Source organism: Nocardia lijiangensis NBRC 108240 (assembly GCF_001613045.1).
GTDB lineage: Bacteria > Actinomycetota > Actinomycetes > Mycobacteriales > Mycobacteriaceae > Nocardia > Nocardia lijiangensis.
The window spans coordinates 1-57671 of record NZ_BDBP01000021.1 but is presented as its reverse complement, the minus strand read 5'-3'; the positions used below and the strand labels follow the sequence as shown (position 1 = coordinate 57671).

Annotated in this window: 41 protein-coding genes and 1 pseudogene (1 of these 42 running past the window's edge); 27 read left to right on the top strand and 15 right to left on the bottom strand. The window is 68.6% G+C overall.

The window, feature by feature from the left end; all coding sequences use genetic code 11:
* The 5 genes from NL1_RS08700 to NL1_RS08680 form a co-directional block, all read left to right on the top strand.
* Positions 1–705 carry the 3' portion of an EamA family transporter gene (locus tag NL1_RS08700; protein ID WP_156094756.1) on the top strand. Its footprint begins 321 nt before the window's first position, so the window shows 705 of its 1026 coding nt (coding positions 322–1026); its start codon lies off the left edge, out of view; the stop codon is at positions 703–705.
* A 77-nt stretch (positions 706–782) separates the two neighbouring features.
* Entirely contained in the window at positions 783–1556 is a 774-nt protein-coding gene (locus NL1_RS08695) for a MerR family transcriptional regulator (protein ID WP_067836333.1), read from the top strand.
* Positions 1557–1863: 307 nt separating this feature from the next.
* Positions 1864–2829 (top strand): hypothetical protein, encoded by a 966-nt coding sequence (locus NL1_RS08690; protein ID WP_067836195.1) that lies wholly within the window; start codon positions 1864–1866, stop codon positions 2827–2829.
* 67 nt (positions 2830–2896) lie between these two features.
* Positions 2897–3460 (top strand): hypothetical protein, encoded by a 564-nt coding sequence (locus NL1_RS08685; RefSeq protein WP_067836192.1) that lies wholly within the window; start codon positions 2897–2899, stop codon positions 3458–3460.
* Positions 3461–3506: 46 nt separating this feature from the next.
* Positions 3507–3992: a hypothetical protein gene (locus NL1_RS08680; RefSeq protein WP_067836190.1), complete on the top strand. Its 486-nt coding sequence runs from the start codon at positions 3507–3509 to the stop codon at positions 3990–3992.
* 136 nt (positions 3993–4128) lie between these two features.
* Here the strand turns inward: NL1_RS08680 and NL1_RS08675 are convergent, their stop codons facing one another.
* Entirely contained in the window at positions 4129–5346 is a 1218-nt protein-coding gene (locus NL1_RS08675; protein WP_067836330.1) for a hypothetical protein, read from the bottom strand.
* A gap of 211 nt (positions 5347–5557) precedes the next feature.
* Between NL1_RS08675 and glf the strand changes: the two genes are divergently transcribed.
* From glf to NL1_RS08595, 16 genes are all read left to right on the top strand, one after another.
* Complete coding sequence (gene glf, locus NL1_RS08670; RefSeq protein ID WP_067836188.1) at positions 5558–6784, top strand: UDP-galactopyranose mutase; 1227 nt, start codon at positions 5558–5560, stop codon at positions 6782–6784.
* 6 nt (positions 6785–6790) lie between these two features.
* The gene (locus NL1_RS08665; RefSeq protein WP_067836186.1) at positions 6791–8722 is read left to right on the top strand and encodes a glycosyltransferase; all 1932 of its coding nucleotides are present in this window, start codon (positions 6791–6793) and stop codon (positions 8720–8722) included.
* A 56-nt stretch (positions 8723–8778) separates the two neighbouring features.
* Positions 8779–9294: a phosphatase PAP2 family protein gene (locus tag NL1_RS08660; protein ID WP_373862538.1), complete on the top strand. Its 516-nt coding sequence runs from the start codon at positions 8779–8781 to the stop codon at positions 9292–9294.
* Positions 9295–9368: 74 nt separating this feature from the next.
* On the top strand, positions 9369–10295 hold the full coding sequence (locus NL1_RS08655; protein ID WP_067836182.1) for a decaprenyl-phosphate phosphoribosyltransferase: 927 nt from the start codon (positions 9369–9371) through the stop codon (positions 10293–10295).
* A 4-nt stretch (positions 10296–10299) separates the two neighbouring features.
* Positions 10300–12228, top strand: coding sequence for an arabinofuranosyltransferase AftB family protein (locus NL1_RS08650; RefSeq protein WP_373862537.1), 1929 nt, complete (start codon positions 10300–10302; stop codon positions 12226–12228).
* A gap of 337 nt (positions 12229–12565) precedes the next feature.
* Complete coding sequence (locus NL1_RS08645; protein ID WP_245673145.1) at positions 12566–13561, top strand: alpha/beta hydrolase; 996 nt, start codon at positions 12566–12568, stop codon at positions 13559–13561.
* A 302-nt stretch (positions 13562–13863) separates the two neighbouring features.
* Positions 13864–14922 (top strand): alpha/beta hydrolase, encoded by a 1059-nt coding sequence (locus NL1_RS08640; RefSeq protein ID WP_084510410.1) that lies wholly within the window; start codon positions 13864–13866, stop codon positions 14920–14922.
* 319 nt (positions 14923–15241) lie between these two features.
* Positions 15242–16255, top strand: a complete 1014-nt coding sequence (locus NL1_RS08635; protein WP_084510409.1) for an alpha/beta hydrolase — start codon at positions 15242–15244, stop codon at positions 16253–16255.
* 299 nt (positions 16256–16554) lie between these two features.
* A complete protein-coding gene (locus NL1_RS08630) occupies positions 16555–17592 on the top strand; it encodes an alpha/beta hydrolase (protein WP_245673144.1) in 1038 nt (345 codons plus the stop codon).
* Between the two features lie 167 nt (positions 17593–17759).
* Positions 17760–19634 (top strand): alpha/beta hydrolase-fold protein, encoded by a 1875-nt coding sequence (locus tag NL1_RS08625; RefSeq protein WP_084510408.1) that lies wholly within the window; start codon positions 17760–17762, stop codon positions 19632–19634.
* Between the two features lie 101 nt (positions 19635–19735).
* Positions 19736–20290, top strand: coding sequence for a DUF732 domain-containing protein (locus NL1_RS08620; protein ID WP_067836174.1), 555 nt, complete (start codon positions 19736–19738; stop codon positions 20288–20290).
* Positions 20290–21273, top strand: a complete 984-nt coding sequence (locus NL1_RS08615; RefSeq protein WP_084510407.1) for a cutinase family protein — start codon at positions 20290–20292, stop codon at positions 21271–21273. The genes NL1_RS08620 and NL1_RS08615 overlap by 1 nt, the downstream gene beginning before the upstream one ends.
* A gap of 169 nt (positions 21274–21442) precedes the next feature.
* Positions 21443–22462, top strand: coding sequence for an LLM class F420-dependent oxidoreductase (locus NL1_RS08610; RefSeq protein WP_067836170.1), 1020 nt, complete (start codon positions 21443–21445; stop codon positions 22460–22462).
* A gap of 199 nt (positions 22463–22661) precedes the next feature.
* Entirely contained in the window at positions 22662–24581 is a 1920-nt protein-coding gene (gene fadD32, locus NL1_RS08605; RefSeq protein WP_067836169.1) for a long-chain-fatty-acid--AMP ligase FadD32, read from the top strand.
* A 107-nt stretch (positions 24582–24688) separates the two neighbouring features.
* Positions 24689–29983, top strand: coding sequence for a polyketide synthase Pks13 (gene pks13, locus NL1_RS08600; RefSeq protein ID WP_067836167.1), 5295 nt, complete (start codon positions 24689–24691; stop codon positions 29981–29983).
* Positions 29984–29997: 14 nt separating this feature from the next.
* Positions 29998–31542 carry an acyl-CoA carboxylase subunit beta gene (locus NL1_RS08595; protein WP_067836164.1) on the top strand — a complete coding sequence of 515 codons (1545 nt, stop codon included), beginning with the start codon at positions 29998–30000 and terminating at the stop codon, positions 31540–31542.
* A 72-nt stretch (positions 31543–31614) separates the two neighbouring features.
* On the opposite strand, the gene NL1_RS08590 is transcribed toward NL1_RS08595, so the two are convergent.
* Entirely contained in the window at positions 31615–32112 is a 498-nt protein-coding gene (locus tag NL1_RS08590) for a peptidylprolyl isomerase (protein ID WP_067836163.1), read from the bottom strand.
* A gap of 146 nt (positions 32113–32258) precedes the next feature.
* Here NL1_RS08590 and NL1_RS08585 point away from each other — a divergent pair, with 146 nt between their 5' ends.
* Complete coding sequence (locus NL1_RS08585) at positions 32259–35594, top strand: arabinosyltransferase domain-containing protein (RefSeq protein WP_373862535.1); 3336 nt, start codon at positions 32259–32261, stop codon at positions 35592–35594.
* Positions 35595–35757: 163 nt separating this feature from the next.
* Here NL1_RS08585 and NL1_RS38525 read toward each other — a convergent pair whose 3' ends face one another.
* The 6 genes from NL1_RS38525 to dprE1 all read right to left on the bottom strand — a co-directional run bounded on the left by NL1_RS38525 (position 35758) and on the right by dprE1 (position 46190).
* Positions 35758–35919 (bottom strand): hypothetical protein, encoded by a 162-nt coding sequence (locus NL1_RS38525; protein WP_169810867.1) that lies wholly within the window; start codon positions 35917–35919, stop codon positions 35758–35760.
* Between the two features lie 257 nt (positions 35920–36176).
* A complete protein-coding gene (locus NL1_RS08580) occupies positions 36177–39431 on the bottom strand; it encodes an arabinosyltransferase domain-containing protein (RefSeq protein ID WP_067836161.1) in 3255 nt (1084 codons plus the stop codon).
* Positions 39432–39519: 88 nt separating this feature from the next.
* The gene (locus NL1_RS08575; RefSeq protein WP_084510405.1) at positions 39520–41358 is read right to left on the bottom strand and encodes a glycosyl transferase; all 1839 of its coding nucleotides are present in this window, start codon (positions 41356–41358) and stop codon (positions 39520–39522) included.
* A 182-nt stretch (positions 41359–41540) separates the two neighbouring features.
* A complete protein-coding gene (locus NL1_RS08570) occupies positions 41541–43697 on the bottom strand; it encodes an arabinofuranosyltransferase (RefSeq protein WP_067836313.1) in 2157 nt (718 codons plus the stop codon).
* Between the two features lie 229 nt (positions 43698–43926).
* Positions 43927–44706 (bottom strand): decaprenylphospho-beta-D-erythro-pentofuranosid-2-ulose 2-reductase, encoded by a 780-nt coding sequence (gene dprE2, locus NL1_RS08565; RefSeq protein ID WP_067836159.1) that lies wholly within the window; start codon positions 44704–44706, stop codon positions 43927–43929.
* Entirely contained in the window at positions 44703–46190 is a 1488-nt protein-coding gene (dprE1, locus tag NL1_RS08560; protein ID WP_245673151.1) for a decaprenylphosphoryl-beta-D-ribose oxidase, read from the bottom strand. Before dprE1 ends, dprE2 begins: the two co-directional genes overlap by 4 nt.
* A gap of 170 nt (positions 46191–46360) precedes the next feature.
* Here dprE1 and NL1_RS08555 point away from each other — a divergent pair, with 170 nt between their 5' ends.
* On the top strand, positions 46361–46816 hold the full coding sequence (locus NL1_RS08555; RefSeq protein WP_084510404.1) for a GtrA family protein: 456 nt from the start codon (positions 46361–46363) through the stop codon (positions 46814–46816).
* A gap of 15 nt (positions 46817–46831) precedes the next feature.
* Here the strand turns inward: NL1_RS08555 and NL1_RS08550 are convergent, their stop codons facing one another.
* The 3 genes from NL1_RS08550 to NL1_RS08540 all read right to left on the bottom strand — a co-directional run bounded on the left by NL1_RS08550 (position 46832) and on the right by NL1_RS08540 (position 50553).
* A complete protein-coding gene (locus NL1_RS08550; RefSeq protein ID WP_067836157.1) occupies positions 46832–47479 on the bottom strand; it encodes a pyridoxamine 5'-phosphate oxidase family protein in 648 nt (215 codons plus the stop codon).
* A gap of 218 nt (positions 47480–47697) precedes the next feature.
* The gene (locus tag NL1_RS08545) at positions 47698–49887 is read right to left on the bottom strand and encodes a molybdopterin oxidoreductase family protein (RefSeq protein ID WP_067836155.1); all 2190 of its coding nucleotides are present in this window, start codon (positions 49885–49887) and stop codon (positions 47698–47700) included.
* A 174-nt stretch (positions 49888–50061) separates the two neighbouring features.
* Complete coding sequence (locus tag NL1_RS08540; protein ID WP_067836153.1) at positions 50062–50553, bottom strand: hypothetical protein; 492 nt, start codon at positions 50551–50553, stop codon at positions 50062–50064.
* Positions 50554–50808: 255 nt separating this feature from the next.
* Between NL1_RS08540 and NL1_RS08535 the strand changes: the two genes are divergently transcribed.
* On the top strand, positions 50809–51369 hold the full coding sequence (locus NL1_RS08535) for a DUF4282 domain-containing protein (protein ID WP_067836151.1): 561 nt from the start codon (positions 50809–50811) through the stop codon (positions 51367–51369).
* A gap of 255 nt (positions 51370–51624) precedes the next feature.
* Positions 51625–52470, top strand: a complete 846-nt coding sequence (locus NL1_RS08530) for a helix-turn-helix domain-containing protein (RefSeq protein WP_245673143.1) — start codon at positions 51625–51627, stop codon at positions 52468–52470.
* A gap of 152 nt (positions 52471–52622) precedes the next feature.
* On the opposite strand, the gene NL1_RS08525 is transcribed toward NL1_RS08530, so the two are convergent.
* Complete coding sequence (locus NL1_RS08525; protein WP_067836149.1) at positions 52623–53027, bottom strand: MarR family winged helix-turn-helix transcriptional regulator; 405 nt, start codon at positions 53025–53027, stop codon at positions 52623–52625.
* An 85-nt stretch (positions 53028–53112) separates the two neighbouring features.
* Between NL1_RS08525 and NL1_RS08520 the strand changes: the two genes are divergently transcribed.
* A complete protein-coding gene (locus NL1_RS08520) occupies positions 53113–54573 on the top strand; it encodes an MFS transporter (protein ID WP_067836147.1) in 1461 nt (486 codons plus the stop codon).
* An 81-nt stretch (positions 54574–54654) separates the two neighbouring features.
* On the opposite strand, the gene NL1_RS08515 is transcribed toward NL1_RS08520, so the two are convergent.
* Together NL1_RS08515 and rfbA are read right to left on the bottom strand one after the other, a co-directional pair.
* The gene (locus tag NL1_RS08515) at positions 54655–55203 is read right to left on the bottom strand and encodes a dTDP-4-dehydrorhamnose 3,5-epimerase family protein (protein ID WP_067836145.1); all 549 of its coding nucleotides are present in this window, start codon (positions 55201–55203) and stop codon (positions 54655–54657) included.
* Positions 55204–55205: 2 nt separating this feature from the next.
* Positions 55206–56078 (bottom strand): glucose-1-phosphate thymidylyltransferase RfbA, encoded by an 873-nt coding sequence (rfbA, locus tag NL1_RS08510; RefSeq protein ID WP_067836143.1) that lies wholly within the window; start codon positions 56076–56078, stop codon positions 55206–55208.
* A gap of 318 nt (positions 56079–56396) precedes the next feature.
* Here rfbA and NL1_RS08505 point away from each other — a divergent pair, with 318 nt between their 5' ends.
* A complete protein-coding gene (locus NL1_RS08505; protein ID WP_067836141.1) occupies positions 56397–57389 on the top strand; it encodes an alpha/beta hydrolase in 993 nt (330 codons plus the stop codon).
* Positions 57390–57479: 90 nt separating this feature from the next.
* Here NL1_RS08505 and NL1_RS38120 read toward each other — a convergent pair.
* Positions 57480–57671: pseudogene (locus NL1_RS38120) on the bottom strand (hypothetical protein); the annotation flags it as partial.

Sequence of the window (57671 nt, the reverse complement as noted above, 5' to 3'; positions counted from 1 at the left end):
ATGTTCGCGCTGCTCTTCGCCGTCGGGGTGCTGAACGAAAGGCCCACCGGCCGTAAGGTTCTCGCCGGACTGATCGGCGTGTTCGGCGTCTCGCTCGTGGTGCTGCGCGCCACCGCCCAGCTCGACACCGTCGGCGTGATCGCCGGACTGGCCGGCGCGGGATCGATGGCGCTCGGCACGGTGCTGACCAAGAAATGGGGACGGCCGGAAGGCGTCGGTCCGCTGGCGATGACGGGCTGGCAGCTCACCGCGGGCGGCCTGTTCATCCTTCCGCTCGCCGCGCTGATCGAGGGCGCCCCGCCCGCGCTGGACGGCCGGGCCGTGGGCGGCTACCTCTACCTCGGCGTGATCGGCACCGCGCTGGCCTACTGGTTGTGGTTCCGCGGCATCGGGAAGGTGCCCGCCACGTCGGTCGCGTTCCTCGGACTGCTCAGCCCGGTGTCGGCGGCGGCCATCGGCTGGGTCGCGCTGGGACAGGCGCTGACTCCGCTGCAGGTGCTCGGCATGGTCATCGCGCTGGGTGGCACGTTGCTCGGACAGACCACCGCGCGGCCGAAGGCCTCCAACGGTGGCGTCGCAGTGGTCAGCGAAGCAGCGAAGGTCGGCGGGACTGCCGAGGTCGGCGAGGACGTCACTGCCGACGGACCAGAAAAGGGCGAGCGGCCTGCCGTCCCCGCGCGCATTCTGGTGGGGACGAAAAGCTGAGAAAAGCGGGTTGACCTTGACGTAGCGTCAACTTGCAGACTGATTTCACCGATGAGAAATGGAAGGAGGGCCTGGTCATGACCGCGGGCACCCGGCCCGGTGAATGGTCCATCCAGGATCTGGCGAAGGCGGCCGGTACCACCAGCCGCACGCTGCGCCACTACGGCCAGCTCGGGCTGTTGCCGCCCAGCCGGACCGGCGCCAACGGGTACCGCTACTACGACCAGGACTCCCTCGTGCGGTTGCAACGCATCCTGCTGCTGCGGGAACTCGGCCTCGGCCTCCCGGTCATCGCCGAAGTTCTCGCCGGCGAACAGGACGCCACCGCCGCACTGCGTACGCACCTGGAACTGCTTCGGCAGGAACAGGATCGGATCCGACGCCGGATCGAATCGGTGCACAACACGCTGCAGAAGACGGAAAGAGGTGAAAAACTCGTGGCAGCAGAAGTTTTCGATGGGTTCGACCACACTCAGTACAAGGACGAGGTCATCGAACGCTGGGGCAAGGAGGCCTACGAAAGCGGTGACCGCTGGTGGCGTTCGCTCAGCGATCAGCAGAAGAAGGATTTCCAGCAGACCCAGCTGGACATCGCCGCCGACTTCGGTCGCGCACACGCCGCCGGGCTTCCGGTGGACAGCGACGAGGTCCAAGCCATCACCGCCCGGCACCGCGCCTGGGTCGGCGACGGCTGGGGTGACCGTCCGGTGAAGGCCGAAGCCTTCATCGGACTCGGCGAAATGTACGTCACCGACCCGCGATTCGCGGTCAACTACGACGTGCACGGCGAGGGCACCGCGGCGTTCGTCCGCGACGCGATGAAGGTCTACGCGGAGGCCAACCTCCGGTAGGCGTACCCCCGCCTTCGCTCCGGCCATGCGCGGGCACCGACCGGCCACGCCCGGTGGTCCCCCGTTGATCGGGAGTGAGAATCAAGCGCCCGCACGCGAATTCGCGTGCGGGCGCTTTTGCGTGCATGATCATGGGTTCGCTCGAAGCCGGAGGGAAGACACGTGCACGGGCAAGAAGCCGGGCGGGGTTCACGCTGAGGTGATCCCGGCGTGGCGGGTGATCGCCGCGCTGACCGAACGCCGCGCGCGGGGCAATTCGTGCGCATACTTTATGGGTTCGACCGACCGAATCGGAGGGACAAGACGCATGCTCTACAGCCAGGAGAGTTCGGGCGTTCAGCGGGCCGAGCCCGCAGGGGCGCTCGCGACCGCGGTGGCGCTGTTCGCGGCCATCGGCGCGGCGGCGAACCTGGTCGGGCTGCTCGTCCTCGCCTTCGGCTTCTTCTCCGACCCGCAACGCTACGACAACTCGCTCGCGTTCTCGACGGCGCTCGGCACCCTGCTGCTGGTGTTCGCGCTCGGCTACGGCGCGGTCCTGACCCTGCGCGGTGACGAGGACGGGCGCTTCACGGTGCTCGTCGCCGCGGGTGTCTGGACGGTCGTCGGTATCGCCGGGGTGTTCGCCGCGCTCCGCGGCTACGAATCCGAGTACGGCATCCACTGGGCCGAGAAGGGCGGCCTCGCGGTGGATATCGCCACGTCGACCGCGGGTCTGACCGGCACTGTCACCGCAATGGTGCACGGCGAATGGCTGGTGAATCTCACGGGATTGGTGCTGCCCGCGGTCATCGCGATCCTTGCCGCGGCGGCGATTCGGTCGGCTGCCCCTTCGTCGAGCGCACCGCCGATCGGCATCACCGCGAGCACCGCGGTGGCCGGGGTCACCGCGGCGATGCTGTCGACGCTCGTCGGCTTGCTCAGTGCGGTCGGCGTTGGCCTCGGCCTTGTGCTGGCGCTGCGCGACCCGGCTCGCGAAGTCGGGCCCATCGCGTTCATCGGCTTCGGCGTCGGTGCGGCGATCGCGCTGCTCTGGCTGCTCGGTGCGCTGCTGTTGTTCAAGCGGCGGAAGGCGGGGCGCGTCATCCTCATCGGCTTGTCCTCGATCGGCTTGGTCGGCGGATTCGTTCTGGCCGCCGCCCTCGGCGGGGTGATGGGCTGGCTCCCATTCGTCCTGTCCGGCGCCATCTTCTGTCTCTCGGTCACGAGCCCGACGGGCCGGTGGATCGCCTCCCGGCGCCAACCCGCGCCTTACGGCCAGCCGCCGACGAGCTGAATTGGGGTCGAGCGCACCAGCATTGGCGCTGTAGAGTTCACCGCGCAGCAACGAGGGGGGTTTCGACGTGTATCCACCACCGGGTTATCCCGCGTATCCGCCGTACGGATACGTGCCGCCGCCGAGTGGGGGCACCGCGATCATGGCGGGAGTTCTCGCGCTGCTCGGCGGTGCGTACGGAGGCTTCACGGCGATCAGCGGTTTCTTCGCGCTGCAAAGGCTCGAGGACGTGCGCCGGTCGATCGGCAGCTCCGCGACCGGCCCGACCGAGACCGAGTTCTACGCCGTGGTCGCGACCTCGGGCGGTATCGCGGCCATGCTGTTGCTCGGTGGAATCCTGTTGCTGGCCCGCAAAGGCGCTGGACGCACCCTGATCGTAGTGGCCTGCACCTTGGCTGTGATTCAGGGCTTCGTCAGCCTCGGCGTCATCGAAGACGCGGGCATGCTCAGCGAATCCAGCGCCGCCACCGTCGGTTTGGCGCTCGGCGTCAGCCTGCCCCTGCTCACCGGCATCCTCGCCGCCGTCGGCTCCACCGCCCGCTGGGTCGCCGCAGGCCGGACCCCGGCCGCCCCGCCGATGTACGGCCCGCCGCCGTACGCGTATGGCCCGCCGCAGTATCCGCACTACTGAACGTATCGGCACGCGCTGATCGCGCGAGCCGCGAGGGGGATCTCGAATGAACTACCCGTACAGCCCGCCGGGTTACGGCTATCCGCCGCCCGCGCCCACCGGCGCCACCGCGATCACCGCAGGGGTGCTGTCGACGCTCGTCGGCCTGCTCGGCACGCTGGGCGTGGTCGTCGGCCTCGTCGCGGCGCTCGACCCGGACAACGAGGTGGAGCCCGTCGCGTTCGTCGGCATCGGCGTCGGAGCGCTGGTCGCGATGCTCTGGCTGCTCGGCGCGCTGCTGCTTTTCATGCGGCAGACGGCGGGTCGCGTGATCATCATCGGGTTGTCCTCGATCGCCCTGCTCGGCGCCTTCGTGCTGGTCGCCATCGGCGGCGTCGCGGGCGGAATGCCACTTCTGCTGTCCGGCACCATCTTCGGTCTCACGGTCGCGAGCCCGACGGGCCGATGGATCGCCGCCCGCCGTCAACCGGCCTACCCACCCACGTATCCACCCGCCCCGCCCTACGGCCACCCGCCGTACCCGTACTACTGATCGCTACCGAAGCGGACCGACAGGCCGGCCGTACATCGGCTTCCCATCCTGAACCAGACGAACCGACTTCGCAGATCGCCGGGACTCCTCGCAGAGGCTGCAACCTCTGCGAGGAGTACGCACCGTCTGCGAAGACCTATGCGGCGCACATGGATTGCATGACTCCCTTGAGGATCGGTGTGCCGTAGGTGGTGGGGGCGAAGGCGAGGGTTTGGATGATCGAGAGGGGGGTGGTGACGCTGGAGGCCACGCCGGTGAAGCCGAGGGCCATGTTGCCTGCGGTGAGGAGCAGGCCGGTGATGTCGAGGGTGAGGGTGGCCAGGTCCAGCGCGTGTTCGACGCGTATCTCGGCGAGCGGCACGGTGTTCAGCGCGCGGCCCTCGTAGAGGCTGAAGCCGAGGTTGGTGAGGAAGGTCAGCGGGCCGTAGTCGAGGGCGTGCACCAGCGGGCCGAGTTCCTCGGTGCGGCGCAGCAGAGCGAGTTCGGCGACCCGGTTCTCGCTGAGGAACGCTTGCATCGCGTCGGCGGCGGCGTGCATCGCGGGCCGGTCCAGCGGCAGGCCCGCGGTGTCGAGGTAGGTCCTGGTGCGTTCGACCAGAGCGGCGGTGGTGAGCTCGGCCAGCGGGGTGCAGGTGCCGTCGGCGCGCACCAGGGCGTTGGCGAGGTCGATCAGCGGCGCGGGCAGTTCGACACGCTCGATCGGGTATTCGTCCAGCTCGAGCCGCGGGTAGGCGTTCGGCGCCGCGCAGTTGGCCGCGATGAACTCCTGCACCTTGCGGCTCACCGCTTTCACGCCGTTGAACATCGCGCCGACGATCGGCTTCAGGAAGAAGCCGACGGTGGGCACCATGCTGGCGACCAGCTGGGCCGGGATCTTCACGATCCTGGTCGCCAGCACGAACACCTCGATGGCGTCGTTCACGGTGAGGTGGGAGACCGACATGGTCTCGTGGATGCGGCCGGTGCGCACCGCGTCCAGGCCGTTGACCACATAGGTGACGATCGGGTCGTCTAGGAAGTCCGGTCGTTCGCCGACGGCGGCCGGATGCATGGGCAGGCCGTCGCGGTGCACCCGCACGGCGGCGAGGGTGGCGCGGAAGTCGGCGACCTGGCGGTCGTAGCCCGCGACTTGCTCCGGCGGGACCAGCGTGCGCACGGCGGTCGCGGCCGCGGTGACCACGTCGTCGAAGGTGGGTGCGCCGGTGACGCAGAGTGCGGCGCCGTCGGTGACGGGCGTCGCGGCCAGGGAATCGTCGGCTGCCCGGGCGGTCCCGGGGACGAGGACGCTGGTGCCGAGGATCGCGCACAGGGCGAGGGCACCGGTGAGCGGGGCGAGGAGGCGTGGAATACGCATGGCGAGCCATCCGGTCGATCGATCGTTGGTGCTGCGATGGACCAACGCAGCGGCATAACTGGACGAATGTTCAGTTCGGGTGCCTATGTAATAGCGCCTTCATGGCCGCGACGTAGCCGTTTCGGCGAACAACGCGGGAAATTCCGGTTGCCACCATCCCCGGCCGCCTTCCCCCGGGACCGCGCGCGGACTTCCGATACTCTGGGCTCCCGTGACCGTCGCATCGTCCCCCGGTAACTCCGCCAACCCCTCCGCACAGTTCGATCTGATCGTCGTCGGGTCCGGCTTCTTCGGACTGACCATTGCCGAACGCGCCGCCAATATCCTCGGCAAACGCGTGCTGGTGCTAGACCGCCGCTACCACCTCGGCGGCAACGCCTACTCGGAGCCGGAACCGGAAACCGGGATCGAGATCCACAAGTACGGTGCGCACCTGTTCCACACCTCGAACAAGAAGGTCTGGGACTACGTCACGCAGTTCACCGAGTTCACCGGCTACCAGCACCGCGTATTCGCGATGCACAAGGGGCAGGCCTACCAGTTCCCGATGGGCCTCGGCCTGATCTCGCAGTTCTTCGGCCGCTACTTCACCCCCGACGAGGCGCGCGCGCTGATCGCCGAGCAGGCCGCCGAGGTCGAGACCAAGGACGCGCAGAACCTCGAGGAGAAGGCCATCTCGCTGATCGGCCGCCCGCTCTACGAGGCGTTCGTCCGCGACTACACCGCCAAGCAGTGGCAGACCGACCCCAAGGAACTGCCCGCGGGCAACATCACCCGCCTCCCGGTGCGCTACAACTTCGACAACCGCTACTTCAACGACACCTTCGAGGGTCTGCCCACCCAGGGGTACACGAAGTGGCTGGAGAACATGGCCGCCTCCGAACGCATCGAGGTCCGGCTGGACACCGACTGGTTCGAGGTCCGCGACGAACTGCGCGCCCAGAACCCCGACGCCCCCGTGGTCTACACCGGCCCGCTGGACCGTTACTTCGACTACAGCGAGGGTGAACTCGGCTGGCGCACCATCGACTTCGAGACCGAAGTGCTCGAGACCGGTGACTTCCAGGGCACCTCGGTGATGAACTACAACGACGCGGACGTGCCGTACACCCGCATCATCGAGCCGCGCCACTTCCACCCCGAGCGTGAGTACCCCACCGACAAGACGGTGGTCATGCGCGAGTACTCCCGCTTCGCGCAGACCGGCGACGAGCCGTACTACCCGATCAACACCCCGGAAGACCGCGCCAAGCTGCTCGCCTACCGCGAGCGCGCCAAGCAGGAGACGGCCGCGGCGAAGGTGCTTTTCGGCGGCCGCCTCGGCACCTACCAGTACCTGGACATGCACATGGCCATCGGCTCCGCGCTGAGCATGTTCGAGAATGTGCTGCGTCCGCATCTGGAATCGGGCGCGCCTCTCGTCGATCAGGAGGCGTAGAGCAGAATGACCTCTTCACCGATGTTGGAAGACATGACGACCGAGACCCGCGCGAAATCGCTGCTGCAGCGCATCATCCTGCCCCGGCCGGGTGAGCCCCTCGACGTGCGCACCCTCTACCTGGAGGAATCAGCGACCAACGCCAAGCGCGCGCACGCGACCACCCGCACTTCGCTGTCCATCGGCGCGGAGTCCGAGGTCTCGTTCTGCACCTACTTCAACGCGCTGCCCGCCAGCTACTGGCGTCGCTGGAGCGTGCTGACCTCGGTGGTGCTGCGGCTGGAGCTGGCCGGACACGGCCGGGTGGACATGTACCGCTCCAAGGCCGACGGCTCGCGAATCCACGTGCAGGGCAAGGAGTTCGCGGTCGCGTCGGGCGCCGACTCGACGACGGTGGAGTTCGAGACCGAGCTCGCCCCGTTCGAGGACGGCGGCTGGATCTGGTTCGACATCACCACCGACACGGCGGTCACGCTGCTCTCCGGCGGCTGGTACGCCCCGGTCGAGGCGCCGGGCGATGGCAGCATCGCGGTCGGCATGCCCACCTTCAACCGGCCCACCGACGCGGTGAAGACCCTCGGCGCCCTCGGCGCCGACCCGCTGGTGCTGGAGAAGATCAAGGCCGTCATCATCCCCGACCAGGGCACCAAGAAGGTCGTCGACGAGCCCGGTTTCGCCGAGGCCGCCGCCGTGCTCGGTGACCGGCTCGCCATCCATGACCAGCCCAATCTCGGTGGTTCCGGCGGCTACAGCCGGGTCATGTACGAGGCGTTGAAGACCACCGACGCCCAGTACATCGTCTACATGGACGACGACATCGAGATCGAGCCGGACTCGATCCTGCGCGCGCTGGCCTTCTCCCGGTTCACCAAGTCGCCGATGCTGGTCGGCGGGCAGATGCTCAACTTGCAGGAGCGCTCGCACCTGCACGTCATGGGCGAGGTGGTCGACCGGAGCATCTTCATGTGGACGGCGGCCCCGAACGTCGAATACGACCACGATTTCTCCAAGTACCCGCTGCGCGACCGCGACAACTCCAAGCTGTTGCACCGGCGCATCGACGTCGACTTCAACGGCTGGTGGACCTGCGTGATCCCGCGCCAGGTCGCCGAGGAGATCGGCCAGCCGCTGCCGCTGTTCCTCAAGTGGGACGATGCCGAGTACGGCCTGCGCGCCCGCGACGCCGGCTACCCGACCGTCACCCTGCCCGGCGCGGCGGTCTGGCACATGGCCTGGAGCGACAAGGACGACGCCATCGACTGGCAGGCGTACTTCCACCTGCGCAACCGCCTGGTGGTCGCCTCGCTGCACATGCCGGGCGACGGGCGCGGCATGGTCGTCAACACCGTCAAGGCCACGCTCAAGCACCTGCTCTGCCTGGAGTACTCGACGGTGGCGATCCAGAACCTCGCCATCCGTGATTTCCTCGCGGGCCCGGAGCGGCTGTTCCAGTTGCTGCCCAGCGCGCTCGGCGCGGTGCACGAACTGCGCAAGCAGTACCCGGACGCGGTGATCCTGCCCTCCTCCACCGAGCTGCCGCTGGCCAGCCATATCGGCGTCGGTGCGGTGGGCGAGCCGTCGAACCCGATCGCGAAGGTCGTCCGGCTGGCCAAGGGCCTGGTGCACAACCTGCGCCCGGCGCACACCGAACACCACCAGACCCCGCAGCTGAACGTGCCGACGCTGGACGCGCGCTGGTTCCTGCTCTCGCAGGTCGACGGCGTCACCGTCACCACGGCCGACGGACGCGGCGTCGTCTACCGCAAGCGCGACCCGCGCCAGGCCTTGGCCCTGTTCAAGGAGGCCATCCGGCTGCGCAAGGAACTCGCGGCCCGCTTCCCCGAGATGCAGCAGCGCTACCGCGCCGCGCACCCGCGGCTCACCAGCACCGCGGCTTGGGAGAAGGCTTTCGGCATCGACGAGAACGGAACCAAGTAGTGAGTGCGGTCAACCCCAGCCTCCAGGATTCGGCCACCCGGCCGCCGGAGGTCACGATCATCAACGCCGTGCAGGCGAGCATCGGCGCCAACCCGACGGTCGTCTCGGCCGCCCGCGGCATGTCGCACTTCGGCGAGCACGCGCTCGGCTGGGTCGGCATCGCGGCAGCCGGCTGGTTGCTCGACAAGCCGCGGCGGCGGCAGTGGGCCGGGGTCGCGGTGGGCGCGGTCGGCGCGCACGCGGCCTCCATCGTGATCAAGCGCGTGGTCAGGCGCCCGCGCCCGAACGATCCGTCGGTGCAGGTCAACGTGGGGACGCCGAGCAAGCTGAGTTTCCCGTCCTCGCATGCCACCTCCACGACGGCGGCTGCGGTGTTGCTCGGCAGACTCACCGGGCTACCCTTGCCTGCGGTGCTCGTACCACCGATGTTGCTCTCCCGAGTCGTACTCGGGGTGCACTATCCCTCCGACGTGCTCGCCGGATCCGCGCTCGGTGCCGCGTCCGCCGCTGCCCTGCTCGCCGCCGAAAAGAGACTCGACCCGCGGCGCGAGCGACGGGCCCGGAGGAGGTAGCTTGCGTAACCATGCAGGGCACCGGGAGCGCCGCAAATCAAACACCGTTCGCACAAGAAAAGGCCTTGGTTGACATGAGTGAAGAGCCGACCGGCGCCGATCTGGCAGAGGCCGTTGTCAAGGGGCCGCCCAAGACGCTGGCGGGTGGTTTGATCAAGGCCGTCCGGCCGCGTCAGTGGGTCAAGAACGTCCTCGTGCTCGCCGCCCCGCTCGCCGCGGGCTCGGCGACCGAGATCGACGTGCTCGCCCACGTCGGGGTCGCCTTCGTGATGTTCTGCATGGCGGCCTCGGGCATCTACCTGGTCAACGACGCGCTGGACGTGGAGGCCGACCGGGCCCACCCGACCAAGCGGTTCCGGCCCATCGCCGCGGGCATCGTCCCGGTGAACCTGGCCTACGGCCTCGCCGCGGTGCTGCTGGTCGGCTCGATCGTCGGCTCGTTCCTCGCGGCCTGGCAGCTGGCCGTGGTGATGGCGGTCTACATCGGCATCCAGCTGGCCTACTGCTTCGGGCTCAAGCACCAGGCGGTGCTGGACATCTGCATCGTCTCGAGTGGGTTCCTGTTGCGCGCCGTCGCGGGCGGCGCGGCGGCGGGCATTCCGCTCTCGCAGTGGTTCCTGCTGGTCATGTCGTTCGGCTCGCTGTTCATGGCGGCGGGCAAGCGCTACGCCGAATTGCAGATCGCGCTGGGCACCGGCGCCAAGATCCGCAAGTCGCTGGAGTACTACACACCCACCTACCTGCGCTTCATCTGGACGCTGGCGGCTACCGCGGTCGTGGTGTTCTACGGGCTCTGGGCCTTCGAGCAGGATCGTGCCAACGACACCACCTGGTTCGCCATCTCGATGATCCCGTTTACCATCGCAATCCTGCGGTACGCGGTCGACGTCGACGGTGGAGAGGCCGGAGAACCCGAAGAGATCGCGCTGGGGGATCGCGTCCTCCAGTTCCTCGCAATCGCCTGGATCGGAGCGGTAGGTGTCGCTGTCTATCTCACCTGACGAGATGTTGGTAGAGGGAGCGGAGCGAACTGAAGACGAGGCGGGACGCCCTGCGCACATGCAGGCGCGGTCCGCCTCGTCGTTCCTACGCCTATCCCGAGCCACGTTCGTCGGTGGGATCGCGCTCACCGCGGCGCTTTTCGCGATCGGCGGCTGGCAGCGGCGCTGGATCGCCGACGACGGCCTGATCGTGCTGCGCACCGTGCGCAACCTGATGGCAGGTCACGGCCCGGTGTTCAACATGGACGAGCGGGTCGAGACCAACACCAGCACGGCGTGGACCTACATCGTGTGGTTCTTCAGCTGGCTGACCCAGGCGCGCCTCGAGTACGTGGTGCTCGGCATCGCGCTGACGCTCTCGGTGGCCGCGATGGTGTTCGCCATGCTCGGCACGGCCCGGCTGTGGGGCGGCACGAAGTCGGCGCTGCTGCTGCCCGCGGGCGCGCTGGTCTACATCGCGGTGCCGCCCGCCCGCGACTACGCCACCTCCGGCCTGGAGAGCGGTCTGGTCGTCTGCTGGCTCGGTGCGCTGTGGTGGTTGATGCTGCGCTGGGCGCAGGCCGAGCGGGTGCGCCTCGCCGGATTCTTCGGTCTGGTGTTCTTCGCCGGACTGGCCCCGCTGATCCGGCCGGAGATGACGCTGGTCGGCGGACTGGCGTTGCTGATGATCTTCTTCGCGCCGATGCCGGAGACCCGACTCCGCCCGCTCGTGCTGCGCGCGGGCCTCGTCGCCGTCGCGGGCCTGGTGCCGCTGGGCTACCAGATCTGGCGGATGGGTTATTACGGCCTGCCCTACCCGAACACCGCCGTCGCGAAGGACGCGGGCGGCGCGAAGTGGAGCCAGGGCTTCACCTACCTGTGGGACCTGGTCGGCCCGTACTTCCTGTGGATTCCGCTGCTCGTGCTGCTGATCGGCGGCGTCGCCGCGGCCCGCGCGACGGGTGCGCCCGCGGTGCGCGACCGGACCGCCGCTGCGCAGGGACGGCTCGGCCGGTTCAGCGCGTGGCTGCGTTCGCCCGCCGCGGTGGTCACCATGGTGCTGGTCAGCGGGTTCCTGCTGACCGTCTACGCGCTGCGGGTCGGTGGTGACTTCATGCACGGCCGCATGCTGCTTCCGCAGCTGTTCCTGCTGCTGCTTCCGGTCGCGGTGATCCCGCTGCGGCTGCCCGAGGGCGGGCTGCGCGCGGCGAACTGGTCGTTCGCGGTGATCCTGATCGCCTGGCTCGGCACGCTCGGCTGGGCGCTGTTCGCCTCGGGCACCACGGCCATCAAGACCGGCACCAAGATCAGCTCGTCCGGCATCGTCGACGAGCGCGTCTACTACGTGCTCAACACCGGCCACGACCACCCGATCCTGGCCGAGGACTACCTCGACTACCCGCGTATCCGGGCCATGGTGAACAACATCCAGGAGACGCCGGACGGTGGCTTGCTGCTGAACTCGCCGTCGTTCATGTTCTGGTACATCGCACCGCCGCCGCAGCCCATCCCCGACGGCGGCGCCGGCCACACGGTGTACTTCCTGAACCTGGGCATGACCAGCATGAACGTCCCGCTCGACGTGCGCGTCATCGATCAGATGGGCCTGGCCTATCCGCTCGCCGCGCACACCGAGCGCCTGGCCGACGGCCGCATCGGCCACGACAAGAACCTGTACCCGGACTGGGTCCTCGTGGATGCGGGCATGGTCGACAGGAAGCCGTGGATGCCCTGGTATCTGGACGAGAAGTGGGTCGTCCAGGCCCGCACGGCGATGTCCTGTCCGGACACCCAGGCGCTACTGCTCTCCTCGCGCGATCCGCTGACCTTCGAGCGCTTCCGGCACAACGTGCGCAACGCGCTGTCGTTCGCCAAGTACCGGATCGAGCGGGTGCCGAAGTACGAGATCCAGCGCTGCGGGCTGGTCGACCCCTTCCCGCAGCCGCCGAACTGAGCTCCCGAGCCACCTCCTGAGTCACACTGGGCCCACGGATCACCGTGGGTCCAGTGGCTTCTCATGACATTCTGATAAACGTGGTGTACACCGCTTTATCTCTTTTTGATAACGCCCTGGCATCGATAGCGGGTTAGGCTCATCCGGTACGCCCGCCGGGGTGTCCACTCGTCGTGGGCGGTGACCGGCGGTCTCCGTCGAGTCGCGGCCCTCTCCGGTCGCATGTAGGGAAAGGCCGAAAACACAGATGCGAGGCGTGATCGCGCGCAGGACATGGGCTGGTCGCCTGCGTGCTCGTAGAGCCGGTGGATGGCTCAAGAAGTCGATGTTGGTTTCGATGGCAGTCGTGCTACCGCTCGGGGCGTCGGTGGCAGGTGGGGGCGCCACTGCCTCAGCGGCGTTCAACCCGGAGGGATTCGACTTCTGGGTCGACTCCAGCATGGGGCCCATCAAGTCGCGAATCTTCCGTGCGGCCGACGGCAACACCCATCGCGTGGTGTATGCGCTGGACGGTATGCGCGCCCGCGGTGACCTGAGCGGCTGGGAGATCGACACCGAGGTCGCCCGCGAACTCAGCAAGTGGAACATCAACGTGGTCATGCCGGTTGGCGGCCCGTCGAGCTTCTACGCGGACTGGAACGCGCCGAGCACCTTCCTCGGCATTCCGACCGGCTCGGGCCCCTCGGGCTCGTCTTCGGGCTCCTCGATGACCGGTTCGTCCGGCTGGAACGAGACCGTGGGCAAGGTCAGCACCTACAAGTGGGAGACCTTTCTGACCGAGAACCTGCGCTGGGCGCTGCGCGACCGGCTCGGTTTCAGCCCGAACCGCAACGGCGTGTTCGGTCTGTCGATGGGCGGCTCGGCCGCGCTGACGCTCTCGGCCTACCACCCGGACCAGTTCAGCTTCGCCGGTTCCTACTCCGGCTACCTGAACATCTCCGCGCCCGGCATGCGAGAGGCGTTGCGCGTGGCGATGCTGAGCGCCGGTGGCTACAACATCGACGCGATGGCGCCGCCGTGGGGCCCGCAGTGGCTGCGCATGGACCCGTTCGTGTTCGCACCACAGCTCAAGGCCAACAACACCCGCCTGTGGATCGCCGCGGGCAGCGGTCTGCCCGCCGCGGGTGACGTGCACTCGCCGATGGACGTCATCCAGGGCGTGCCGCTGGAGACACTCGCGCTGGTCAACACCAGGGCCTTCCAGGTGCGGATGATGACGTTGGGCGCGGGCAACGTGACCTACAGCTTCCCGTCCGTCGGCATCCACAACTGGCGCAACTGGGAGTCCGAGGTCTACCGGATGATTCCGGACCTTTCGGCCAACATCGGCTGATTCGCCTGTTCGACCCGAAGCCGCCCGGCGCTCTCGCGCCGGGCGGTTTTTCGTGCGCTGAGCGTGTCGTCCGCAACCGGGGTGGACAACGGATCGACAGTGGGCAAACCACGAATCCTTGTGGCCTGTATCACTTTCCAGCAACAAAGAAGCATCCACTGCCGATTGATACACAGAAAGCATGCACAGAGGTCGAAGCGTCCGTTTCCCGTGCGGACGCGTGATCTTGTGCCCGATGTGGGGGCTGGTGGAGTTGCTTACTGTTTGCCTTCCTCCGGTCGTCGAGGAAAGGTCGAGTCGAAATGCGTACTGCCCGCTGGAAACACCGCGCCCGTAGATCGTCGTCAGGAACACGGATGCGGACGTGGGCGCTCGGAGTCGCGATCGCGATGTTGGCGCCACTCGGGGTCTCCGTAGCGGGCACCGGAGCGACGGCCTCGGCGGGCTTCGATCCGGCCGCCTTCGACTTCTGGGTCGATTCGGGCATGGGCCCGATCAAGTCCCGCGTCCTGCGCGCCGCGGACGGCAACACCAACCGCGTGGTCTACGTCCTCGACGGCATGCGGGCTCCCGAGACCCTCAACGGCTGGGAAATCGAGACCAACATCCCCGCGCTTCTGGCCAGCCAGAACATCAACGTCGTGATGCCGGTCGGCGGCATGTCCAGCTTCTACGCGGACTGGAACGCGCCGAGCGAGTTCCTCGGCATTCCCGCGGGCTCCGGCTCCAGCTCCGGCTCCGGCGCGATGAACGTGCTCGCGGGCGGTCCCGGCAAGAGCTACCGGTACCAGTGGGAGACCTTCCTGACCCAGAACCTGCGCTCGGCGCTGCGCGACCGGCTCGGTTTCAACCCGAACCGCAACGGTGTGTTCGGTCTGTCGATGGGCGGTAGCGCCGCGCTGACCCTGGCCGCCTACCACCCGGACCAATTCAGTTTCGCGGGTTCGCTTTCCGGCTACCTGAACAACTCCGCCCCTGGCATGCGCGAGGCGATCCGCGTGGCCATGATCGACGCGGGCGGCTACAACGTGGACTCGATGGCGCCGCCGTGGGGCAGGCAGTGGCTGCGGATGGACCCGTTCGTGTTCGCGCCCAACCTGATTCGCAACGGCACCCGCCTGTGGGTTGCGGCGGCAAGCGGCCTGCCCGCGGCCACCGATTCGCCGAGCTTCAATACCCTCAACGGCATGGGGCTCGAGGCGCTCGCGCTGGTCAACACCCGGGCCTTCCAGGCGCGCATGGCGACGCTCGGCGGCGGCAATGCCGTCTACTCGTTCCCGGCGTACGGCATTCACGCCTGGAACAACTGGGCCGACGAGGTGAACCGCATGATTCCGGACCTGTCCGCGAACATCGGCTGAGCTTTCACCGAGGACCGCCCGGAGCCATCTCGCTCCGGGCGGTCCGCCGTTTCCGGTTGGCTGGACAATCGCTGGCGGCCCAAGGGCGACCGACTCCCTGAGCAAGGGGCCGCCCCGGCGGGGCCGGCACCGGCCGATGTCCGGTTTTGGTCACGATCCGATATCGCAGCGAGTTTTGCGGGCGTCTGCATCGAATATCCGCATATAGAAGAGCAGTACCGCCGAAACCCGCGCTCCTGGAGGTTCTCGGCGCCGAATGGCGATCCTCATGCACGACAGTTGCGGTCAACGGTGACCGCGCGGGCGAAAGGTCTGGTCGATGCGAGTTCACGGGATAAGCGATGCGGTTGCCGGCGGACGTTCTCCGCGGCGTTGGTTACGGCGTTCGGTCGCGGGCCTGGCGCTCGCGCTTGCGGTGCCTTTCGGCGCCGCGACGGCGGGGATGAGCGTCCCGGCCGCGGCGAGTTTCGATCCGGCGGGTTTCGATTTCTGGGTCGACTCCAGCATGGGTCCGGTCAAGAACCGGATTTTCCGGGCGGCCGACGGCAACACCCATCGCGTCGTCTACGCGCTGGACGGATTGCGCGCCCGCAACGACCTGAGCGGCTGGGAGATCGACACCGACATCTCACGGACCCTCACGCAGTGGAACATCAACGTGGTGATGCCGATCGGCGGCCAGTCCAGCTTCTATTCGGACTGGATCGCACCGAGCAACACCAACGGTCAGACGGTCGCCTACGCGTGGGAAACGTTCCTCACCGAGAACCTGCGCTGGGCGCTGCGCGACCGCCTCGGTTTCAATCCGAGCGGCAACGGCGTATTCGGTCTGTCCATGGGCGGCAGCGCCGCGCTCGCGTTGGCCGCCTATCACCCCGATCAATTCCGTTACGCGGGTTCGTATTCCGGATATCTGAACATTTCCGCGCCGGGCATGCGCGAGGCATTGCGGCTCGCGCTGCTCGACGCGGGCGGTTTCAACATCGACGCCATGTGGGGGCCGCCGTGGGATCCGCGCTGGCTGCGCCACGATCCGTTCATGTTCGCGCAGCTGCTGCGGCAGAACGGAACTCGGCTCTGGGTCTCGGCGGGAAGCGGCCAGAGCGGACCGCGTGACGTGATCAATGCGCCGATCGACCTGTATCACCTCAACAACGCCAGGGCGCTCGAGTCGCTCGCGCTGGCCAACACCCGCGCTTTCCAGTCCAAGATGGACAGCCTCGGCGGCGCGAACGTGATCTACAGCTACCCGGAGGTCGGCGTCCACAACTGGCATTACTGGCAGGATCAGCTGCTGGCGATGTTGCCGGATATGAGCGCGCATCTTGGATGACGTAACAAATTCGGCAGTCGGGGACGACATCACTGCTGGAACGCGGTAGGGTCACCGCACGATCACAGATTGTGCGCGGGCGGATTTCGACCACCCGGTCGAGCCGCAGTCTTGCTAAGGATTCGGACGTCGAATATCCTCCTGCGAGCGCAAGTGTGACCAGATCGTTGTAGCGCCGTCGATTGATGCCGGAATGTCGGGTACCGGTGTCGGTGTGACGTGCGTCTCGTTGGCAGCACGGGTGTCGCCCCGCCGGCTCGGCGCGGTGGCACCGCAACAGCAGAAAGAGAGCAGGATTCATGCGTTTCGGCAGGGCCGCCGCGCCGAAGAGTGTCAAGTCGGGTCGGCGAGACGCACCTCGGGGTTGGCGTCAACGAATTCTGGCTGTCGGTGCCGCTGCGCTAGCGCTGCCGATCGCCGCCGGACTGGCTTCCCCGACCATCGCCACCGCGGCTCCCGCGCACGCCCCCGTGCTGCGCGCTCCCGCGGGCGGCTACGAGGAGTTGATGGTCCCGTCGCAGATGGGTCCGATCAAGGTTCAGGTGCAGTGGGCATCGCGCGGCGGCAACGCGGCGCTGTACATGCTCGACGGCCTGCGCGCTCGTGACGACCGCAATGCCTGGTCGTTCGAGACGAACGCCATGGACCAGTTCAAGAACGACAACATCACCCTGGTGATGCCGGTCGGCGGTCAGTCGAGCTTCTACGCCGACTGGTACGCGCCCAGCAACACCAACGGTCAGAAGACCACCTACAAGTGGGAATCCTTCCTGACCAACGAGCTGCCGAACTTCCTCGCGGGCTACGGCGTCTCCAAGACCAACAACGCGGTCATCGGCCTGTCCATGGGCGGTAGCGCGGCACTGGCCCTGGCGGCCTACCACCGCGACCAGTTCAAGTTCGCCGGTTCCTACTCCGGCTACCTGAACATCTCGGCGCCGGGCATGCGCGAGGCGATCCGCATCGCGATGCTGGACGCGGGCCGCTACAACGTCGACTCGATGGCCGCGCCGTGGAGCCCGCAGTGGCTGCGGATGGACCCCTTCGTGTTCGCGCCGCAGCTGAAGGGCCTGCCGATGTACATCTCGGCGGCGTCGGGTCTGCCCGGTCAGTTCGACCGCCCGAACTCGCCGGTCGGCCTGTTCAACACCGGTAACGCGATGGCGCTCGAGGCCCTGTCGCTGGTCAACACCCGCGCGTTCCAGGTTCGCCTCGGCTCGCTGGGCATCCCGGCCTTCTTCGACTTCCCGGCCGCGGGTACCCACTCCTGGAAGTACTGGGAGGGCCAGCTGTGGAACTCCCGCAAGGGCATCCTGGACGCCACCGGCGCCTGGTGATCACCTCGCACTGAACAACGCCAGCGACGCCGCCGCTTCCTCGTCGAAGCGGCGGCGTCGTCGTTTTTCCGGCGACACGCCGTCGACCGATCGGAAAAACCAGTCACAGCATTTTGCTATGGGCGCGTCTACCGGAAACCGCAGGTGTGCGGGGGTAGAAAGCTCCAATGGCTGGAGTTGCGTGTGGTAGGTGGGGGAGGATCCGACGACGCGGCGGACGCGCGACGCGCGGCCGGTTCGCCCTGCTAGCTACCGCCCTGGTGCTACCGCTCGCCGCGGGAGCCGGCCCACTGACCGCGCCCGCCGCGGCCCAGCCCGCGACCGTACCCGCCGAGGCCACGGTGCAGAACGTGATCTGGCTCGGCGACCGCCGGGTGGCACTGTGGGTGAACTCGCCGTCCATGGGCGCGCCCGTGCAGGTACAGCTGCTGCTGGCCAGGGACTGGAACGCCCGCCCGGACGCCAGGTTCCCCGTGCTGTTCACGCTCGACGGCCTGCGCGCCACCGAGGACGAGAGCGGCTGGACCAAGGACGCGGGCGCGGCCGCGTTCTACGCCGACAAGAACGTCACCGTGGTGCTGCCGGTGGGCGGCCAGGCCAGCTTCTACTCCGACTGGCTGCAGCCGAACAACGGCAAGAACTACAAGTGGGAGACCTTCCTCACCAAGGAGCTGCCGCCGCTGCTGGAGAGCCAGTGGCGGGCCACCGATGTGCGCGGCATGCAGGGTCTTTCGATGGGCGGCACGGCGGCGATGTTCCTGGCCGGACGCAACCCGGGTTTCGTCAAGTACGCCGCCTCGTACTCGGGCTTCCTCACCACGACCACCCTCGGCATGCCCCAGGCCATCGAGTTCGCGATGCTCGAGGCGGGCGGTTTCGACTCGGCCGCGATGTGGGGCCCGCCGATCAGCCAGGAGTGGGAGAACCACGATCCGTACGTGCTCGCCGACCGGCTGAAGGGCACCAGCCTCTACGTCTCCAGTGGCAGCGGCGCCACCGGACCGTTCGATCTGGACTCCGGCATTCCCGGCGTGAGCACGAACTACGCGGGCATGGGTCTGGAGATCCTGTCCCGGCTCACCTCGGAGAACTTCGTCACCAAGCTGGCCAAGTTGTCCATTCCGGTGCAGGTCAACTACCGCCCGTCCGGGACCCACTCGTGGCCCTACTGGGATTTCGAGATGCGCCAGTCCTGGACGCAGGCGGCGTCCGCGCTCGGGGTGGAAGCCGACAAGCCCGCGTGCGCGCCCTCGGCGTCGATCGGCGCCGCGCTGGGCGCCAACGGCTGGCTCGGCGAGTGCCTCACCGGGGAGTACCAGGTGGCGGGCGGCGTCGCGCAGGACTTTCACGGCGGTCGCGTGTTCTTCTCGCCGGAGACCGGCGCGCACGCGGTCGGCGGCTTGATCGGTGGCGGCTACCAGGCGGCGCACGGACCCGCGGGCCCGCTCGGCCTCCCGACCGGCCGCGAACACGTGCTGCCCGACGGCCGCGGATGGTTCCAGTCGTTCCAGCACGGCTCGCTGTATTGGACGCCACAGACCGGCGCCCAAGTGGTGCGCGGCGCGATCCTCGACGAATGGGGCAGGCAGGGCTTCGAGCGCGGACCGGCGGGCTATCCGACCGCACCGGAGGTCAAGACGCCGAACAGGGACGGCGCCGTGCAGGCCTTCGAAAACGGCCCGTTCTACTACAGCGCCGCGACCGGCGTGCACCTGGTGCAGGGGCTGATCCTCGGCAAGTACGCCCAGCTGGGATTCGAGAACAGCTGGCTCGGATTCCCTGCGAAGGAAGAACTTCCGCTGAAGGACCTCGGCCGCTACAGCCGATTCGAGGGCGGCAACATCTACTGGAGTCCGCTGTCGGGCGCGTGGGCAGTGCGCAACGGAGCGATGATGGACGCCTGGCAGAGTGTCGGCTTCGAGAACGGCAAACTCGGCTATCCGATCAGCGACGAGTTCGCGATTCCGGGCGGGGTGCGGCAGAACTTCCAGGCCGGGTTCATCACGGTGCGGGGCGGCAAAGCGGAGGTTCACGGCCTTTAATTCCGACCGGTCTGTTGGCTGACTGCCGTCGGCCGGTGCGTCGTTGCCATTACCCTGGGGGCGACCGATCCCCCTTGCCGACAGATCGAGGACTGAATTTCATGCATCGGACCCGTGGAAAGGTACTCGGCGTTGCCATGGCGATCGCCGCAACCGGCCTGCTCGCCGCCTGCGGTGACAACGACTCGACCGCGACGAGCACGCCCACGTTGCCGCCTACGACGACGGCGGTAACGCAGACCCAAGCCCCCGCCGCGCCGACAACTCCGGCCGAGGGCGGCCACGAAGGCCACCAGGAGACCCCGGCCCCCGCGCCCGAGCAGGCTCCGCCGCCTGCCGACACCGCCGCGCCGGAGCGCCCGCAGCCCGTGCCGACGAACCAAGTGCCGCCCGCCGACACCTCCAACCTCACCGAGAAGGACCGCAAGTTCCTCGAGGCGCTGAAGGCGCAGGGCGTGAACCCGTCCAGCCCGGACATCGCGCTCAGCATCGGCAGCTACGTCTGCCAGGGCGTCGCCGCGGGCGCCTCCGAGGCGGACATGACCACGTTCGTCAACGCCATGGCCGGTTCCGATCCCTCCTTCGACCCGGCCAAGATGCCGGTGGAGCAGGCCGGGCAGATCTACATCCAGACGGCCAAGCAGAACTACTGCTAGTGAGTGCTCGTCTCGGTTCGAGACCCCGCCGGCTCCGGCCGGTGGGGTGCCTGGTGGCGCTCGCGGTAGTCGCCTTGATCGTCGTCGTGGTGATCCTGCTCTGGTTCCTGCTCGCCGGGCGGCTGCGGGTGCCGAAGCCGGTTCCCGAACCGCCGAAGCCGCCGACGTCGCAGCCCGCCACCTGTCCGGACGTGCAGATGATCTCGGTGCCGGGCACCTGGGAGTCGAGCAGCAACGACGACCCACACAATCCGACGGCCAACCCGCTGTCGCTGATGCTCAACATCTCCGGGCCGGTGCAGCAGCAGTTCCCTGCCGAGCGGGTCGACGTCTACACCGTGCCGTACGTGGCGCAGTTCTCGAACCCGGTCGCCATCCCGCCGGACGGCCAGCAGTCCTACAACAACAGCCGTTCCGAGGGCGCCCAGCAGATGGTCGACGTGATGGCCGAGCGGGCCCGTGAATGCCCCTTGACCACCTATGTGATCGCCGGGTTCTCGCAGGGCGCGGTGATCGCGGGTGACATCGCCGCGCAGATCGGGGCGGGCAAGGGTCCGGTTCCCGCCGACCGGGTGCTCGGCGTGACGCTGATCGCCGACGGCCGTCGCACCCTCGACACCGGACCGGGCCGGGCCATCCCGATCGGCACGTCGCCGCCCGGTGTCGGCGCGGAGGTCGCGCTGGCGGGCCTGAAGGTGCCCGGCATCACGATGACCGGTCCGCGGGAAGGTTTCGGCGCGCTCGCCGACCGCACCTACACCATTTGCGCCCCAGGCGATTTGATCTGCGATTCGCCGCCGCAGGCGCTGAATCCGGTGAACTGGATTCCCAGCGTGCTCACCCTGGTGCGCGCGGTCGGGAACCCGGTACACGCGCTCTACAACGGATACGTGGTGGACGGCAACGGCACCACGGCGACGCAGTGGACGTCGGCCTGGGCCAGCCAGCTGGTCGAGGGCGCCCCGCGCCCGCCGCATTCGTGAGAAGGCACAAACCACGCTGGCGTAGGCGTGTGTTCGACCATCCGCTGCTGCGGCAACCGCACGGGAGTCCGCAGGCACGTTGTAAAGTGCGCTGATGATCGCGACTTACCCCCGAGTATCGGGGGCAGGAGTCGCGCCGCATTTTCCTTACAGCCAGGAGCATGAGTTCATGACACAAGCCGCCGCCACGGCCGGTGAGCTGACCGCATTGGGCACCCCGTTGCGTCCTTTTCGCTTCGCGGCTGCGGGCGAGGGAAACAAGCAAGAGGGCGGCGCCCGCAAGTTCGTCCAGACGGCGCAACAGGCCGAGGAGTACGGCTACGACGCCTTCGTCGTGCCGGATCACCTCGGTGACCAGATCGGTCCGATCGCCGCGCTCGGCGCACTGACCCAGGCCACCGAGAAGATCCGCCTCGGAACCTCCGTGCTTGCCAACGGCTTCCGGCACCCCGTGGTGCTCGCCAAGGATCTGGCCACCATCGACGTGCTGTCGAAGGGCCGTCTCGAGGTGGGTCTCGGCGCGGGCTGGAAGCAGGACGAGTACCAGGCCGCGGGCTTGGTCTACGACTCTCCGGGGGTGCGTCTCGCCAAGCTGGACGAGGCGCTGACCATCCTGGACGTGCTGCTGCGCGGTCAGGAGTGCACCTTCGAGGGCAAGTACTACCAGGTCAACGGCATCAAGGGCACCCCGCGTCCGCGGCAGGGCCCGCGCCCGCCGATCTGTACCGGCGGCGGCGGACCGAAGATGCTGCGCCTGGCCGCCAAACACGCCGACATCATCTCCGTCGTTCCGGTCACCACCAAGAACGGCAAGGGTCTGCTCTCCGGCATCACCATGGAGAAGACCATCGAGAAGGTGAATCTGATCAAGGAGGCCGCGGGCGAGCGGTTCGATCAGATCGAGCTGAACTGGGCCATCACCGCGATCGTCATCACCGACGACCGGGAGAAGACCGCGGAAATGGCGCTCTCGGCCATCGAGCGCGGCCTGCACCCCGACCTCGAGGTGGACACCAAGCTCTCGGTCGAGGACATCCTGAATTCGCCTTATGTGGCGATCGGGACGTTCGAGGAGATCGCCGAACAAATCCGTCGTGTGCGGCAACTCACGTCGATGTCGTATGTCGGCGTGTTCCCCACCCAGATGGACGCGTTCGCACCGGTTATCCCCCTGCTGCGGGATGAGTGACCGGGTCTTCTCTGTAACATGACTCTGGTTTGAGAACATCTAGCCGATAGCGGTCACCGCGCAGACCGCGTGAAATATCTGCAGGTTTGGCTCTAGGACGAAGAGCACCCGCGGGCGAAAGCGAGTCGGGGCCTCACAGGTGGGTGAACAGGCGGCGGTGCCGCCATCTTGCTGCGTGTGCCTCGGAGGAGAAGAAGGAATGGAAGAGACTTTCGACGATTACCTGGACGAGACCGGGAACATCCGTATTCCCGAGGATCACACCCTGGTCGATCACGTCGAGAAGCACACCCGCAACGACGCGAACACGCTCGCGTACCGCTACATCGACTATTCGCGGGAACGCGATGGCGAGGTACAAGAGCTGACGTGGCAGCAATTCGGTGTCCGGCTGCGCGCGGTGGCCGCCCGACTGCAGCAGGTGACCAAGCCGGGTGACCGGGTTGCGATCCTGGCTCCGCAGGGCCTCGACTACGTGGTTTCCTTCTTCGCCGCCATCTACGCGGGCACCATCTCGGTGCCGCTGTTCGACCCGGACGAGCCCGGCCACACCGATCGCCTGCACGCCGTGCTCGGCGACTGTGAGCCTTCCGCCATCCTGACCGCCAGCTCCTCGGCGGCCGGGGTGCGTCAGTTCTTCCGCGCGCTGCCCGCCGCGCAGCGTCCGCGCATCATCGCCGTCGACGCGATCCCCGACAGCGTCGGCGAGACCTGGGTGCGCCCGGACATCAAGATCGACGACATCGCCTACCTGCAGTACACCTCGGGTTCGACCCGGGTTCCCGCGGGCGTGGAGATCACCCACCGCGCCGTCGGCACCAACCTGCTGCAGATGGTCCACTCCATCAACCTGGACTGGAACTCGCGCGGCGTCACCTGGCTGCCGCTGTTCCACGACATGGGCCTGCTGACGGTGATCCTGCCCGCGGTGGGCGGCAAGTACATCACCATCATGTCGCCGAGCGCGTTCGTGCGCCGCCCGTACCGCTGGATCAAGGAACTGGCCGCGGTCTCCGACGGAGCCGGAACCTTCGCCGCCGCACCGAATTTCGCGTTCGAGCACGCCGCGGCACGCGGTCTGCCGAAGCCGGGCGAGTCGCTGGATCTGTCCAACGTCATCGGCCTGATCAACGGCAGCGAGCCGGTCACCACCTCCTCGATGAAGAAGTTCAACGAGGCCTTCGCGCCGTTCGGCCTGCCCAAGACCGCCATCAAGCCCTGCTACGGCATGGCCGAGGCGACGCTGTTCGTCTCGGCGACCAAGGCCGAGGACGAGGCCAAGGTCGTCTACGTCGACCGCCACGAGCTCAACGCGGGCCGGATGGTCCGGGTCGAGCAGGACACCGAGAACGCCATCGCGCAGGTGTCCTGCGGTTACGTGGCGAAGTCGCAGTGGGCAGCGATCGTGGACCCGGAGACCGTCGAGAGCGACGGCGGCGGCCACGAGCTGCCCGACGGCCGGGTCGGCGAGATCTGGCTGCACGGCAACAACATGGGCATCGGCTACTGGGGCAGGCCCGACGAGACCGCGAAGACCTTCCAGAACAAGGTCACCGAGCCGCTCGCCGAGGGCAGCCACACCGAGGGCGCCGAGGCCGACGCGCACTGGATGCGCACCGGCGACTACGGCGTGTACTTCGAGGGCGAGCTCTACATCACCGGTCGCGTGAAGGACCTGGTGATCGTGGACGGCCGCAACCACTACCCGCAGGACCTGGAGTACTCGGCGCAGGAAGCAAGCAAGGCGCTGCGCCCCGGCTTCGTCGCCGCGTTCTCGGTGCCCGCCAACCAGCTGCCCGCCGAGGTCTTCGAACAGGGCAGCCACTCGGGCCTGAAGACGTTCGACGCCGACGACGCCTCCGAGCAGCTCGTCATCGTCGGCGAGCGCGGGCCGGGCGCAGGCAAGGCCGACCCGCTACCGATCGCCGACGCGGTGCGCGCGGCCGTCTCGCAGCGCCACGGCGTCACCGTGCGCGATGTGCTGCTGGTTCCCGCGGGTTCGATCCCGCGCACCTCCAGCGGCAAGATCGCCCGGCGGGCCTGCAAGACTGCTTATCTGGAGGGAACTCTGCGGGGCGGTTACACCCAGCAGGCTTTCCCCGATGCACCGGAAGAGTAATCACGGGTGAGCTGAAGGCCGACCATCGACGCTCGGCGCGGATCTCATCCACGCCGCGCGTCAATCCACGGCGCGCCCGGTACGCAGACAGGTAGCTTGAGGAATTGATGGCTGACAACGAGGGCACGCCCCAGACGACCGAAACCGCGTCCGCCGCCTCGGAAGGCACGGCAGCGCCCGCCGCCCCCGAGATCTCGGTGGCCGAACTGCGAGAGTGGTTGCGCCGCTGGGTCGCCGAGGCGACCGGGCAGCCGATCGAGCAGATCACGGTGGATCGTCCGATGGAGGAGTTCGGGCTCGCCTCGCGCGACGCCCTCGCTCTCGGCGGCGACATCGAGGAACTCACCGGTGTGGTGCTGAACGCGACCGTCGTCTACAAGCACCCGACCATCGCGTCGCTGGCCGAGGTCATCGTGCACGGTGAGCCCGAGGCGCCCGAGGAGTCGGCCGACGACGCTTTCTACACCGCCGGTTACACCCCCGGCGAGGCACACGACATCGCGATCGTCGGCCTGTCCACCCGGCTGCCCGGCGCCGGCGACACCCCGGAGTCGACCTGGGAGTTCCTGATCAACCGCGGCGACGGCATCCGGGAAGCGCCCGAAGGCCGGTGGTCGGAGTTCCTGAGCGAGCCCGAGATCGCCAAGGCGGTCGCCGAGGGCAATACGCTCGGCGGCTACCTGGACCAGGAGGTCGTCAAGGGCTTCGATGCCGAGTTCTTCGCGATGTCGCCGATCGAAGTCGAGCGCGTCGATCCGCAGCAGCGACTCATGATGGAGCTGACCTGGGAGGCGCTCGAGCACGCCAGGATTCCGGCGAGCGAGCTGCGCGGTGAGTCGGTCGGTGTCTTCATCGGTTCGTCCGCCAACGACTTCCAGTTGATCGCGGCGCTCGGCCTCAGCGGTGAGCAAGACCCCAACTTGCCCGCGACGGCCCAGGGCTACGCCATCATGGGCAGCGTCTCCAGCATCATCCCCAACCGGGTGTCCTACTTCTTCGACTTCCGCGGTCCGTCGGTCTCCGTCGATACGGCCTGCTCGTCGACGATCGTCGCCGTGCACCAGGCGGTGCGGGCGCTGCGCGACGGCGATGCCGATCTGGCGCTGGCGGGCGGCATCAACATGATCCTGACGCCGATGGCCACCCTCGGCTTCGACATGGGCGGCGGCGTCGCGAAGGACGGCCACATCAAGGCCTTCTCCTCCGACGCCGACGGTATGGTCCGCTCCGAGGGCGGCGGCCTGGTCGTGCTGAAGCGCTTGACCGACGCGGAGCGGGACGGTGACCGGATTCTCGCGGTCGTCAAGGGCTCCGCGGTCAACAACGACGGTCGTTCCAACGGTCTGCTGGCGCCCAACCCGGACGCGCAGGCCGACGTGCTGCGCGCGGCCTACCGCGACGCGGGCATCAAGCCTTCCACCGTCGACTACATCGAGGCGCACGGCACCGGCACCCCGATCGGCGACCCGATCGAGGCCGACGCGCTCGGCCGGGTGATCGGTCGCGGTCGCGACGCCGACAAGCCCGCTCTGCTCGGCTCGGCCAAGACCAACTTCGGGCACCTGGAGTCCGGCGCGGGCGCGGCCAGCCTGGCCAAGGTGCTGATGGCGTTCCAGCACAACGTCATTCCGCCGAACATCAACTACGCGGGCCCGAGCCCGTTCATCCCGTTCGAGCAGGCGCGCCTCAAGGTCGTCGACGAGCCGACCGAATTCCCGCGCTACAGCGGCGTCGCCACCGTCGGCATCTCCGGCTTCGGCTTCGGCGGCACCAACGCCCACGTCGTGCTCCAGGAATATGTGGCGGCCGCTGCCGCGCCCGCTGAGGGGGGAGCGTCCGCTGCCGCGCCCGCTGAGGGCGCGGCTGTGGAGGTGTCTGCTGAGCAGAACGCTGAGGTTGTCGCCGAGGTCGAGACGGAAGTTGTCGAGGCTGCGGTTGCCGAGGTGGAAACCGTCGAGGCGCCCGCCGAATGGTCGGTCGAGCGCGAAGAGCCGCTGCCCGTGATTCTCGCGGTGTCCGGTTACCTGCCCTCTCGCCGTAAGCGGGCCGCCGCGGTGCTGGCCGACTGGCTGGAGTCCGACGCGGGCCGTGACGTCCCGCTGGCCGACGTAGCCCGTTCGCTGGCGAAGCGCAGCCACTGGCGTTCGCGTGGCGCCGTGCTGGCCAAGACCCATGAGGAGGCCGTCGCCGGTCTGCGCGCCATCGCCGCGGGCAAGCCGGGCACCGGCGTCTTCACCGCCGACGCCCCCGCCGCGCAGAGCCCGATCTGGGTGCTCGCCGGTTTCGGCGCGCAGCACCGCAAGATGGGCAAGCAGCTCTACCTGGAGAACGCGATCTTCCGCGCCACCGTCGACCAAGTCGACGAGCTGGTGCAGGACGAGGCCGGTTACTCGATCCGCGAGCTGATGCTGGACGACACCCAGGACTACAACGTCGGCACCTCGCAGGTCGGCATCTTCACCATTCAGATCGGCCTTGCCGCGCTGCTGCGCGCGCACGGGGCCGAGCCCACCGCCGTCGTCGGCCACTCGATGGGCGAGGTGGCGGGCGCCTACATCGCGGGCGGCCTCGCGCTCGAGGACGCGGTGCGGGTGATCTGCGCCCGTTCGCGCCTGATGGGCGAGGGCGAGGCGATGATCAGTGACGCCGACGTGCGCAATATGGCGCTGGTCGAGCTGAGCGCCGCCGATATCGAGGCGATGCTGCCGGAGTACCCGGACGTGGAGGTCGCGGTGTACGCCGCGCCGACCAACACGGTGATCGGCGGTCCGACCGAGCAGGTGCAGGCGATCGTCGCCAAGGTCGAGGAGGCGGGCAAGTTCACCCGCGTGCTCAACACCCGCGGCGCGGGCCACACCTCGCAGATGGATCCGCTGCTCGGCGAGCTGGCCGCGGAACTGGCGGGCATCGAGCCGACCCGCATGAAGTCGGGTCTGTACTCGACGGTGAACAAGGAGGAGTTCTACCGCCCCGGCCACGACCCGATCCACGACGAGGACTACTGGGTCAAGAACATGCGCCACAGCGTGTACTTCACCAACGCGGTGAAGCTCGCGGTGGACTCCGGGCACACCACCTTCCTGGAACTCGCGCCGAATTCCGTTGCGCTGATGCAGGTTCTCGGCACCACCTTCGCGGCCGGGCTGCACGACGCGCAGCTCATCCCGACGCTCAAGCGTAAGGAAGACGAGTCGGCGGGCGTGATCTCCGCGCTGGCCCAGCTCTACGTGCACGGCCACGCGGTCGACCTGCCCTCGCTGCTGCCCGCGGGCGAGTACGCCGACGTGCCGCGAACCGTGTTCGTGCGCAAGGAGTTCTGGCCGCAGAGCCGGATGTCCACCGGAAGCGGCAACACCAAGGTTCCCGGCGCGCACGTCGCGCTGCCGGACGGCCGCCACGTCTGGGAGGTCCAGGCGGGCGTCGTCACCGACCTGGCCGCGCTGGTGAATTCCGCTGCGGCGCAGGTACTCAGCGATGTCGCGGTGGGCGCGTCGATCACCCACGGCGCGCCGCCCGCCGCCGGAACACTGACCACCACGCTGACCCCGCACCTGGGCGGTGCCTCGGCGCAGGTGCACGCCAAGGAGGGCAACGCCTTCCGCCTGCTCTTCGAGGCCGTCGTTAGCTCCGGCGCCGCGCTGCCGGAAACCGCTGTCGCGCAGCCGGTCACCGAGACCGTGATCGCGACCGTCGCGGAGCCCGAGGTCGTGGAGACCTTCGGCGACCGGTGGGACCCCAGCGGCAGCCAGACCATCGAGGACCGGCTCGCGATCATCGTCGCCGAGTCCATGGGCTACGCCGTCGAGGACCTGCCGATGGAGATCCCGCTCATGGAGCTGGGTCTGGACTCGCTGATGGCCATGCGCATCAAGAACCGCGTCGAGTACGAATTCGACATCCCGCAGCTGCAGCTCCAGGCCGTGCGCGACGCCAACCTCAACGAGGTCGGCAAGGTGCTGCGCTACGCCATCGAGCACCGCGACGAGGTGCAGGCCATCGCCGACAAGCAGGCCGCGGGCGAGGAGATCGCCGTCGACGGCGACTTCATTTCCGCCGCTCGCTCCGCCCTGGAGGCGGGCGAGGATCCGGCCGCCGCAGTGAAGGCCGTTGCGGGAGAAGCCGTTCCGGGTGAAGCCGCTCCGTCTGAGGCCATTCCGGCTGAGGCCGTCGCGGGTGGGGCCGTTCCGGGTCTCGATGCCGAGAACACGACGGTCGTGGCCGAGGCGGAAGCGATTGTCGCCGCGGCGGAATCGGCCGCGCAGCCCGCGACACCGGCCGTGGCTCCCGCCGAGGCCGCCGCGGTCTTCGGTGGTCAGCAGAGTTCGGCCGACGAGACCGGTGTGCCGCCGCGCGACGCCGCGGAACGGCTGACCTACGCGAGCTGGGCGGTGGTCACCGGAAAGTCCGCGGGCGGCATCTTCGATACCCTGCCGATCCTCGAGGAAGAGATCGCCGAGAAGCTGGCGGCTCGCCTCACCGAGCGGGTGGGCGCCGAGATCACCATCGACGACGTGCTCGACTCCGAGACCATCGAGCAGTTGGCCGACGTGGTGCGCCAGCTCCAGGACAGCGGCGCCGACGTGGACGGTTTCATCCGGCCGCTGCGGGTGCGTGCCGAGGGCTCGAATGCGGTGCCGGTCTTCGTGTTCCACCCCGCCGGTGGCAACACCCTGGTGTACGAACCGCTGCTCAAGCGGCTGCCTGCCGACACCCCGATGTACGGCTTCGAGCGGGTCGACGGCTCGATCGAGGAGCGTGCCCGCCAGTACGTGCCCGAGCTGCGCAAGATTCAAGGCAACGGGCCGTACGTGCTGTACGGCTGGTCGCTGGGCGCGGTGCTGGCGCTGCAGGTCGCGCAGCTGCTGCGGGCCGAAGGCGCCGACGTGCGCATCGTCGGCCTGATCGACCTCGCGATCCCGGTCGAGGAAGAGGACAACAGCCCCGCCGAGCGGGTTCGCCGGATCGAGCGCTTCCAGGCGTTCGCGCGGAAGACCTACAACGTCCAGGGCGAGCTCGACCGTGAGCAGCTGGAGACGTTGGCCGCCGCCAGCGACGAAGAGCAGTACAAGATGATCACCGACCTCGTCAAGATGAGCGGTGCGAAGATCCCGGGCGGTGTGCTCGAACACCAGAAGACCTCGTGGATCGAGAACCGGGCGCTGCAGCAGATCCAGCCCGGCCGCTACGACGGCGACGTCGTGCTCTACCTCGCCGATCGCTACCACGACGGCGCGATCGAACTCGAGCCGCGCTACGCCGACCGGCGACCCAACGGCGGCTGGGACGAGTTCATCGAGAACCTCGAGATCGTGCACATCCCCGGTGATCACCTGCAGATCGTCGACGAGCCACGGATCGGCAAGATCGGAGCCGACCTGAGCACGAAGCTCGCGGCAATCTAGGCGAAAGGGGCACAGTGAGCACTACTGCCGAGAAACTCGCCGATCTCCGTAAACGTCTCGAGCTGGCGCAGGAACCGGCAGGTGAAGCGGGGGTCGCGAAGCGGGCGAAGAAGGGCATTCCCAGTGCCCGCGACCGGATCGGCATGCTGCTCGATCCGGGCACCTTCGTGGAACTCGGTGCGCTGGTTCGCAAGCCGGGTGATCCCGCCGCGCTGTACGGCGACGGCGTGGTCACCGGCCACGGCCTCGTGGATGGCCGCCCGGTGGCGGTGTTCTCGCACGACCAGACCGTGTACGGCGGCTCGGTGGGCGAGATGTTCGGCCGCAAGGTCGCCTACATCATGGAGTACGCCGCCAAGGTCGGCTGCCCGGTCGTCGGCATCAACGATTCCGGCGGCGCTCGCGTGCAGGAGGCGGTCACCTCGCTGGCCTGGTACGCGGAGCTGGGCAGACGCCAGGAGCCGCTGTCCGGCCTGGTGCCGCAGATCTCGATGATCCTCGGCAAGTGCGCGGGCGGCGCCGTGTACGCCCCGATCAACACCGACGTGGTGGTGGCGACCGAAGAGGCGTACATGTTCGTCACCGGGCCCAAGGTGATCCGCGAGGTCACCGGCGAGGACGTCAGCCTCGAGGAGCTCGGCGGCGCGCAGAGCCAGGCCGAGTACGGCAACATCCATCACGTCGCCAAGGACGAGCAGGCCGCGTTCCAGTGGGTGCGCGACTATCTCGGCTTCCTGCCGACCAGCTGCCAGGAGCTGGCTCCGATCGTGAACCCCGGCCTGGAGCCGGAGGTCACCGATTCCGACCGCGAGCTGAACTCGATCGTGCCCGACTCCGACAACGCGGGCTACGACATGCACGAGATCCTGCTGCGCATCTTCGACGACGGCGATTTCCACGAGATCGGCGCGACCGCGGGGCGCAACATCATCACCGGCTTCGCCCGCATCGACGGCCGCAGCGTCGGCGTGGTCGCCAATCAGCCGATGGTGTACGCCGGCGCGCTGGATGCCCGCGCCTCGGACAAGGCGGCGCACTTCGTCCGGCTCTGCGACGCCTTCGAGCTCCCGCTGGTCTTCGTGGTCGACACGCCCGGCTTCCTGCCCGGTGTGGAACAGGAGAAGATCGGCGTCATCAAGCGCGGCGGCCGCTTCCTGTTCTCCTTCGTGGAGGCGAGCGTGCCCAAGGTGACGGTGGTGATCCGCAAGTCCTACGGCGGCGGCTACGCGGTGATGGGCTCCAAGCAGCTCGGCGCCGACGTGAACCTGGCCTGGCCGACGGCCCGCATCGCCGTGATGGGCGCGGAGAGCGCGGTGAGCCTGATCGGGGCCAAACAGATCGAGGCCGCGCCGGAGGACCAGCGCGCCGCGATGCGGCAGCAGATGATCGATTTCTACAACGCGACCGTGGCGACGCCGTGGGTGGCCGCCGAGCGCGGATACATCGACGCCGTCATCGAGCCGTCCAGCACCCGGCTGGAGCTACGCCGGGCGCTACAACTGCTGAAGGACAAGCAGCTCGCGCGCAACCCGCGCAAGCACCACCTGCTGCCGCTGTGACTTCCTCGTAGACCGCAATCGGGCCGTACTCCCTGGGGAGACGGCCCGATTGGTATATCTGCGGTGCGGTGGTCAGCCGAGGGTTGCGGACTTGATGACGACGGCGTCGAGCGGCACGTCCTGGTGCATGCCCGCGGAGCCGGTGGCCACGCCCGCGATCTTGTCGACCGCGTCCGTTCCGTCCACGACGGCGCCGAACACGGTGTAGCCCCAACCGGACGGGGTGGGCGCTGAGTGGTTCAGGAAGTCGTTGTCGGCGACGTTGATGAAGAACTGCGCGGTGGCCGAGTGCGGGTCGTTGGTGCGGGCCATCGCGACCGTGTACTTGTTGTTCTTCAGACCGTTGTTCGCCTCGTTCTGGATGGGGGCGCTGGTGCCCTTCTGGCGCATGTCGGGCTCGAATCCGCCGCCCTGGATCATGAAGTTCGGGATCACGCGGTGGAAAATCGTGCCGTTGTAGTGGCCGGCGTTCACGTAGTCCACGAAGTTCTGCACCGTCTTCGGCGCCTTGTCCGCGTCCAGCTCCAGGACGATCGTTCCGAAATTCGTCTCGAGATTCACCTTGGTCATACCCACACCTTTCCATTCGCGGGGTAATGGGTCACCAAGTCGGGTCGACTTTCGGGGCGAAAACGACCCTCGGCCCGAAATTCGTCGAATGGAACGCGCGCTTCCGAGACCCGGTGCCGTCCGGTTACCCGCTAGCATTGCGAACCGTGCCCGACGTCGCTACCGCTGTCTTGACGAAGCCTCCCGCCGCACCCGAAGTCCGACCGAAGGATTTTCGGACGGCGCGAATAATCGCGCTGGTGGCCGGGGTGCTGGGGGCGCTGCTGGCACTGGCCGCGCCGTTCCTGCCCGTCGAGCAGACCACGGCGGTGCTGAAGTGGCCGCAGGGCGGCACGCTCGGCAACGTGCAGGCGCCGCTGATGTCGCAGGTGCCGACCGACCTGCGGGCGAGCATCCCGTGTTCGGCGGTGGCGTCGCTGCCCGCGCAGGGCGGCATGCTGCTGGCGACCGCGCCCCCGCAGGGCGACCGGGCGGCGCTGGAGGCCATCTTCGTGCGTGTCTCCGACACGGCCGTCGACGTGGTGAACCGCAACGCGGTGGTGGCCTCGGCCGAGCGTGAGCGCATGGGCGAGTGCTCCTCGATCGTCATCACCTCCGATCACAACCGCACCTTCGCGGCCTTCGAGGGCATGACGTCGTCGGTCGAGCGCCCCGTGCAGGGCGGCGCGCCGGGGCAGACCGAGACCGTGCGGGTGCCCGTCGAGGGGCAGATGCCCGGTGACTTCCGGCCGCAAGTGGTCGGCGTCTTCACCGACCTGAAGGGCGCGGTGCCCGCCGGTCTGTCCTTCGACATGACCGTCGACACCCGATTCAGCTCCACCCCGACGCTGGTCAAGATGATCGCGATGATCGCAGCGCTGCTGTGCACGCTCGTCGCCCTCGCCGCGCTGGCCCGCCTCGACAGCAGCGACGGCCGCGGCCACCGGCGCTTCCTGCCTCGCCACTGGCTGAAGCCGACGTGGGCCGACGGCGCGGTGATCGGCACCCTGCTGCTGTGGCACTTCGTCGGCGCCAACACCTCCGACGACGGCTACATCCTGAGCATGGTGCGGGTGGCCCCGGACGCGGGCTACATGGCCAACTACTTCCGCTGGTACGGCGTGCCCGAGGCGCCGTTCGGCTGGTACTACTACGTGATCCAGGTGTTCGCGGAGATCTCCACGGCCAGCCCGTGGGTGCGCCTGCCCGCGCTGTGCTGCGCGATCCTGTGCTGGATGGTGATCAGCCGCGAGGTGGTGCCCCGCCTCGGGCGTGGCGTGCGCACCAACAAGGTGGCGCTGTGGACCGGCGGCCTTGTGTTCCTCGCCTTCTGGCTGCCCTACGACAACGGTCTGCGCTCGGAGCCGATCGTCGCGCTCGGCGCCCTGCTGACCTGGGTCTCGATCGAGCGCGCCATCGCGACCGGTCGCATGCTGCCCGCCGCGGTCGCGGTGCTGGTCGCCGCGTTCACGCTCGCTGCGGCGCCCACCGGTCTGATGTGTGTCGCCGCCCTGCTCGCCGGTATCCGGCCGCTGGTGCGGATCGTGGTGCGCCGTCATCGCGAACACGGCGCGCTGCCGCTGCTCGCGCCCATCGGCGCGGCGGGCTTGCTGGTGTTGACCGTGGTCTACGGCGATCAGACTTTCGCGGGCATCCAGGAAGCGAACCGGGTGCGTCAGGCCACCGGCCCGAACCTGGCCTGGTACGAGGACTACCTGCGCTACTACTACCTGTTCGTGGAGACGGTGGACGGCTCGCTCTCTCGCCGCTTCGCCTTCCTGGTCATGCTGCTGTGCCTGTTCACCACCATGCTGGTGCTGCTGCGGCGCAGGCGGGTGCCCGGCATCGCGAGTGCCCCGACGTGGCGGTTGATGGGCATCGTCCTCGGAACGATCTTCTTCATGATGTTCAACCCGACGAAGTGGACCCACCACTTCGGCGCGTACGCGGGCATCGCCGGTTCGCTCGCCGCGGTCACCGCGGTCGCGGTGTCGGCGAGCGCGTTGCGGGCGCGCAAGAACCGAGCCATCTTCCTCGCGGGTCTGACGTTCGTGCTGGCGATCGCGTTCTCCGGGATCAACGGCTACTGGTACGTCTCCAGCTTCGGCGTGCCGTGGTTCGACAAGCAGATCTCGCTGAGCGGCTACCAGTCGAACACGCTGATGCTGGGTCTTTTCGGTCTCGCGCTCGCGCTGGTGGCCTGGTCCGCGCTGCGTGAGGACTACACCAAGCCGCAGCCGTCGGCGAAGACCGTGCGCGGCAGGCGGATCCGCAAGTTCGCGGCGATACCGCTGACCGTCGTCGCCGCTCTGATGGTGCTGCTCGAGGTGGCGTCGCTGGCGAAGGGCGCCTACTCGCAGTACCCGGCGTACTCGCTGGCCCGCTCCAACTTCGACGCGCTCGGCGGCAACATGTGCGGCCTGGCCAACGACGTCCTGGTGGAGACCGACCCGAACGGCGGACGGCTGACGCCGATCATCGACCCGGCCAACCCGCCCGCCAACGACGACCCGCTCGGGGGCGGCAAGCCGGTGGGCTTCGATCCCAACGGTGTGCCGGACGACCTGTCCGCCGACAGCGTCGAGGTGAAGCCGGGCACCGGCAACACCTCCACTCAGTCGGTCGGCGCGGCCTTCGCCGAAGGCGAGAGCGCGGGCACCGGTGGCGGCCAGGGCGCGCTCGGCGTGAACGGCAGCACCGTGGCGCTGCCGTTCGGCCTCGACCCGGCGACGACCCCGATCATGGGCAGCTACCAGGAAGGTGTGCAGCAGCCCGCCGCACTGACCTCGAGCTGGTACCAGCTGCCCGCGCGATCTGCCGACCGCCCGCTGGTGGTGATCTCGGCCGCCGGACGCATCATGTCCTTCGACGACACCGGCGCGATGAAGTACGGCCAGTCGCTGACAGTGGACTATGGTCGCACCCAGCCCGACGGAAGCGTGGAGAAGCTTGGCACGTACCTGCCGCGCGATATCGGCCCGTTCCCGTCCTGGCGCAACCTGCGGGTGCCGCTGGACGAGATCGCGCCGGACGCCGACGTGGTGCGCATCGTCGCCGACGACCGGATTCTGATCGGTGACCAGTGGCTGGCGTTCACCCCGCCGCGGATGCCGAAGCTGAAGTCGCTCAACGACTTCCTCGGCTCCGAGCAGCCGATCCTGCTGGACTGGGCCGTCGGCCTGCAGTTCCCGTGCCAGCGGCCGTTCTACCACGAGAACGGCGTGGCCGAGGTGCCGAAGTTCCGCATCCTGCCGGACCGTCCGCTGGCCATCAGCTCCACCAATACCTGGCAGGCCGAGGAATTCGGCGGCCCGCTCGGCTTCGCGCAGATGCTGGCCAAGTCGACCACCATGCCGACCTACATGAAGAACGACTGGGCGCGCGACTGGGGTTCGCTGGAGCGCTACGACCAGTACGACTCGACCGCCAAGCCCGCCCGTCTCGAGACCGGCACCACGAACCGTTCCGGTCTGTGGTCGCCGGGGGACATGCGGGTGTTCTGACCGATCCCGGAAACTAGGCAGGGCCGTGCCGTCAGTGAGGATTCACCGACGCACGGCCCTGTGCGTTTTCGGGGGACGTAGTAGGAGCGGTTTCGGACAGTCTCGTAGACACGGCTTTTCGGCTTTCGCCGGGTAGCCGCGGGTGGGTTTTCTCGGTTTCGGCTCAGACCTCGAGCATGCGGCGCCCGAGTTCGCGGCGCAGGACCTCCTGGGAAGGGAGGCGGCCGAGTACCCGCTGCACCGCAGGGCGTATTTCGCGCTTTTCCTCGTCGGTGAGCAGATCGACGAGATCGCGCAGATCCATGTCATCGAAGGCTGCTGTCATACCCACAAGATTACGGTCCGAACGCGTCCTCGTCTCGTATTCGAATCATCGGTTACGGAGGTGTCACCTTACCGAAACCGAAAGTGTGTCAGGAGGTTTCGCGGACGGCCCGAGGCGCGGAGTAGCCGTCGGGCGGCGGTTCGAAACCGACCGTCCAGCCTCCCTGCCGGTAGGCGACCGCCGACCCGTTCGGCGTCGAACTCTCCGTCGTCCCGGCGGATTCGCGGCCGGGACGACGGAGTGAGGGCGGCGTCCGCTCAGCGCACCCGGATCGGGTCGTCCTTCGCGATCCCGCTGCGCGTGACCTCGGTGACGCCGATCTCCGCGGGCACGGCATCCGGGGCGTAGGGCGTGAACTGTTCCAGCGAACCCCAATCCCTGGCCCAGTCGTGATCCAGGTAGCTCGGCACCGACTCGGCCTTCAGCAGTAGCCCGGTCCAGCCGAGGGGGCCGCCACCGATGTCGTCCTGCCAGGCGTTCGAGGCGTCGGAGCCGACCCGGTCGGGCAGGATGCGCCACTTCGGCGCCTCGGCGACGCCGTCGTGGTGGTCGAACGGCCGCTGGCACGGGAACGCCAGCCCGACGTGCCAGTCCAGCAGCACCGGATCGGTCTGCCCGACAATCGAATTCAGGGTCGCCAGCCGGGGCAGGCGCGGCGGGGTGACGGCCAGCCACTGCTTCGAGGTGATGTCGTTGTCGACCGCGACAAGGCGCACCGCGTTCGCTTCGGCGGGCAGCTGATCCAGCGGCACCCGCAGGTTGCGCCAGGACGGCGCAGGGCCGATGTCGACCGGTTGCACCGACCCGAGCTCGGTCACCGCGCCGTCGGGGCCGCGAGTGCCGTACTCCAGGCGCAGTTCCTGGCCGTAGGTGACCACGCCGTCGGCGTCCACCGACCTGATCCGGCCCGCCGCGGTGATGGCGAGCAGCCGGTAGGCGGGGTCGTGGCGCATGCTGTCGGTGAGGTCGAGGCGGTACCACTGGGAGGTCAGCGACGACTGCTTCTGCTCGTCCTCCTGGTGGGAACCCATGACCGGGGTGCGCGCGGGATCGAGCCCGAACGGCAACGCCACGGTGCTCCCGTTGATGCCCGCCTGCGCGGTGGAGCCGCCGCCGGTGCCCGCGCCGGTGGTGTTGGTCGTCTTGTTCTTCGAGTCCTTGTCGACCGTGTTCGCGCCGCCCGTGGTGGTTTCCTCCGCGTCGGCGGTCAGGTCGCTCGCGACGCCGTTGGGGGAGAAGCCCTTCGACTCGGCGTTCAGGCCGTCGGCGGGCGCGCCCTCGTAGGGCAGCAGCAGCGAGTCGGCGGTGTCGGTCTCGACGAGCACCTCGTCGGCCAGCGCGCACGGATTGCCGCGCAGCGACTCGACATTCGACTTGGCGATCGAGTACGCCGGGTACTGGGTGGCCGCGGCCTTGGCGAGCGAGGCGAACTCGAACAGCACGAGCAGCGCGGCGGCGATGGTCAGCGGCGCGGACGCCAGCTTGTCGAAGCCATTGGCGGCCGTGGTCTTTTCGCGCTTGTAGGGCTCACGGTAGTGGCACCAGAGCGCGACGAGCAGCGCGACGCCTGCCAGGCCGAGGAACAGCGTCGAGATGCCCTTGCCCGCCACCAGCGGCGCCTTGTCCCACCACGGCACGCCGTAGCTGGACACGTACCACCAGCCGTTGGAGCCGGTGAAGGTGATCGCGAGCAGGAACAGCACCGCGGACGCGAACAGCGCGCGGTTGCGCGCGGAGCGAATCGCCGCGGTGCCCACCGCGACAGCGGCCAGCGCCGCCAGCGATCCGGCCAGTCCGGCGTACACGCCGAAGTGGTGGGTCCACTTGGTCGGCGTGAACATCATCAGCAACAGCGACGCGAACACGATGCCGAGGATGCGCACCGAAGGCCCGCGCGAGGTACCGGGGATGCGCCCCTTGCGCAACACCTGGAGCACGCAGACCAGCAGGCACAGCAGCATGATCAGCACGCCGAAACGCCGGGACAGCGAGCCGTCCGGCGCGAGCATCAGCAGCGAGTCCCAGCGGGTGCGCTCGTCGAACCAGGCCACGTTGGGGCCGACGAGGGTGCGCACGCGGGTCGCCTCCATGACCGTGGCCAGCGTCTGGTCCGCGAAAACCGCGATGAGCACCAGTGTTCCGGCCGCGAGACCGGGAAGCAGCACCGCCGCATAGCGGAAGACCTTGGTGCCCAGGGTGTCCGTGGCCGAACCGCGCGCCCGCTTGACGATGATCTCCAGCACCGGCCGCGATCCGGCGATCAGAGCGGCGACGCAGATCAGGCCGGTCGGTCCCGCCGCGAGCGAGAATCCGGCGATGAGCACCGCGACGGCGGCGGGGAGCAGCCTGCCGGTGGCGATGGCGCGCTCGATGGAGCACCAGGTGAGCAGCGCGCCCGCGGCGATCAGCGGTTCCGGGCGCAGTCCGTTGTCGTAGGGCAGCCAGAACGCGAGGAAGACCAGTCCCGCGGTCCACAGCGCGACCCGGTCGCGGCGCACCCGGGCGCCGAGGCGCGGCAGCACCTCGCGGCTGATCACCAGCCAGCAGACGATCCCGGCGAGCAGCGTGGGCAGGCGCATCCACGGGCTGGCGTCGGAGATCTTCGTCATCCAGGCCAGCACCTCGTAGGACCAGCCGAACGGCGCCTCCGGCACCGCGAACCAGCGGTAGTAGTTGGCCATGTAGCCCGAATGGTCCGAGGCCCTCGCCATATTGAGGATGTAGCCGTCGTCGGAGGTGTTCGCGCCGATGACGTGCCAGACCACCAGGGTGCCGAGCACCACGGCGTCGGCGGGGGTGAACCGCCACCAGTGCGCCGGCAGGAAGCGGCGGGCCCGCCTGCCGTCGCCGGTGTCGAGCAGGTGCAGTGCGACGAGCGCGACGATCGTGCAGACCGCGGCCGCGATCATGGCGGCCAGCTTCAGTGCGCTCGGCGTGGAGGAGAACCGCGAGTCGATGTCGGCGTGCAGCCGGGCCTCGCCGAGCTGGTCGGTGGTCAGGTCGCTGAAGACGCCGACCACCTGCGGGCGGATGTCGCGATCGATCGTGTTGCGGAAGGCGGTGCCGTCTTCGCGCTGCACGCCGGTGAATTCGACGGTGGTCGCGGCCGCGGTCGAGACGATCTCGATCCCGCCGCAGGACCCGATCTCGGCCACCGGCGCGGACAGCAGCGGGATGTCGCGTTGCAGCACCGAGAGCGTGCCGTCGGTCACCGCGACCACCAGGCCCTTGGGGCTGGCCTGGCCGGAGGCGACCGGGATGGTGGACAGCAGCGCGCCCGCGCCGGACTGGAGCGTCGAGCACGGCAGCGTCGCTTCCAGCCGCAGCGGCACGTACGACACCAGTGGCGCCTCCACGTCGACCGCGCCCGGCTGGGGCCAGTCCAGCGTCGCCCGGTCCTGCTCCACCGGCAGCACCGGTGTGAGCAGCGCCAGCACGAATCCGAGAAGTCCGGAGACGAGGGCGATCAGGCGGTATCGGGTGAACGCTCGAGTAGATCGGTCCGGTCGCACGGTCGTTCATGCTATAGACCCCGCGTTCGTGACTCTCGGCACCGCGGGCACGGTGCATCCCCGGCCGGGTTCACGGGGCCGGGCTGGTTCAGCGCAAGTCGTGCACGTCCCAGATCCACACGTCGTCGACGCGGGTCGGCGCGAAGCCGAGCAATCGGGTGACGGTGCTGGTCAGCGCCTCGGAGTTCGTCGTGGCAGGCAGCACGAGCACGTCCGCCTGCCAGAACCGCAGATCCGCCAGCGCCGCGGCGCGTTCCTCGGCGCCGATCGGCGGCACGGCGCCGGTGTCCAGCGCTTTCACCAGCAGTGCCGCGGTCTGCCTCGCCTCGGGGCCGTAGCTGCCCTTCTTCTCGACGCCCGTCGGTCCGACGAAGTAGCCGCCTGCCAGCGGGAAGCCGAAGTTCGCTTCGGCCTGCCAGCGCAGCGCCCGCGCGTCGGGCGGCCGGGGCGGGGGAATCACGACCACCGAACCGTCGCGCACGTACCGCTGCACCGCGCCGTCGGTGAAGAACCGCGGTGTGGCCGCGCGCTCGGTCACGGGCAGGACCGTCGGCGTCAACGGCAGCAGCGCGAAGGTCAGCGCCGCGAACCAGGCCAGCGGCTTCCAGTCCGTCGCCGACTGCTTCCACGACGCGGCGGCGCGGTCCGAGGCGATCGCGAACACGGCGGCGATCGCCGGGACGGCGGCCATTGTCAGCCGGGTCTCCAGCACCGAACCGAGCAGCGGGATCTTCTCCGCCAGTGCCCACGGCAAGGCGACGCCGGTCGGTTGCTTGCCGATGGTGGCCACCGCTCCGAGCGAGAGCACGCCGAACACCGCGATCACCGCCGCCGCGGCGCGGACCACCCGGTCGCGCCAGAGCAGCGCCACGGTGGCGCCCAGCACCAGCAGCAGCGGCCAGCCGAAGTACGCGTTCTGTTCGGTCTCGTTGATGGCCACGTATTGACCGGGGGCCCACGCACCGCCGAGGGATTCGGACGGGAACTGCACGAGGGTCTTCAGGTCGTTGCCCATCTGGCCGTGGTCGATGGAGTGATAGCTCTGCGGTCCGAAGAACTGCCACCACAGCGGGATCGCGGTGAGCAGCAGCGTGAGGCCCGCGGCCGCGGCGATCGTCGGGACCAGTGCGCGTAGCACTTGCGCGCCCTGCGGCGGCTCGTGCAGGTGGTAGACCACCGCGAACAACCCGAACGCGAGCGCGAAGATCAGCAGCGGTTCCTCGCCGAGCGCGATCTGCGATGCGACGAGCAAGGCCAGCACGATCGCGTCCCGAACCCGGTTGCGCGGCGCGGCCTGCGCATCGAGCGCCGCGCGCGCCATCCGGATCAGCAGGCCCGCGATTACCGGCAGCAGCGCCAGCGCGACGAAGTTCGGGTGCGCGTTGGCGTGCGAGATCATCGCGGGGGCGAAGCCGCAGAACAGGCCGCCGATCGCCGCCGCCATCCGCGAGCTCACCAGCTCGCGCGCGAACAGCCGGTACCAGGCGTAGGCCGTCGCGGCCAAGCCGAGGGTGAGGACCAGCACGAACGTGACCGTCGGCCCGAAGAGCAGGGTGACCGGGGTGAGCGGGACCCCGACACCGAACATGGCCGTGTTGGCCATCATGTTCACCCCGGCGGGGAAGTTCTGGAGGTTGGTCCCGAGCGGGCTCTCCAGGTGCGCGACCGAGTGCGCGGTCACCGCGAAGAACCACTCCCACATGGTCTGGTCCTGACCGCTCTTGATCAGGTAGCCGCCGCCGGTATCGCGCCACTGTCCGGAGAGCACCGCGGTGGCCAGCGCCAGGTAGGCGCAGCCGGCGAACAGATCCGCCCGGTGGACGCGCAACCGTGCGATCGCGGGGCGCTCGAGCAGTCCCGGCCTGACGGCCGTGGTACCTCCCGCCGATCGCTGTGTCGTCTCCCGATCGGCGCTGTCCAACTGCACGCGCGAACTCTCCCTCTGTCCTGCCGGAAATCAGCCGCCCACGGTAACGCCGGAGACCGAGAGCGAGCGCTCACCGAGCCCGTGCGGAACCTGGCAACAAGAGTTCGGTTATCCACAAACGGCCGCGTCGACACATTTGCCTCGCGGGCGGGCTCGTGACCTGCGGGTTTCCCGCCGGGCTCTCAGTGCCGGACGGTGACCAGGGTGAAGGGGCCGATGTCGGTGGTGGTGAAGGCCGGGTCCTCGAACAGCTGCTTCGGGAAGCTCACCGTGTAGCGCTTCACGTTCGGGTCGTTCGGGTAGACGTCCTCGGCCAGGCGCAGCGTGTAGGCGTCGGCGCCGCGGCGGAACAGGAAGGCATCGGGCGCGCGCCACGGGCTGCGCGCCATCGCGTCCAGCAGCTGCGCGGGCGAATCCAGCGTGCTCCAGTCCTTGATGGTCGCCGCCCGGCCGGGGAAATCGGCGAGCTGGTTCGCGTAGTGCGAGGTGAGCGCCTGGAAACCCCAGTAGGGATAGAAGGAAAGGAAACTGGTGTCGGCGGTGAGGACGACCGTCTCGTCGCGCGGGCGGCCGGTCTGGGCGAGCAGCGCCGCGTCGATCTCGCGGTAGTAGGAGACCGCCGACGGCGGGCGCTTGTCGGCGCGGTTGCCGTCGCCGTCGGTGTCGGTGTAGGCGGTGGTGATCTCCGGTGCCAGCACGTGCGGAATGTCCTGGACGAAGGCGAGCGCACCGACGATCGCGAGCGCGACGACGGCGACCCGGAATCGTGCGGGCTCGTTGAACGCCTGGTACGCGGCACGCGCGCCCTCCACGAAACCGAACGCGCCCGCGGCCGAGAGCAGCACGAGCAGCGGCGCCTCCAGGCGGAACGACAGCAGGGTGGTGCCCGCGGCCGTCGCCAGCATGGACAGCAGCGTCCACAGATAGATCGCCACCACCCCGAGACCGAGCGCCTGCGCGCGCCGCGACGAGCCCGCGCGCACCACCAGCCATATGGTGCCGATCAGGCACAGTCCGCCGAGCAGCGTGAACTCGGTCATCGGGAGCGGAAGCTGCGCGCCCGACTCCGGAAGGTAGTGCAGTGCGGTGCCGGAACTCGGGGTCTTCGTGGTGAGTGACTTCAGCAGGTACGGGCCCCAGCACACCAGCGCGATCAGGCCGGAGATCGCGGCGATCGCCAGCAGGCGCACCAGTGGCGGCACCGCGGCACGCCACGCCGGTCCGGACGGAACGGCCAACGGCGCGGTCGCCGCCCGGCGCGCGGCCTTCGGGTGCTGCGCGGCCCGGCGCTGGTACACCTCGGCGCCCGCGGCCACGAGACCCATCAATGCGATCGCGAAAGCGGCCACCAGGAAGTACAGGGTGTAGAACGTCGCGGCGACGCCGAGGAACACACCCGCCCCGACGACTGCGCCCCATCCTCCGGCGGTCCGCGGAGTGCGCGGTGCGCCCGGTGCGGCCTCGGTTCCGGCCGGAGCATCCGCCGCGACCTGATCCGCGCCTACAGGGTCGGCTCCGGCGCGTGCAGCGTCCTCGGCCGGAGCATTCGCCGCGAGCTGACCCGCGCCGATCCCACCGCGTGCGTTCGGCGGGTTCGCGACGTCCACGGGGTTGGCCCCGGCGCGTGCCGCGTCCTCGACCGGCCGGTAGAGCGCGCCCCAGGCCAGCACCATCGCGGGCGGCAGCAGCAGCACGATCACCGCGCCGTACGCCTCCGGCGAGGCGTAGGTCAGGGCCACCGCGGTCGTCGTGGCCGTCACCGCCACGGCCCAGTCGGCGCGGATCAGCTGCGTCCACAGCACAAGGGCCAGCACGGCCGCCACGGCCAGCGACCCGATCGCATACGGCTTGAACGCCTCCCAGCCGTCCATCCCCAGCACGTTCGCCACGCGCCCGCCGACCCAGAACCACCCGGCCGGATAGAACGGCGGCAGATCCACATACGTCATGTCCCGCAGCGCCGCGCTGTCGGTGAGCCGTGTCAGGTATTCGGTGCGGAACTCCTGATCCACCGACACCCCGAACAGATACAGCTTCGTCGCCGCGAGCGGCATCCCGAGCGTCACCGTGACGAACGTCGAAATCCCCACCCAGGACAGCACTTTCGCCACCCACGGCCACCGGTGCACCCGCAACAGCCAGACCGCGGCGATCAGCATCGCCGCCGCCCCGACCTGCCCCACCGTCGTCAACGCCCGAGTCACATTGGAGGAGTTGAACGCAGGCCAGTCCACCAGCGAAAACGCCACAAGCCCAACCGCGGCGACAACCGCCGCCACCATCGCGGCCAGCAGCCCTTCGCCGAGCCCGCCCCCCACCTGCCGCAGAACCAGCGACATCCGCCCCGGTCTGGTCGCGGTGCTCTGTTCCGTGACAGTGGTGCTCATAGCGCCTCCGGTTTCAGTAGTCGGCTCCGCGCTCGGTATGCACCGACCGCCGCCGCGGATTCGCACCGCACGCTAACAAACTCACCCCACCGAGGCCGGGGAGCGGTCCCGGGGTGACTGGCCGGAACGAGAACTGCCGCGGCATCGGGGATGGCGCGGCAGTTCTGGTTCGAGGCAAGGCTCAGAGAGGGAGTTTGCGGAAGATGGGGCGGGGGATGTGGCGCAGGATGGACATCAGGAAGCGCACGGGGCCGGGGGCCCAGATGAGTTCCTTGCCCCTTTCGGAGGCGGAGACCGCGAGTGCCGCGACGTCTTCCTTGTCGACGGTGAAGGGGGCTTCCTTCGCGCCGGTGGCCTTCCAGTGGTCCAGGGTGGCCGTGGTGCGCACCTGGCCGGGGCGGATGACGAGGACGCGCGGGCCGAAGGGGCGCAGCGCCTCGCCGAGGCCGAGGTAGAAGCCGTCCAGACCGGCCTTGGTCGAGCCGTAGACGAAGTTGGAGCGGCGCACCCGCTCGCCTGCCACCGAGGACATGGCGATGATGCGTCCGAAGCCCTGCGCCTTCATCTTCTCGCCGACCAGCACGCCGACGGAAACCGCCGCGGTGTAGTTGATCCCGGCGACCTGCACGGCCTTGCGCTGGTCCTGCCACAGCTGTTCGGCGTCGCCGAGCACGCCGAAGGCCACGATGGCGACGTCCACGTCACCGCCGGACCAGGCCGCGTCGATCACCTTCGGGTGCGAGTCGGTGTCGAGCGCGTCGAAATCGACGACCTCGACCTTGCTCGCGCCCGCGGCCTCCATCTGGGCCACCGCGCCCGCGCGCAGCGGATCGTTGGGCAGGGTCGCGAGGACGATCCGCGCCGGCCCCTTCTTCAGGTACTCGGCGCAGATCGCCAGCCCGATCTCCGAGGTACCGCCCAGCAGCAGGATGGTCTGCGGGTTGCCTACGGCATTGATCACTGAAGCTCCAGCCTTCTCGCCATGTCGGACATGAAAACGCCTGTGGGATCGACACTCCGGCGGACCTTGATCCACTCGTCGATCCGCGGGTACATCTTGTGGAAGGTCTCGGCCGTGGTGCGCGAGTCCTTTCCGGTGTAGAGCCGCCCGCCGAATTCGAGCACCCGGCGGTCCAGATCGGTGACGAACTCGTTGAGGCCCGCCGAGATCGGGAAGTCGACGCAGATGTTCCAACCGGGCATCGGGAAGCTCAGCGGCGCCTGGTTACCCGGGCCGAAGAGCTTGAAAACATTGAGGAACGAGTAGAACCCGGACCGCTGGATGTCGATGATGATCCGCTTGAACTCGTCCACCGACTCCGGCGGCACCACGAACTGGTACTGCAGGAAGCCGTTCGAGCCGTAGCCGCGGTTCCATTCGCCCAGCATGTCGAGCGGGTGATAGAACTGCGTCAGGTTCTGCACCTTGCCGCGGTAGGTACCCGACTTGCGGTACCAGAGCTCACCGATCGGGGTGAAGGTGTACTTGTTGGCCAACCCGTTCGGGAACACGTCCGGCAGCGTGAAGAACGTCTTGCCGTTGAACCGCAGCGGGTCCTTCTGCAACTTCTTCGGCAGCTCGTCCAGCTTGGCCAGGTTGCCGCGCGAGATCGCGGCCCGGCCCAGCTTGGGTTCCGGGCTGATCGCGTCGAACCACGCCGAGCTGTACTCGTAGCGGTCCTCGGAGCCGTCGCTGTGGAAGGCGATGGTGTCGTCCAGGGTGGGCGTCACGTCACCGTCGGCGATGAAGTACGCGGTCTCGGTCGGCGTCATCTCGATGGTCGCGCGCAGGATGATGCCGGTCAGGCCGCAGCCGCCGATGGTGGCCCAGAACAGCTTGGCGTTCTTCTTCGGCGTGATGTGCTGCACGGTGCCGTCGGCGGTGAGCAGCTCCATCGAACGCACGTGGTTGCCGAAGCTGCCCGCGCTGTGGTGGTTCTTGCCGTGGATATCGGAGCCGATCGCGCCGCCGATGGTGACCTGTCGCGTGCCGGGCAGGACCGGAACCCACAGGCCGAACGGCAGCGCGGCCTTCATCAGCTGGTCCAGGTTCACGCCCGCGTCCACGTCGACCATGCGGGTGTCGCGGTCGATGCGGTGGATCTTGTTCAGCGCGGTCATGTCGACGACCAAGCCGCCCGCGTTCTGGGCGTTGTCGCCGTAGGAACGGCCGAGGCCGCGGGCGATCACGCCGCGGCGTAGGTGGTCGGGCTTGCCGTCGTTGTCCTCGGCGACCATGGCAACGGCCTTGGCGATCACTTCCGGATCGCTGGTCGAGAGCACTTCGGCGGACGTTGGCGCGGTGCGACCCCACCCGGTCAGTGCCTGGGTCCGGGTCGGTAGCGCGAAGCCGTTGGCGCTCGCAGCGCCGTTGTCGGTGCTACCTGCGGTCCCGCTGTCACCGTTCGTCGTGGTGGCGGTCGAAGCTTTCGTGGACATCGGCATAGAGGCTACAGGCATGACGGCGCGAGGGGTCGTTGTCTCCGTACTCATCAGTATGGGATCGGTCTCTCGCCGCGGTGCGTACCGCCGGTCACGCGTACCTCCGCGTTTGCTCGGGCCGTGCTCGGCCCGACGACGGACGGCGTCCGGACGCGCCGGTTACGCTCTTGCGCGTGCAAGCCGAACCACACCTGCCGCTCCCGGTCGAACTGCCGTTGGTCGACGAACCTGGCGGTACCGATGTCGACCTGAAGACGCAGATCATCCGGTTCACCTTGACCGGCGGCCTGTCGGCGATCGTGGACTTCGGGCTGTACGTCCTGCTGTTGAACGTGCTCGGCCTGCCCGTCTCGGTCGCCAAGTCCATCGGCTTCATCGCGGGCACCACCACGGCCTACCTGATCAATCGCCGGTGGACCTTCAAGGCGCCGCCGAGCCGCGCCCGTTTCGCCGCCGTGGTCGCGCTGTACGCCACGACCTTCGCCGTGCAGGTCGGCATCAACCAGGTGCTGTACTACGCGATCGGCGAGCAGTGGTGGCGGGTGCCGCTGGCGTTCGTCGTCGCGCAGGGCACCGCGACCGTCATCAACTTCGTCGTACAGCGCCTGGTGATCTTCAAGATCCGCTGAGGCGCCGCGCGCCGCTCACCTGGCCAGTGCGGGGGCTGAGTTGGGCACGTCCGCGAGTTCGGCGCGGGCCTGTGCCTTCGCGCCGAAGTAGTCGCCGCCCTTTGCCCGCATGTTGTCCGTGCCCCAGTCCCGCTGCTCGCGCTCCGCGGGGGCGAGGTGCGGAATGTGTTTGCGGCAGTGGATGTAGGCCTCTTCGACGTCGACCACGACCCAGAGTTCCGCGGCCCTTCCCTTGACGTTCGAGGGGAGGTCGGGAACGCTGCGCCGCAGCGTCGCGTCCTCCACGATGCGGGCCGAACCGTTGATGTGCAGGCCGATGAGATCGCGCACGAAATCGATTAGCAGGATGCCTACGTGCGGATTCTCCAGAATGTTGCCGAGACTGGCCATGACGCCGTTGCCTCGGTATTCGGGGTAGGCCACCGTGCGCTCGTCGACAACGTGCAGAAACCCAGGAGGACCGGCGCGGAAGCTGTTGTCGCATTCGCCGTGTTTGTCGGCGGTGGCGACGAACGCCATGTCCATCCTGCCGATGAACTCGATCATGGTCGCATTGAGTCGATCCAGCATCTGATCTGCGTAGAAGCGGTCGGCCCTGTCCTGCGTACCGTACCTTTCCTGTAGTTCGCGCTCGCCATCGCTGCCACAACGTGTACCGGGCATTGCGCCCCCTCTGGTTGCCGGAATCCGGGGTACCGCGCGACTCGACACTGAACCGCGACTTGACCGAAATCCTGTCCATTTTAATGGGTTCGGGCACGGCAAATCTACGAAACCGCCATCGAGGATGCACCGAATGTGGAGTTAGCGCAAGGGTTTCCACGGATTTGCTGAATTCCGACCGGCCGGAATGATTTCCGGCCGGTCGGCGGCGGGCGTCCTCACGCGGGCGTCAGCGTCACCGGAACGCCGTTGAACACCGCATTGCCCGAGGGCACGTCGACCACCGAATCGTCGGTCAGCGCATTGGCATTCACCCCGGCGTTGGCCTTGGCCACCGTCTGCGTGCTGCCGTCGTGGCCCCATCCGTGCGGCAGGCTCACCACGCCGGGCATGATCGCGTCGGTCGGCTCGAGCGGCACGGTCAACGTCCCCGCGGCGGACTTCACCACGGCCTGATCGCCTAGGCCGAGCCTGTTCACGTCGTCGGGGTGGATCTGCAGCGTGCACCGGTTGGACCCGCTCACCAGGGTCGCGACATTGTGCATCCAGCTGTTGTTGGAGCGCAGGTGCCGTCGCCCGATCAACACGAAATCGGGTGCGTCCTCGGCCAGTTTCGCGCGCAGCCTCGCCACGTCCGCCAGCAGTGGAGCGGGGGCGAGCTCCACCCGTTTCGATGCCGTGCGCAGCGCCTCCGGCAGCCGCGGCCGCAGCGGGCCGAGGTCGACGCCGTGCGGGTTGTCGAGCAGTACTTGCAGATTCAGGTCGCCGCCGTTCCACTCGCCGTAGGGCCCGAGCCGCAGCATCAGGTCGATGCGCTGCTCGGTGCTGGTCTCGCCGTGCAGTTCCGGCCTGCGCTCCGGAATGCCGGCCTTGTGCAGCATGCCCGCGATGATCAGCTCGTCCACCATGGTCAGCGGGTCTTGGTCCCCGGTGCCGTTGTGCGGCTTGCCGGTGAGCGCCGCGCCGAGCCGGGCGAGCACGCCTGCCTCCGACGGACGGTCGCCGAGCGGCACCAGCGGGCGCGAATAGCGTGTGTAGTTGCGCACCGCGAACTGGAGCAGCGCGAAATCGTAGTGCGGTGACTGCAGCGGGCGCGGCGGCGGCAGGATGACATCGGCGTGCCGCGTCGTCTCGTTGACGTAGCGGTCCACGCTCACCATGAACTCCAGCCCGGCGAACGCCGCGTCCAGCCGCGTACCGCTAGGCGCGGAGAGCACCGGATTGCCCGCGACCGTCACCATCGCGCGAACCTGGCCCTGGCCCGGCGTGCGGATCTCGTCGGCGAGCGTGGCCACCGGCAGCTCGCCCATGGACTCGGGCAGCTCGCGCACCCGGCTGGTCCAGCGGCCGGTGCGGAACGGCTTGGTGCGGGCGATGCCGCCCGCCGCGGCGGTGGCGAACATGGCGCCGCCCGGCGAGTCCAGATTGCCGGTCAGCACGTTGAGCACGTCGACGAGCCACTGGGTCAGGGTGCCGAACTCGGCTGTGCAGGTGCCGATTCTGGCGTACACGGCCGCGGTCGGGGCGGCGGCCAGCTCGCGGGCGATGCGGACGACGGTCTCGGCGGGCACTCCGGTGCGGGCGGCGACGACCTCCGGTGTGAAATCGGCGGCGACCGCGCGCAACTCGTCCAGGCCCGCCACCTCGACCCGCACGTCGGTCAGTCCCTCGGCGAAGAGCGTGTGCACGATGCCGAACAGCAGGTAGGCGTCGGTGCCCGGCCGGACGAACAGGTGCTCGTCGGCCAGCTTCGCGGTGCGCGTCAGCCGCGGATCCACCACGACGAACCGGCCGCCGCGGCGGCGCAGCGCCTTCAGCCTGCCCGGGAAATCCGGCGCAGTGCACAGCGATCCGTTGGATTCCAGCGGGTTGGCGCCGAGCATCAGCAGGTAGTCGGTGCGGTCCAGATCCGGCACCGGCACGGTGAGCGGATCGCCGAACATCAGTCCGCTGGCTACCTGCTTGGGCATCTGGTCGGCGGTGCTCGCGGAGAACAGATTCTTGGTGCCCAGCGCGCGGATCAGCAGCGGCAGGTACAGCGCGCCCGCCACGGTGTGCGCGTTCGGGTTGCCCAGATACAGTGCGGCCGCCTGGTTCCCGTGCTCGGCGAGGATCGGCGGGAAACGCTCGGCGATGTAGTCGAAGGCCTCGTCCCAGCCTGCGGTGCGCCAGGTGCCGGTCGCCCGATCGCGGATCAGGGGTTCGGTGACCCGGTCCGGATCCTCGTCCAGGTGGCCGAGGCTGGCGCCTTTGGGACAGAGGAAGCCCTTGCTGAAGGGGTCCTGCTTGTCGCCGCGGATCGAGGTGACGTGATCGTCGCGGTCGAGGGTGATCTCCAGCCCGCACACCGCTTCGCACAGCGGGCAGGTGCGCAACAGATTGCGGGAGAGGTCTGTGATCGGGGCCATACCCCATCTTGACCCGGCGGCCGTCCGGAGGGAAGGCAAATTTGCGACATTCTTGGGCAATGTCCCATAGTCGCGAGCCGTGCTGAAGAAACGAGGACGACCGGCATCCGTCGAACGGATGCCGGTCGCTCAGGGCCGGTAGTGCGGGCCGCCCCTACCTCCGGGGGAGTCATCTCAGCAGGCGACGCTGGTCAGCTGCGTGCGGCGCCGGGCGGTGGCCTTCGCGGCCGAGCGCACGGCGGCGCCGATCGCGACCACCGGAGGCACCCAGCGGGCCTCGTGCGGGGCGACGCCCCAGCAGGCCGACCCGGCCGAGAGCTTGCTCGGCGGCAGCGGGATGCCCGCGCCGTCGGTGTACACGGTGGCGCCCGCCTCGCGCAGCGCCTCCAGCGCCATGGCGGCCTTGCGCAGACCGGTGACGAGGTGGATCTCGCGACGGTCGGCGCCGGGGAACTCGATCACCGGGCCGGACAGGTTGTTGGCGCGCAGGAAGCGGCGGACCGCACCGGCCAGCTCGCCGCTGACCTCGATGCCGGAAATCTCGTCATCGGTGATCAAGCAGATCCCGTTGGCCGTTTCGGCGACCGTCCATCCACGCTGGATGTAGTCCTGCGCCGCGGCGTCGATGTCGGCCGCGGAGACGGAAGTCGGAAACGAGGTGCGCACTGTTTTTTCTCCATTCCCCGGTAGATCTGGGTCCTGCGTTCATGGGTCGTATCGAGGGCTGGTGGCCCCGGCGTTACGCGATTCCCGAAAGTTTCTTGAACTGTGGACTACGTCTCATCCGGCGTAGGTCCGGTCGGGGTCTCCGGGGCGCTGACAGGGCCAACTTTCGACCACGCGGCTGTCGGGTCCCTGTGCCGCCGCTGTGAGGTTCCTTGGGGCTGGTTCGGGACGCGAAATGCGGGGAGGATTCGGCGCATGACCGATGAGTCGCGCGGGACGGTGCTGCCCGATCCGGAGGAGTACGAGACCGAATCTCGTTGGATCGCTTGGAAAGAGTCGGCCGCCAGGCGCTTCACCAAAGCGGCCGAGCGCGACGAGGAGCCCGCCGAGCCGTTCCGCAGCCCGCGCGCCTTCCGGCAGTGGAGCGCGGAGACCGCACGCGCCCTGATCGACGTGCAGTTCCACCGGACCGCGACCACCACGCTGCTGCCGCTGGCCTACATGCTCGGCCTCATCTTCGCCTTCGCCGTGCCGATCAGCATGACGGTGTGGATGTGGCAGGTTTCGGCGGTGCTCGGCGTGCTGGCGGGTCTGGTCGCTGTGCCGCTTGGCCTCTCGATCGCCGCCGCCGTGCGCCTGGTGCTGGAATTCCTGGTCAACGCCTCGCGGCTGGCCACTCGGGTGGAGCACATCAGCGAGCTGGCCGACGATCTGTTCCAGGCGCTTTCGGATGTCGCGGAGCCGGTGAACCAGCTCTCCGAGGACGTGCGCGCGGTGCAGTTCTGGCGCTTCGGCAAGCGGGGTTCGCGCAAGTAGGCAACCCGAAAGGGTTTCCATGAAATGACCATGTCGAACCTGATTGTCCCTCTTGAGACATCGGCCTGCCTGGGACAGCAATCCTGCACTATGTCAGTTTCGCTGTGGAACAATGCTGTTCGAGCGTCCGGGAAGGTTCCGGGTGCTCGGTAGGGAGCGTCGGTATCGGCGACACGGGAGGACTCCGCCGTGTCACATCGGCGCCTGGCGCAAGGGGGAAGCATGGCTTTGCCACAAGGAACAACCGGATCGACCATGCCTCGTCGGCAACTCGGCCGACACCTGCGCGACCTGCGCAACCGCGCCAGAATGACCACCAGAACGGCCGCCCAGCAACTGGAATGGTCCGAGGCGAAGATCTGGCGGATCGAGACCGGGCAGACCTCGCTGCGCAGCCTGGACGTCGAGGCGATGTGCAAGATCTACGGCGCCCCCGGCGATCTCGTCGGCCCGCTCACCGCGCTGGCGAAGGAGACCAAGGCCAGGGGCTGGTGGACCGCCTACAGCGATGTGCTCGGCGAGGGTTTCGAGATCTACATCGGTCTGGAGGAGGCGGCGCGCCAGCTGTCCACCTACGAAAACGAGCTGGTGCCAGGGCTTCTGCAGACCGAGGCCTACGCTCGGGCGCTGCTGAGCGCGGCGCGGCCGGACGCCTCGCCCGCCGAGATCGAGCGCCGGGTCCAGTTGCGGCTGACCAGGCAAGCTCTGGTCACCCGCGGTGAATCGCCGGTGCAGCTGGACGTGGTGATCAGCGAGGCGGTGCTGTGGCGGCGCGTCGGTGGCGCAGAAGTGACGGCCGACCAGCTCGACCATCTGCGGCGCATGAGCGACCTGCCGAACGTGCGGATCAAGACGGTGCCGCCGGAGTCCGGGTATCACGCCGGGATGGAGTCGGGCCGGTTCGTGATGCTCGAATTCCCCGAGGGCCGCATGGGTGAGGCGCCCGAGCCGCCGGTGATCTACGTCGAGGCCTTCACCGGCCCGATCTACCTGGACAAGGACAACGAAATCGACCGGTACCGGAAGGCTTTCGCCGACATCAAGTCGGTCGCGGTGGACGCGCGCCAGGTGCTCGACGACGCCCGCGCCGCCCTCGCCTGATCCTCCCGGGAGGCAGGCGCTACCGGCGCTGTCGGACGCGGCCCGTCGAAACTGCGCATGGCCGGAGCGAATGCGGGAGTACGTCTGATCGGCGCTGCCGGACGCAAGTCGTTGCGAGCCTTCGCATGGCCGCGGCGAATGCGGAGGTACGCCTACTGCCAGGTGCGGCCGAGCACGTCGCGGTGCGTAGGCAGCGCCTCGTCGTAGGCCCGCTTCCCCTTCTCCGTCAGGCAGACGAAGATCGCGCGGCGGTCGTCCGAGCACATGCTGCGCTCGACGAGTCCGTCGCGCTCCAGCCGCGCCACCGTGCGGGACAGCGCGCTCTGGCTCAGGTAGATGTCGTTGGCCAGATCGCTCATTCGGTACTTGCCGCAATCGGCGTCGACCAGCCGGTCCAGCGTCTCGAACTCGCTGAGCCCGATCTTGTGCTTGCCCTGCAGGGCTTTCTCCAAGGCGCAGCTGACTACCGCGTGCCGGTCGAGCAGATCGCGCCATTCGCCAACCAGCTCGGTGGGCGCGATGGTGCGCCGAGCGGTGTCAGTGGTCGGCTTCGACATGGCCTCATCTTAGTGGTCCACGCTAATCCATGCAACGGAATTTAATGTTTTGGCATTTAATGCGTGCGCATGTAATGTCCTCCGCATGACTTCACCGGCAACGCTCTCGGCCGCCGCGGCGACCGATCCGACCAGATGGTCCGCCCGGCTCTGGGGCATGCTGATCACCCTCTGCATCGTGTTGTTCCTCGACGGCCTCGACGTTTCGATGATCGGTGTCGCGCTGCCCTCCATCGGCGCCGAACTCGATCTGTCCACCTCGACCCTCCAGTGGCTGGTGAGCGGCTACGTGCTCGGCTACGGCGGCCTGCTGCTGCTGGGCGGACGCACCGCCGATCTGCTCGGGCGGCGCAAGGTCTTCCTCATCGCGCTGGCGGTCTTCGCCGTCGCCTCGCTCTTGGGCGGCCTGGTCAGTGACGGCCCGCTGCTGATCATCACCCGTTTCATCAAGGGCCTTGCCGCCGCGTTCACCGCGCCGACCGGTCTGTCGATCATCACCACCAACTTCGCCGAAGGCCCGGCCCGCAACAAGGCGCTGTCCATCTACACCGTCTTCGGCGCGGGCGGCTACTCCTCCGGCCTGCTGTTCGGCGGCCTGATGACCGGTGTCGGCTGGCGCTGGACCTTCCTGCTCCCGGTGCCGATCGCGCTGGCCGCGCTGGCCGCCGCGTGGGTGCTGGTGCCCAAGGACAAGCCCGCCGAAGAGGGCGGCCACGACATCCTCGGCGCCCTGTTCTCCACCGCCGCCATGCTGCTGCTGGTCTACACGGTGGTCACCGCGCCCGAAGTGGGCTGGGGCTCGGCACGAACCGTCGGTTCGTTCGTCGCGGTGGTCGCGCTGTTCGCCGCCTTCCTCGCCGTCGAGCGCCGGGTCGCGCACCCGCTGGTCCGCCTCGGCATCCTGCGCAAGTCGTCGCTGGTCCGCGCCAGCCTCGCCATCGTGGCGGTCGCGGGTTCGTACTTCAGCTGGCAGTTCATCGTGACCCTGTACATGCAGGAGACCCTAGGCTGGTCGCCGCTGCACCTGGCGCTCGCGCTGCTGCCGGTGGGTCTGCTGGTCTCGCTGTCCGCGGTGTTCTCCGACAAGCTGGTCGACCGCTTCGGCACCGGCCCGATCATCGCGGTGACCATGGTCGTGATGGCCATCGGCTACCTGCTGTTCCTGCGGCTGAACACCGACCCGTCCTACCTGACGGTGATCCTGCCCGCGGTCCTGCTGATCGGCATCGGCTGGATCGGCTTCCCCGCCATCAATATCCAGGCCACCAACGGCATCGATGACGACGAGCAGGGCCTGGCCGCCGGCGTGCTGCAGACCTCCATGCAGGTCGGCGCGGCCATCGTGCTGGCGGTGACCACCGCGATCATCTCCTCGGGCGGGCACAGCGCCTCGCCCGCGGACATGCTCGACACCTACCGTCCCGGTTTGGAATTCGCGGCGGGCGTCGCCATCGTGGGCGCACTGGTCGCCCTGCTGGCTTTCGTTCCGAAGCGCGGCAAGCGGACCCAGGCTGCCGCCGAACCGGAACTCGAACTCGTCGGCTGACCGCAGCGGCCGGCGAAAAATCGGAAGCCACGTCCGGCAGCACGCGCTGCCGGACGTGGCTTCCGGCTTTGTACGGAGAACTCAGGAGAACGGCGGCGCGGCGGCGTCTTTGGGGGACCGCAGGTAGGTCAGCGTCGTGCCGTCGCGGCCCGCCTTCGGCCATTCGATGGCCAACCGGGGGTCGAAAGCGTCCAGGTCCCTGTCGAACTCGGGGGTGTACTCGAGGGAGCACAGGTAGGTGACCGTCGACTCGTCCTCCAGAGAGAGGATCGCGTGCCCGAGCCCTTCGGAGAGGAACACCGAGCGCCGGTCCACGTCGTCGAGCAGCACGCTGTCCCAGCGACCGTAGGTCGGCGAGCCGGGGCGCAGATCGACCACAACGTCCAGGAAGGCGCCGCGCACGCAGGTCACGTATTTGGCCTGGCCGGGTGGGTCTTCGGTGTAGTGGATGCCGCGCAGCACGCCCGCGGCCGAGACCGAGCAGTTCACCTGGTGCAGCTCGAACGGCCTGCCCGTCGCCTTCTCGAACTCGGAAGCCTTGAACGACTCGATGAAGGTGCCGCGCTCGTCCTGGAACCGGCGCGGGGTGACCACCCAGGCGCCGGGCACCGCGAGCTCCCGAATCTCCATGCTCACCAATCCCGTCCGCGTTCCAGCAGGTCGAGCAGGTAGCTGCCGTAGCCGGACCGGACGAGCGGCTCGGCGCGGGCGCGCAACTGCTCGTCGTCGATGTACCCCATCCGCCAGGCGACTTCCTCGGGGACGCCGATCTTCAGACCCTGCCGCTCCTCGATGGTGCGCACGTAGTTGGCGGCGTCCAGCAGCGAGTCGAAGGTGCCGGTGTCCAGCCAGGCGGTGCCGCGGGCCAGCACGTCGACGCGCAGCCTGCCCTGTTCCAGGTAGGCGCGGTTGATGTCGGTGATCTCGTATTCGCCGCGCGCCGACGGCCGCAGCTCGCGGGCGATCTCCACCACGTCGTTGTCGTAGAAGTACAGCCCGGGGATGGCGTAGTTGGACCGCGGGACCTTGGGCTTCTCCTCGATCGACACCGCGCGCCCCTCGGTGAATTCCACGACGCCGTAGGCCGTCGGGTCGGACACCCAGTAGGCGAACACCGCGCCGCCGTCGATCCCGGCGAACCGGTTCAGGCTGGTGCCGAGGCCGGGCCCGTGGAAGATGTTGTCGCCGAGTACGAGCGCGGCGCGCTCGCCGCCGATGTGATCCGCGCCGAGCACGAAGGCGCGCGCGAGGCCGTCCGGCTCGGGCTGCACGACATAGCTGATCGATACGCCGAACCGGGAGCCGTCGCCGAGCAGCCTGGTGAACGCCTCGGCGTCCTCGGGCGTGGTGATCACCAGGATGTCCTTGATGCCCGCGAGCATCAGCGTGGACAGCGGGTAGTAGACCATCGGTTTGTCGTAGACCGGGACCAGCTGCTTGCTCACCCCGCGCGTGATCGGATGCAGCCGGGAACCGGTGCCGCCAGCCAAGATGATTCCGCGCATGCCCTGGAGTCTGCCAGTTCGGCCGCTGTCGGATTCGAGGAGGTTCCGACTTGTGCACGAATTCATCACGAACGTTTCGCCGCCCGGCGCGCCGGGCGATTGATGTTGCATGGATCACATTCGCGTGGTCTTCTGAAAAGCGCTGCGACGTGAGCGACGGGCTCGGAGGCGGTAGCTTGCGTGACCACGCAGAGTCCCGGGAGCGTCGCAAATGTGCGCAGCGTGAGATGTCAGCGTCGACGCTCGCCTTGGCCCCGATTGAATCGGGCTCGGTACCGCTCGGTCGGAGTCGGCGCGCCAAGGTGAGGTAGGTGCGCGATGACAGCGACCAGGGTCGACGACTCCGCCATTGTGATGAATCCGGACGGCCCGAGCGCCGCGGCGCGGCTGCTGCTGGCGACCTGCCGCGGCGTGGTGCGGCCGATGCTGCGGGCGGCCCCGATCACCAGGGCCACCATCCCCGTCGGCGCGTTCGCCATCGACAGGCTGGCCCGGTTGCGCCCCGCCCCGAGCGGCATCGAACGCGAGCAGGTCAGCCTGGGCGGCTTCCGGATGGAGATCGTGCGCCCGTCGGGCGCGGCGCGGGCGATGCGGCACGGCGCGATGCTGTACATGCACGGCGGCGCCTTCGCGGTGTGCGGGCTGGAGACGCACCGGCCGGTCGCGGCCAGCCTGGCCCGGCGCATCGGTCTGCCGGTGGTCAACGTCGACTATCGCCAGCTGCCGGCGGGCGATATCGGCCAGTCGGTCGAGGATTGCCTCGCCGCCTACCGCTGGCTGCTGCGGCACGGCGCCGATCCGGCGCGGATCGTCTTCGCGGGGGATTCCGCGGGCGGCTACCTGAGTTTCGCGACCGCGCTGCGGGCGGTGCAGGAAGGCCTGCCCACGCCCGCCGGGCTGATCGGACTCAGCCCGCTGCTCGACCTGGACTACGCGGCCAAGCGCGAGTACGTCAACGTCGCCCGCGACCCTTACATCCCGCTGTCGGCGCTGGAGGCGGTCGTGAAACTCGGCGCCGAGATCGACGGCGCGCTCGATCCGCTGCTCTCGCCGGTCAACGGCGCGCTCACCGAGCTGCCCCCGGTGCTGATGGTCGCCGCCGAGGACGAGGTGCTGCGCTACGACTGCGAGCTGATGGCGCAGCGACTCACCGCGGCGGGGGTGCCGCACGCGGTCGAACTCTGGCGCGGCCAGGTGCACGCGTTCATGAGTATCGCCCCGAACCTGCCCGAATCCCGGGCGGCGCTCGGCCGGGTCGCGCGCTTCGTACGCACCCGATTCGAGCAGTTGGAACAGGCTCGGACGGCCTGATCACGGTCGGCCGGACGAGTCTTGTCCCGCCCCGGGCCCGCGCCCGGGGCGGGATGCTCGGCGCGCGCCGATTCCTGCGTGACCGAATGCTCACTGCGCCGAGAACGGCGCGGTGATCGTCGTGAAGTACTGGGCGACGGCCGCGATCGCGATGGGCGCGGTCACGAACAGCTGACCGGCCACCGCGCCGAGCGCGCCCACCGCGACGATGCCGCCGAGGCAGCCGACGGCGGCCGCGGGCAGGAACGGCCCGAACAGGCCCGCGATGGTGGCCGCGGCCAC

Coding starts and splice junctions, on each gene's coding strand:
- NL1_RS08505 (WP_067836141.1), top strand. CDS start 56,397: ATGACAGCGACCAGGGTCGACGACTCCGCCATTGTGATGAATCCGGAC.
- pks13 (WP_067836167.1), top strand. CDS start 24,689: ATGGCTGACAACGAGGGCACGCCCCAGACGACCGAAACCGCGTCCGCC.
- NL1_RS08635 (WP_084510409.1), top strand. CDS start 15,242: ATGCGAGTTCACGGGATAAGCGATGCGGTTGCCGGCGGACGTTCTCCG.
- NL1_RS08645 (WP_245673145.1), top strand. CDS start 12,566: ATGGCAGTCGTGCTACCGCTCGGGGCGTCGGTGGCAGGTGGGGGCGCC.
- dprE1 (WP_245673151.1), bottom strand. CDS start 46,190: ATGCCGATGTCCACGAAAGCTTCGACCGCCACCACGACGAACGGTGAC.
- NL1_RS08550 (WP_067836157.1), bottom strand. CDS start 47,479: ATGCCCGGTACACGTTGTGGCAGCGATGGCGAGCGCGAACTACAGGAA.
- NL1_RS08520 (WP_067836147.1), top strand. CDS start 53,113: ATGACTTCACCGGCAACGCTCTCGGCCGCCGCGGCGACCGATCCGACC.
- NL1_RS38525 (WP_169810867.1), bottom strand. CDS start 35,919: ATGACAGCAGCCTTCGATGACATGGATCTGCGCGATCTCGTCGATCTG.
- NL1_RS08675 (WP_067836330.1), bottom strand. CDS start 5,346: ATGCGTATTCCACGCCTCCTCGCCCCGCTCACCGGTGCCCTCGCCCTG.
- NL1_RS08680 (WP_067836190.1), top strand. CDS start 3,507: ATGAACTACCCGTACAGCCCGCCGGGTTACGGCTATCCGCCGCCCGCG.
- NL1_RS08570 (WP_067836313.1), bottom strand. CDS start 43,697: ATGTCGCTGGTTCTGCGGCAGGTGGGGGGCGGGCTCGGCGAAGGGCTG.
- NL1_RS08640 (WP_084510410.1), top strand. CDS start 13,864: ATGCGTACTGCCCGCTGGAAACACCGCGCCCGTAGATCGTCGTCAGGA.
- NL1_RS08515 (WP_067836145.1), bottom strand. CDS start 55,203: ATGGAGATTCGGGAGCTCGCGGTGCCCGGCGCCTGGGTGGTCACCCCG.
- NL1_RS08655 (WP_067836182.1), top strand. CDS start 9,369: ATGAGTGAAGAGCCGACCGGCGCCGATCTGGCAGAGGCCGTTGTCAAG.
- NL1_RS08610 (WP_067836170.1), top strand. CDS start 21,443: ATGACACAAGCCGCCGCCACGGCCGGTGAGCTGACCGCATTGGGCACC.
- NL1_RS08650 (WP_373862537.1), top strand. CDS start 10,300: ATGTTGGTAGAGGGAGCGGAGCGAACTGAAGACGAGGCGGGACGCCCT.
- NL1_RS08620 (WP_067836174.1), top strand. CDS start 19,736: ATGCATCGGACCCGTGGAAAGGTACTCGGCGTTGCCATGGCGATCGCC.
- NL1_RS08530 (WP_245673143.1), top strand. CDS start 51,625: ATGCCTCGTCGGCAACTCGGCCGACACCTGCGCGACCTGCGCAACCGC.
- rfbA (WP_067836143.1), bottom strand. CDS start 56,078: ATGCGCGGAATCATCTTGGCTGGCGGCACCGGTTCCCGGCTGCATCCG.
- NL1_RS08590 (WP_067836163.1), bottom strand. CDS start 32,112: ATGACCAAGGTGAATCTCGAGACGAATTTCGGAACGATCGTCCTGGAG.
- NL1_RS08665 (WP_067836186.1), top strand. CDS start 6,791: ATGACCTCTTCACCGATGTTGGAAGACATGACGACCGAGACCCGCGCG.
- NL1_RS08525 (WP_067836149.1), bottom strand. CDS start 53,027: ATGTCGAAGCCGACCACTGACACCGCTCGGCGCACCATCGCGCCCACC.
- NL1_RS08625 (WP_084510408.1), top strand. CDS start 17,760: ATGGCTGGAGTTGCGTGTGGTAGGTGGGGGAGGATCCGACGACGCGGC.
- NL1_RS08545 (WP_067836155.1), bottom strand. CDS start 49,887: ATGGCCCCGATCACAGACCTCTCCCGCAATCTGTTGCGCACCTGCCCG.
- NL1_RS08690 (WP_067836195.1), top strand. CDS start 1,864: ATGCTCTACAGCCAGGAGAGTTCGGGCGTTCAGCGGGCCGAGCCCGCA.
- NL1_RS08535 (WP_067836151.1), top strand. CDS start 50,809: ATGACCGATGAGTCGCGCGGGACGGTGCTGCCCGATCCGGAGGAGTAC.
- NL1_RS08630 (WP_245673144.1), top strand. CDS start 16,555: ATGCGTTTCGGCAGGGCCGCCGCGCCGAAGAGTGTCAAGTCGGGTCGG.
- fadD32 (WP_067836169.1), top strand. CDS start 22,662: ATGGAAGAGACTTTCGACGATTACCTGGACGAGACCGGGAACATCCGT.
- NL1_RS08695 (WP_067836333.1), top strand. CDS start 783: ATGACCGCGGGCACCCGGCCCGGTGAATGGTCCATCCAGGATCTGGCG.